Source organism: Pseudomonas sp. NPDC089396, assembly GCF_044749545.1.
Classification (GTDB): Bacteria; Pseudomonadota; Gammaproteobacteria; order Pseudomonadales; family Pseudomonadaceae; genus Aquipseudomonas.
In genome coordinates, this window is record NZ_JBIVIC010000008.1 from 280,808 (window position 1) to 337,069 (window position 56,262).

The following is a 56,262-nucleotide window of genomic DNA, read 5'->3' on the forward strand; positions in this document are numbered from 1 at the left end:
GACGCTCGCGCAGGGTGCCCAATTGGCTGTCGATCAGGCGCGCGGTGTTGGGAATTTCTGCCCATAGCTGGCCGCTGAGGCGGCCCTGGCTCAACTGTGCCTGGACCTGAAGCGGCCCCAGCGGTGGTAGGTCGAAGGCCAGTTCAATGCGCCACAGCGACTCCAGCGGATCGCGTTGTTCGCGCTTGGGGTCGGCTTGCTGCTCCGGGGTCTCTTCGCGCTGCAGTTTGGCTTGCAGCGGGATGAACTCCTGGCCGTGACGCACCGGGATTTCGGTTTGCCAGGTGGTCTGCAGGTTGCCGTTTTCCAGCGTGCCGGTCTGCTGCAGGCTGCTCAGTGCGTGGCTTTGCAGGCGCGAAACAGCGGCAGCGGCCAGGCGCAGCAGTTGCTGCAGGTCGCCTTCGTTTTCCATGGCCTGTAGCAGCCGCGAGGGTAGCGGAAAGGCGCCGGGTGGTTGCAGTGGAGCCGCGCGCTTGAGCATGCCCAGGGCGCTGCGAGCCATTGCCGGCATGACCTGGGCCAGGGTCGAAAGGTTGTTCAAGGCCGGCGCGCCATTCCCTGACGCTTGTCCCACTAGACGCAGCAACTGGGCTTTGATGTCCGCGCCCGTAGCCAGCCCGCCCAGCAACTTGGCTTCGAGAAACGCACCACTGTTGTTCAGCGCCTGGGCGAGGCCTTTGGCATCCCCCAGTTGGCGGGCATCCGGCAGGCTGGCCAGCAGGCGTTCGGCACTGCCGCGCAATTCGCCATCGCCGCTGCGGACCAATTGCTGCAGCGCATCGAGCAGCCCCGTGAGGGAGGCTTGTCGTCCCTGTTGGCTGGCCAGTTGCTGGGTGATGTTCAATTGTTCCTGGCGCCCGCTCAAGGGCACGAAACGCAGCGACTGATCACCCTGCACCAAGGCGCTGAGCAGGCTGCCGACGGCCAAGGGGCGAGGGCTGTCGAGGGTCAGGGTGGCGCCGGCCTGGGCGGTGTTGAGCAGGCTGACCAGCGAGCGGTAGGTGGCCGCTGCGCCTGGGTTCTGCAGCCACTGGCTGGTCAGCACCTTGCCCTGGAGCAGGGTGCCGACCGGGACTTTGCCGGTATCGAGCTGGGTCAGGGTGGCGACGTTGCTGGCACTGGCCTGTTGCACCATCACGGCCAGGCGATCGCTTTGCGGCTGGCTGACCGTGACCTGGCTGCCGGGAGCAAGCGGTTGGTTGGCACTGGCCTGCACCTGGGCCTGGTTGCCGTTGGCCTGGAGAAGCCGCAGCACCAGCTGGAACTCGCTGCCGCTCTGTTTCAGCGTCAACACCTCGGCCTGCGCGGTCTCGCCAGGCTTGATCAGGCCGGGCTGCGCCTGGGTCAGGTTGAGCAGCTCGCCCGTCATCGCCGCCTTGATCGCCTGGGAATTGACAGCGGTTTGTGCGCCGAGACTATTGATTTCAGTCATGATTGTATACAACCTGTCGAGCCCGCCCTCTTGGCAGCGAGGCCGCGCATGTAATAATGCCGGCCGTCCGCCATTGCCACTGTAACGGCAGCGAGCCGGGCGACTTGAGACACTGCATAAGGCGAAACCGTGACCTTTCACCTCCAAGCCGTGGGCCTGGCCTGCGAGCGCGACTGGCGCCTGCTGTTCGAGCACCTGCATTTCGAACTGCGGCCCGGCGACATGCTGCAGATCAGCGGCCCCAACGGCAGCGGCAAGACCAGTCTGCTGCGCCTGCTGGCCGGGCTGATGCAACCCACTGCCGGGCAGATCCTGCTGGGCGGCCAGCCCTTGGCCGAGCAGCGCCATGCGTTGGCCAGCATCCTGCTGTGGATCGGCCACGCGGCGGGCATCAAGGACCTGCTCACTGCCGAGGAGAACCTCACCTGGCTCTGTGCCCTGCACCAGCCGGCCTCCCGCGATGCAATCTGGTCAGCGCTCGAAGCCGTTGGCCTGCGCGGTTTCGAAGATGTGCCTTGCCATACCCTGTCTGCCGGCCAGCAGCGCCGCGTGGCGCTGGCTCGTCTGCACCTGGCCAGCCCGCCGCTGTGGATCCTCGACGAACCCTTCACCGCGCTCGACAAGCAAGGCGTGGCGCAGCTTGAAGCGCACCTGGCGGCCCATTGCGAGCAGGGCGGTACGGTGGTGCTGACCACCCACCACACACTGGAACGCAAGCCCTCCGGTTACCGTGAACTCAACCTGGGGCAATGGGCAGCATGAGCGTATTCATCCTGTTGTTGCGCCGCGAAGCGCGCCTGCTGTTCCGCCGCCCCGCCGAGCTGGCCAACCCATTGGTATTCTTCGCCATCGTCGTGGCGCTGTTCCCGTTGGCGGTAGGTCCGGAAAGCCAATTGTTGCAAACCTTGTCACCGGGGCTGGTCTGGGTCGCGGCGCTGCTGGCCGTGCTGCTGTCGCTCGATGGCCTGTTTCGCAGCGATTTCGAGGACGGCTCGCTGGAGCAGTGGGTGCTGTCGCCACACCCCTTGGCCATGCTGGTGCTGGCCAAGGTGTTGGCGCACTGGATCTTTTCTGGCCTGGCACTGGTATTGTTGGCGCCACTGCTGGCGCTGATGCTGGGCTTGCCGAGCCATTGCCTGCCGGTGTTGCTTGGCTCACTGTTGCTGGGTACGCCGGTATTGAGCCTGCTGGGCGCGGTCGGCGCGGCGCTGACGGTCGGTCTCAAACGCGGTGGTTTGCTGCTGGCGTTGCTGATTCTGCCGTTGTATATCCCTGTATTGATCCTGGGCAGTGGTGCGTTGCAGGCGGCGTTGCAGAATATGCCGGCTACCGGCCATCTGCTGTGGCTGGCGAGCCTGACTGCCTTGGCGGTAACCCTGGCACCCTTTGCGATAGCGGCCGGCCTGAAGATCAGCGTCGGCGAATAACGAGTCCCGGGCTTTCAAGCCCGGCTAATACCCTGGATGTACCCTGATGAAAATGAGCTGGACGTGGTTCCACAAACTGGGTTCCCCCAAATGGTTCTATGCCATCAGCGGCCGCATGCTGCCCTGGCTGACCGTCTCCGCCATCCTGCTGCTGGCCACCGGCGTGATCTGGGGCCTGGCCTTCGCCCCCGAGGACTACCAGCAAGGCAACAGTTTCCGCATCATCTACATCCACGTGCCGGCGGCCATGCTCGCCCAATCGTGCTACGTGCTGCTGGCGGTGGCCGGGGTGGTCGGGCTGGTATGGAAAATGAAGCTGGCCGACGTCGCCCTGCAATGCGCGGCCCCCATCGGCGCCTGGATGACCGCTGTGGCACTGGTTACCGGGGCGATCTGGGGCAAACCGACCTGGGGCAGCTGGTGGGTCTGGGATGCACGCCTGACCTCGATGCTGATCCTGTTGTTCCTGTATTTCGGCATCATCGCCCTGGGCCAGGCCATCACCAACCGTGACAGCGCGGCCAAAGCCTGCGCGGTGCTGGCCATCGTCGGTGTGATCAACATCCCGATCATCAAGTACTCGGTGGAGTGGTGGAACACCCTGCACCAGGGTGCCACCTTCACCCTCACCGAAAAGCCCGCCATGCCAGTCGAAATGTGGCTGCCGCTGCTGTGCACGGCACTGGGCTTCTATTGCTTCTTCGGCGCGGTGCTGTTGCTGCGCATGCGCCTTGAAGTGCTCAAGCGCGAGGCGCGTACCAGTTGGGTCAAGGATGAAGTGTTGAACAGCCTGGGTCGGAGGGCCGCGTGATGAGCTTTTCTTCATTCGGCGATTTTCTCGCCATGGGCCACCATGGCCTGTACGTCTGGTCGGCCTATGGCATTTGCCTGACGGTGCTGGCGGTCAATGTCGCAGCGCCCATGCTGGCCCGCCGTCGCTACCTGCAAGAAGAGGCGCGCCGTCTGCGCCGGGAGAACAACCTGTGAATCCGCAGCGCAAGAAACGCCTGTTCCTGATCCTCGGCCTGCTGGCCGGGGTCGCGGTGGCCGTCGGCTTTGCCTTGAGCGCCCTGCAGCAGAACATCAACCTGTTCTACACCCCCACCCAGATCGCCAATGGCGAGGCACCGCAGGACACGCGCATTCGTGCTGGCGGCATGGTCGAGAAGGGCTCGGTGCAGCGTTCGGGCGACTCGCTCGACGTGCGCTTCGTGGTCACCGACTTCAACAAGTCGGTGCCGATCACCTACCGCGGCATCCTCCCGGACCTGTTCCGTGAAGGGCAGGGCATCGTCGCCCTGGGCAAGGTCAATGGCGAGGGCGTGGTGGTGGCCGACGAGGTGCTGGCCAAGCACGACGAGAAGTACATGCCGCCTGAAGTCACCAAGGCCTTGAAGGAAAGCGGCCAGGCGGAGGCCAAGCCATGAACGCGTCCCTGGTGATCCCCGAACTCGGCCAGTTGGCGATGATCCTGGCGATCTGTTTCGCCGCCGTGCAGGCCACCGTGCCGCTGCTCGGTGCCTGGCGCGGCGACAGCCTGTGGATGGGCCTGGCGCGCCCGGCAGCCTGGGGGCAGTTCGCCTTCCTGGCCTTTGCCTTCGCCTGCCTCACCCATGCCTTCATGACCGACAACTTCTCGGTGGCCTATGTGGCCAGCAACTCCAACAGCGCCTTGCCCTGGTACTACAAGTTCAGTGCCGTGTGGGGCGCGCACGAAGGCTCGCTGCTGCTCTGGGCCTTGATCCTCGGGGGCTGGACCTTCGCCGTGTCGGTGTTCTCGCGGCAGTTGCCGCAAGTGATGCTGGCCCGGGTGCTGGCGGTGATGGGCATGATCAGCGTGGGCTTCCTGAGCTTCCTGATCATCACCTCCAACCCGTTCGAGCGCCTGCTGCCGCAAGTGCCGATGGACGGTCGCGACCTCAACCCGCTGCTGCAGGATTTTGGCCTGATCGTTCACCCTCCAATGCTGTACATGGGCTATGTGGGCTTTTCGGTGGCCTTCGCCTTCGCCATCGCCGCACTGCTCGGCGGGCGCCTGGATGCCGCCTGGGCGCGCTGGTCGCGGCCATGGACCATCGTCGCCTGGGCGTTTCTCGGGGTGGGCATCACCCTGGGCTCCTGGTGGGCCTATTACGAGCTCGGTTGGGGCGGCTGGTGGTTCTGGGACCCGGTGGAAAACGCCTCGTTCATGCCGTGGCTGGTGGGCACGGCGCTGATCCACTCGCTGGCGGTGACCGAAAAGCGCGGGGTGTTCAAGAGCTGGACGGTGCTGCTGGCGATCGCCGCGTTCTCCCTGAGCCTGCTGGGCACCTTCCTGGTGCGTTCCGGTGTGCTGACCTCGGTGCACGCGTTTGCCTCCGACCCGGCGCGCGGCGTGTTCATCCTGATTTTCCTGCTGTTCGTGGTCGGCGGCTCGCTAACCTTGTTCGCCCTGCGCGCGCCGGTGGTCAAGAGCCAGGTGGGCTTTGCCCTGTGGTCGCGCGAGACGCTGCTGTTGGCCAACAACCTGGTACTGGTAGTGGCCGCCTCGATGATCCTGCTCGGCACCCTTTACCCGCTGGTGCTCGATGCCCTGACCGGGGCCAAGCTGTCGGTCGGGCCGCCTTACTTCGACGCCCTGTTCCTGCCACTGATGGCGCTGCTGATGGTGGTGCTCGGCATTGGCGTGGTGGTGCGCTGGAAGGACACCCCAGGCAAGTGGCTGGCGAGCATGATGACCCCGGTCCTGATCGGCAGCGCCGTGTTGGCACCCCTGGCCGGCTTCATCGTCGACGACTTCGACTGGCCGACCCTGACCGCCTTCGCACTGGCTGCCTGGGTGGTACTCAGCGGGCTGCGCGACATTCTCGACAAGACCCGCCACAAGGGCCTGGCCAAAGGCGTACGCGGCCTCACCCGCAGCTACTGGGGCATGCAGCTGGCGCACCTGGGCCTTGCGGTATGTGCCCTGGGCGTGGTGCTGTCGAGCAACAACAGTGCCGAGCGCGACCTGCGCATGGCACCGGGCGAAAGCGTGGAGCTTGGCGGGTATCACTTCCTGTTTCAGGGCGCCAAGCACTTCGAAGGGCCTAACTTCATCTCCGACAAGGGCACCGTCGTAGTCAGCCGCGACGGCCGTGAAGTGACCACCCTGCACCCGGAAAAACGCCTGTACACCGTGCAGCAGTCGATGATGACCGAAGCGGGTATCGATGCCGGCTTCACTCGCGACCTGTACGTAGCCCTTGGCGAGCCGCTGGAGAACGGCGCCTGGGCGGTGCGGGTGCATATCAAGCCTTACGTTCGCTGGATCTGGCTGGGTGGTCTGCTGACCGGCCTGGGCGGTTTGCTGGCGGCCCTCGACCGGCGCTACCGCGTCAAGGTCAAGACCCGGGTGCGTGATGTCCTGGGCGTGTCTGGAGCAGCTGCATGAAGCGTTGGATCATGGTGGTGCCCCTGGCAGTGTTCCTGCTGCTGGCGGTCTTTCTGTACAAAGGACTGTTCCTCAAGCCCGACGAGTTGCCCTCGGCAATGATCGGCAAGCCATTCCCGGCATTTTCCCTGGCCTCGACCCAAGGTGATCGCACCCTCACCGAGGCCGACCTGCAGGGCCGTCCGGCGTTGGTCAACGTGTGGGCCACCTGGTGCCCGTCGTGCAAGGTCGAACACCCGTACCTCAACCAGTTGGCCGGGCAGGGCGTGGTGATCTACGGCATCAACTACAAGGACGACAATGCCGCTGCCTTGAAGTGGCTGGCCGAGTTCCACAACCCGTACCAGCTGGATATCCGCGACGAGCAGGGGAGCCTGGGGCTGAACCTGGGCGTGTACGGCGCGCCGGAAACCTTCCTGATCGATGCCAAGGGCGTCATCCGCTACAAGCACGTGGGTGTCGTCGATGCCAGCGTCTGGCGCGAGCAGCTGGCGCCGCTGTACCAGGGCCTGGTCGACGAGGCCCGGCCATGAAGCGCTGGCTTGCAGCCGCCGTGCTGGGCATGAGCCTGGCCGGTGTGGCCAAGGCGGCCATCGACACCTATCAGTTCCGCGATGACGCCGAGCGTGAGCGTTATCAGCAACTGACCAAGGAACTGCGCTGCCCGAAATGCCAGAACCAGGACATCGCCGACTCCAATGCACCGATCGCCGCCGACCTGCGCCGGGAGATCTTCCGCATGCTCGGCGAGGGCAAGAGCAACCAGCAGATCGTCGACTTTATGGTCGACCGCTATGGTGACTTCGTGCGCTACAAGCCGGCGCTCAGTGGGCGTACCTGGCTGCTGTGGTTCGGCCCGGGGATCTTGCTGGTAGGTGGTTTCACGGTGTTGGCGGTGATCGTTCGCCGGCGCCGGGCACCGGTTGCCCAGGGCGCGGAGCACTTGTCCGTGGAAGAACGCGAGCGTCTCGCCAAACTGCTGGAAAAAGAACAGAACCATGACTGAATTCTGGCTTAGCGCGGGCCTGCTGCTGCTCGCCGCCCTCGGCTTTCTGCTGATCCCGATCCTGCGCGGCCGTCGCCAGCAGCAGGAAGAAGACCGTACGGCCTTGAACGTGGCCCTGTACCAGGAGCGTGTCGCTGAGCTGGCGGCCCAGCAGGCCGCCGGCGTGCTCGACGACACGCAGCTGGCCGCAGGTCGCGACGAGGCCGCGCGGGAATTGCTGGCCGACACTGAAGGTACCGACACGTCGCGCCAGGGGCACCTGGGCAAGGCCCTGCCTTTGCTGGCAGCGGTGCTGGTGCCGGTGCTGGGGCTGGGTCTGTACCTGCACTTTGGTGCGGCCGACCAGGTTCAGCTGACTCAGGAATTCGGCAATGCACCGAAAACCCTGGAAGAAATGACCAAGCGCCTGGAGCGAGCGGTCGAAGCCCAGCCCGATTCCGCCGAAGGCTTGTACTTCCTCGGTCGCGCCTACATGGCCGAAGAGCGTCCGGCGGACGCCGCACGCACTTACGAGCGCGCCGTGGCACTGGCCGGCCGCCAGCCCGAGTTGCTCGGGCAATGGGCGCAGGCGCTGTACTTCGCTGCCAACAAGCAATGGAACGCGCAGGTGCAGGCACTGACCGACGAGGCACTCAAGGCTGATCCCAATGAGGTCACCAGCCTTGGCCTGCGGGGTATCGCCGCGTTCGAAGGCGAGCGCTACCAGGAAGCGATCGATTACTGGACGCGCCTGCTGACGCAGCTGCCTGAAGGCGATGCCTCGCGCGCAGCCCTGCAAGGTGGCATCGACCGCGCCGCAGAGCGCCTGGGCGGGAACGTCAGCAAACCTGCCGCCGCGCGCCTGAAGGTGCGGGTTGAACTGGCAGCGGCGCTCAAGGACAAGGTCAAGCCCGACGACACCGTGTTCATCTTCGCCCGCGCCAGCAATGGGCCGCCCATGCCGCTGGCAGCCAAGCGGGTGACCGTGGCGCAGTTGCCGCTGGAAGTCGAGCTGTCCGACGCCGATGCGATGATGCCGCAGATGAAACTGTCGGACTTTGCCGAAGTCCAACTGGTTGCACGTGTGTCCCGCGCCGGGAAACCCACCCAGGGTGAGTGGATCGGCAAGGGCGCACCCTTGGCCACTTCGACCCAGGCCACCCAGCAGCTGATCATCGACAGCCCCGACCCGTAAGAGAACCCTGCCATGCACAGTACCGTTCGCCTCACCTTGATCACCCTGGCCCTGGGTTTGTCCGCGTGTACGGTGCGTGAGCCGTATGAGCAGCCCTCGCCGCCGATCGAAACGGTGCCGTCGCATCCAGGGCCGGTGGTCAAGCCCTTGCCGGGTGGTCAGCCATCGACGCAACCGAGCAAGCCGGCGGCGATCCCCAAACCGATGCCGCGTACCTCCGCCAGCTTCGCGCCGCCACCGGGCGGTGCCAGCCATTGGGACCCGAAGCTTGGCGTCTACGTGCTGGAGAAGAAGCCCAACACGTTCTACCGGCAGCGTACCTACTACCGGTATGACAATGGCTGGAGCTGGTCGCTGAACCCGGATGGGCCATGGCAGGAGACTGACAGCAGTGGTGTGCCAGGCGGTCTGGGGCGTGCCTTCGCCCAGTAATGTGTGTGCCCCTATCGCCGGCAAGCCGGCTCCCACAGGTACGCCACTGGGCTGAAGAACTGTGGTGTCTGTGTGGGAGCCGGCTTGCCGGCGATAGGGCCCTACAGGCAAGACCCTCAATACCCATACAGTACAGTTGAGCCCTGATTTTGCGATTGACTGTGCCGCCCACTGACTCCGCATAATGCCCCCCTGATATTCAAGGAGGTGGCATGCGCAAGACAGTCCTGGTGCTGGTGGAAACCGTCGACGATTACCTGCCACTACTCGAACAGGCCGGTTATCGCCTGATTCGCGCGCCGTCCCCACAGCTGCGCGCCGACGCGATCCAGCGCCATGGCGCCGAGATCGACGCGGTGCTGACCCGCGGCCCCCTGGGCCTGACCGCTGCCGAAATCCATGCACTGCCGGCGCTGCAGATCATCTGCGTGATCGGTGCCGGTTACGAACAGGTCGACCTGCCCGCCGCCGCTGCCCGCGGTATCACCGTCACCAACGGCGCTGGCGCCAACGCCGCCGCCGTTGCCGACCACACCCTGGCCATGCTGCTGGCGCTGCTGCGCGATATCCCTCGCGCCGATGCCAGCACCCGCCTTGGCGAGTGGAACCGGGTCATAAGCCCTTCGGTCAGCGGCAAACGCCTGGGCATCCTCGGCCTGGGTGCAGTCGGCCAGGCGATCGCCAAACGTGCCAGCCTCGGCTTCGACATGAGCGTCAGCTACCACAGCCGCACCCCGCGCCAGGATGTGCCCTACACCTGGTACGACAGCCCGCAGCACCTGGCCGACGCGGTCGACATCCTGGTAGTGGCCACCCCCGGCGGTAGCCACACCCGTCACCTGGTCGACGCCCAGGTGCTCGAAGCGCTGGGCGCCGAGGGCTACCTGGTGAATATCGCCCGCGCCAGCGTGGTGGATACCCAGGCGCTGGTCGCAGCGTTGCAGCAGGGTCGGATCGCTGGCGCGGCGCTTGACGTGTTCGACGATGAACCCGCCGTTCCAGAAGCCCTCAAGGCCCTTGGCAACACCGTGCTCACGCCCCATGTGGCCGGCCAGTCGCCTGAGGCTGCGCGAGACACGGTGACCCTGGTACTGCGCAACCTGCAGGCTTTCTTTGCCGGCGAACCGGTGCTGACTCCGGTTCGCGGGTAACCTTCGCTTTCGATACTGCCCGGCGCTGTCCGGGCTTCAAGGAGTGTGTGCATGCAACTCGAGATCTTCCAGGTCGATGCCTTTTCCGCCGAGCCGTTCGGTGGCAATCCTGCGGCGGTGATCCCCCTTGAAAACTGGCTGCCGGATGCCGTGCTGCAACGCATTGCCGAAGAGAACAACCTCTCCGAAACCGCCTACTTCGTGCGCAACGGCGAAACCTTCGACCTGCGCTGGTTCACCCCGACGGTGGAAGTCGACCTGTGCGGCCATGCCACCCTGGCGTCGGCCTATGTGCTGTTCGAGCAACTGGGTGAGCAGGCGGCAGTGCTGCGTTTCAACACCCGCAGCGGCGAACTGCGGGTCAGCCGAGACGCGCACGGGCTGCTGGCCATGGACTTCCCGGCCAAGCAGCCGGTTGCCGTGGAGACGCCGGCAGGCTTGCTGGAGGCACTGGGCTTGAGTGCTGCCCGCGCTGTCTACCGCTCGGACGACTACGTGGTGATGATCGACGATGCCGCCTTGCTCGACCCGCTCAAGCCCGACTTCGTTGCCTTGTCCGCCTTCGATGTGCGCGGCATCGCGGTGACGGCGCCGGGCCGCGGTCACGATTTCGTTACCCGCTGGTTCGGCCCTCGGGTGGGCGTCAACGAAGACCCGGTCACAGGTTCCGCTCATACCTCCCTGGCGCCTTTGTGGGCGCAGCGACTGGGCAAGCACGCGCTGAGTTGCGAGCAGGGCGGTGCACGCAAGGGCCAACTGCACTGCCAGGTGCCGGACAATGGCCGGGTCATCATCAGCGGACGGGCGGCGTTGTACCTGCGCGGTAGCGTATTCATCTGAGCCAGCGGGTGGGTGGGCGGGCCCTGGCTGGGGCCCGTTCTATACTTGAGCACCCACCCCTCGCAAGGAGCCCCACCATGACCCTTGAAAAACGCGGCAGCTGCCTCTGTGGCGAAACCCAACTGCGCGTCACTGTCGACAACACCCATGTCAGCGCTTGCCATTGCAGCATGTGCCGCAAATGGACCGGCGGTCCGCTGCTGGTGGTGGATTGCAGCCAGCCTCCCGTCTTCGAGGGGCGTGAGCCCAGTGTCTACGACTCGTCCGATTGGGCCCAGCGCGGCTTTTGCGGCAAGTGCGGCACGCACCTCTACTATCGGCTCAAGGCCAAAGACTTCTACGCGGTGCCGGTGGGCCTGCTCGACGGCGACGAAGCCTGGGCGTTCGACCTGCAGATCTTCGTCGAGCAGAAACCTGCCTGGTACTGCTTCGCCAACCAGACCAAGGAACTGACTGGACAGCAAGCCTTCGAGCAACTGGGTTGACCAACCGGCTTGCCAAACCCATGCATTCCTGCGAAAAGGACGGCCTTGAAATTCAGCGTTGGAGCATGCCTTTGAGCCGCGAACTGCAAATCACCGACCTCGTCGAAGGCGACGGCAAAGCCGTCGTCAAGGGCGCTTTGATCACCACCCAATACACCGGCTGGCTGGCCGACGGCAGCGAGTTCGATTCATCCTGGTCGCGGGGCAAACCCTTCCAGTGCGTGATCGGCACGGGGCGCGTGATCAAAGGCTGGGATCAGGGCCTGATGGGCATGCGCGTCGGCGGCAAGCGCAAGCTGCAGGTCCCGGCGCACCTGGGGTATGGCGAACGCAGCGTCGGCGCGATTCCGCCGAATTCGGACCTGACGTTCGAAATCGAGGTGCTGGAAGTGCTGACGCGGGATGATTGATGGCGCACAGGAAATAATCCAGCAACAAAACCCCCTTATGATGAAGATTGCCTAGGGAACGGCATCACACTCAGGAAGGAACCAAACGGGGCGATGGCACTCTGAGCCCTACTCGTTGCCAGGGACGGCATCCACTACAGGGACACCTTGGCCTTGTGCCCTTGGGCAATGTGGCGAGTCAATCCGATACTTTTTGCCACAAGAGCCCGCCTTTTCATGAAGTTGCCATCTTTCCTTCGGCGTCGTCGCCTCCTGCTGACGTGCCTGGCCTTGGTCGCCGCCGCGGTGCCCCTGGCGCTGGATGTGGTCGAAAGCCGGGCGCAGCCGGTCAACGGTACCCAGACCCTGGTCTTCCTGCGCCATGCCGAAAAACCGGGTGAGGGGCTGGGGCAGTTGAACTGCCAGGGCCTCAATCGCGCGCTGGACCTGGCCACGCTGCTGCCAGAACGCTTCGGCAATGCGGACTACGTGTTCGCGGCCAACCCTACGCGGGAAGTCGAGGAAGGTAGCCAGGACCAGAGCTACAGCTACATCCGCCCGTTGATGACCATTACCCCCAGCGCCATTCGCCTGGGGTTGCCGGTGAACATCGACTTCGCTGCCAATGACACCGACGAACTCGCCGAAGAACTGCTCAGCGACAAGTACCGCAACGCCACGGTCTATACGGCCTGGTCCCACGGTTACCTGCCCGAGCTGATCAACGCGGTCGCCGGCAAGGCCCTGGGTGAGGAGCGTGTCATTACCGAGGACTGGAGCGGTGATGATTTCGATAGCCTCTACGTCCTGACCCTGACCTGGCAAGACGGCAAGGCCAGCCTGCTCAGCCGCAGCGTGCGACAGGGCCTGAACGGCGGAGCCCATAGCTGCCCGACCTGATCCGCTGCTACTGTCTTGGCCAGGAAGCGGTGACAGGGAAGCAGCATGAAACAGCGGGTAACGGTAATTGGCGCGGGAGTGATCGGCCTGACCACGGCCTATGCGCTGGTGCGCGAGGGGCTTTCGGTGGACCTGATCGACGCGCGCGACAGCGTGGCGTCAGCCACCAGCTTCGCCAATGGTGGACAGCTGTCATACCGCTATGTGGCGCCGTTGGCGGACGCGGGCGTGCCTTGGCAGGCGCTTGGCTGGCTGCTGCAGGGGGATTCGCCGCTGCGGCTGCGCTTGCGCCTGGACCCGGCGCAGTGGCGGTGGTTGCTGGGCTTCTTGCTGGCCTGTCGGAACAGCGTCAATCGCCGCAATGGCGCCCAGTTGCTGGAGTTGGCGCTGCACAGCCAGGCCACCTTGGCGCGCTGGCGCGAAGAAGACGGCCTGTCGGATTTCGCCTGGCGGCGCAACGGCAAGCTGGTCGCATTTCGCAGTGAGCGCGCCTTTGCCCATGGCCGTGAACAGCTGCTCGACCCTGCACATCAGCAAGTGCTCGGCGCTTTCGAACTGAAAGCGCTGGAGCCCGCGCTGGCCGAGGCGCCTTTCATTGGCGGGGTGTTCACGGCAACTGAAGAGGTGGCCGACTGTTACCGCTTCTGCGAGCGCCTGGCTGAGCGTTTGCGCGCATCTGGGCAATGCCAATGGTTGCTCGGCAAATCGGTCACGCGCCTGCTCAGCCGCAATGACCAGGTGGTTGCGCTGCAGGTGGGGCAAGAGCAGCGCGAGGTGCAGCGTGTGGTGCTGTGCGCCGGGCACCGCAGCGTCGGGATGGCGCCGGGGTTGAAGCTGCCGATCTATCCGCTCAAGGGCTACAGCCTGACTGCGCCGATCGGCACGGCGCAGCGGGCGCCGGAAGTCAGCATTACCGACTATGAACGCAAGATCGTCTATGCGCGGCTCGATCAGCAGCTGCGGGTCGCGGCGATGGTGGATATCGTAGGCTTCGACGAATCGGTGGATGCGCGCCGGCTGGAAAGCATGCGCCGGCTGGCGCTCGAGACACTGCCCAATGCGGCGGATTACGGGCAGGCGGTGGAGTGGGCGGGGATGCGGCCAGCGACGCCGACGGGCGTGCCGATCATTGGGGCTACGGCTTATCGGAATCTTTGGCTGAATCTGGGGCATGGGGCTTTGGGGTTTACCCTGGCCTGTGGCAGTGCGCAGCGGTTGGCTCGGCTGTTGGGCTGACTGTACCGGCCCTATCGCCGGCAAGCCGGCTCCCACAGGTACTCCACAGGTCTCGAAAACGGTGGGGTAACTGTGGGAGCCGGCTTGCCGGCGATAGGGCCAGCAAAGCCCGCAAAGACCTTACCGGCCGAAGCGCATCGGCCAGCCCACCACCTTCTTCGCCCGCGGCGTGGCATAGGTGCGCACCTTGGACGTGCTCAACCCCATGCGCACCAGCGACTCGGCGATGGTCACCGCCGCGCTCACGCCATCCACCACCGGCACCCCGGTGCGCTGGCGAATCTGCTCATCCAGCCCGGCCATGCCGCCGCAACCCAGGCAAATCACTTCGGCCTTGTCATCGCGCACGGCCCGTTCGGCCTGCTCGACGATCGCCTCAACCGCGCGTTGCGGGTCGGCCTCCAGTTCCAGCACGGCCAGGCCACTGGCGCGTACCGAGGCGCAGCGGTCATACAGGCCGGACAGTTTCAGGCGGTCCTCGATCAATGGCACGGTGCGGTCCAGGGTAGTCACCACCGAATATGCGTGGCCCAGGTACATCGCCGTGCTGGCGGCGGCATCGGTGATGTCCACTACCGGCACGTCGAGCAGCTCCTGCAGGCCTTCGCGGCCGTGCTCGCCGTAGCCGGCCTGGATCACTGCATCGTAGGGGCCGTCATAGGCCAGTACGCGGTCCATCACGGCAATGGCGGCCAGGTAGCTCTCGAAGTTGCCCTCCACCGACTCGGCCCCGAACCACGGGGTCAGGCCGATGATTTCAGTACCGGGCGACGCCACGCTGCGCGCCTGTTCGGCGATGGCCTCGGTGATGGCGGCGGTGGTGTTGACGTTGGCGATCAGAATACGCATGGACATTCCTCCCTGATTCAGTGGCTGCTGTGGTCGACGGCGATGCATTCACCGCTGACATCGAGGTATTGGCGGTTGCGCGGGGCGATCAGCAGGTACAGCGCGGCGGCGATGCCGGCACCGATCAGCCAGGAAAACGGCGCAATGGCATGGAAGTTGGGCACCAGGGCCAGGACGATGGCCAGCAGGGCGGCCGGCACGAAGGCGGACACGGCGCGCAGGTTGATGCCCTTGCTGTAGTGGTAGGCGCCGGCCGGGTGCTCGCTGTACAGCTCCGGCACGTTGATGCAGCCTTTTCGCAGCAGCCAGTAGTCGGCCATGATCACCCCGTACAGCGGGCCAAGCAGGGCGCCCAGGCCGGACAGGAAGTAGACGATCACCAGCGGGCTGTTGTAGAGGTTCCACGGCAGGATGAGCACGGCCAGGGTGGCGCTGATCAAACCTGCGCGGCGGAAGTTCAGGTGGCGCGGCGCCAGGTTGCTGAGCACGAACGCCGGGGCGACGAAGTTGGCCATGATGTTCACCGCCACGGTGACGATCAGGAAGGCCAGGCAACCGAGCACCAGGAACGGTGTGCTGGGGATGCTGGCGACGATCTGGGTCGGGCTGTCGATGATCTGGCCGTTGATCTGGAACTGCGCACCGCACAGCACCACGGTGATCATGGCGAACACCAGGATGTTCACCGGCAGGCCCCAGAAGTTGCCGACGCGGATGGTCTTGCGGCACGGCGAGGAGCGGGCGAAGTCGCAGAAGTTCAGCACCAAGGTGCCGTAGATCGCCAGCCACAGGGCGCCGCCGGCAAAGATGTTGCGCCACATCTCGGCACCGGTCAGCGGCTCGGTCACCGACCAGGCGATGCGCGCATCGGCCTTGAAGTACATGAACAGTGCCAGGCTGGCCACGGTCAGCAGGATCACAGGGCCCGCGAAGGCCTCATAGCGGCGCACCATCTCCATGCCGTAGGCAAGGATCACCAGCTGCACCAGCCAGATCGCCACGAAGCACACCCAGCCCAGGCTCGAAAGGCCCAGCAGGCTGTCGTGGTCGAAGCTTGCCAGTTGCGGCCACACGGCCGTGAGCAGCACGCGCAGCACCACCGAGGCCAGGTAGGTCTGGATACCGAACCAGGCGATGGCGATGACTGCGCGGATCAGCGCCGGGATTTGCGCGCCGTGGATGCCGAAGGCGATGCGGCTGATCACCGGAAACGGCACGCCGGTCTTCTGGCCCATATAACCGGACAGGTTCATGAAGAAGTACACCAGCGCTGCACCGATCGCCAGTGACAGGAGGATTTGCCAGCCACCCAGGCCGAGGGCGAACAGACCCATGGCGAATGAGTAGTTGGCGATGTTGTGCACATCGTTGGTCCACAGCGCGAAGATGCTGTAGCGCCCCCAGCGGCGGCCTTCCATACGGGTTGGTGCGAGGTCGCGGTTATGCAGGCGTGGGCTCAGTTCAAGTAACGGAAGTTCACCGACCAGGGTGGAAGAGGGGGTGGTGCTGGCGACGGATAGTTCAGGGGCAAGGTCGAGGCTGGTACTCATTCCGGCAGGCTCCTGATGCACGTGGACTGCGATGAGCGGGCATGCGCACGGGCTCGCCATCTCGTCGGTGCAGCGTTGGCATCACTGGGTTCTGGGCGCGGCGGCTGACTTTTGGGTCAATGTCGCGAGTTATTGTGTATTTATGTTTTGCAGAACTTGTATACAAAACACGAACACACAAAAGCGAGTTCCGTGCCAGGCGGAAAGCGGCCTGCGGGTGGCCATTATTCTGAATCTATCTAGTTGAAAGATAAGTGAATGAAATAGCGTAAATATAAACTGACCAAGTGAACAGGTTTAATTTTTTAGTGGGTGATTTAGTTGATCGATTGGTCAGAATTAGTTAAACGAAATGTGTAACGGATTGGGGCGTTACTTGGGAAAGTGCACACAAAAATGGCACCTATGGTGACATTTCTGTGTACAAAAAATAGTCAGCTTTTTCTGCTCTGGCCCTATCGCTGGCAAGCCAGCTCCCACAGGTACCCCACAAGCCTCAAGGCCGGTGAAATACCTGTGGGAGCTGGCTTGCCAGCGATAGGGCCCTTACAGAAAATCAATCCATCGGCGGCAACCGCCGTTTCACCGGCGACTTCTTGATGATCGCGGTATTGGTCTCGGCCAGCACATTGATCCGGTCCAGCAAGGTGTCGAGCTGTTCCATCGACCGCACATGCAGCCGTGCAATGAAGCAATCCTCACCCGTCACCTTGTCGCACTCGGTGAACTCCGCAATGGCGATGATCTGCCGTTCCACTTCCTGCAGTTGCCCTGGCAGCGGGCGAACACGCACGATGGCCTGCAACTGGTAACCGAAACTGCGCGGGTCGACATCGACCGTGTAGCCCCGCAGCACGCCTCGCTCTTCCAGGCGCCGCAGCCGTTCGCTCACGCTGGGGGCCGACAGGCCGCTGATCTGCGCCAGTGCCTTGAGCGAACGGCGTGAGTCTTCCATCAGGGCATTGATCAGCAGTTGGTCAATGGCATCGGTCATGGGTACCTCGTTAGGCGTGATTGCGGATTTGCCTTGATAGTAAAGGCGAACGCGTCACATGGCCTTGGTTATCCGCTGGAAGGCAAGGCGTTACCCTCCGCATACTAGGCCCATCGTCAACGGGAGGTGTGAGATGGACAGTTCATTGCGCCGTGGCTCGCTGGAAATGGTCGCCGCCATGTTGATTTCCGGGACCATCGGCTGGTTCGTGCTGGTCTCGGGCCAACCGGTGCTGGAGGTGGTGTTCTGGCGCTGCGTGTTCGGCGCCGGCACCTTGCTGGTGATCTGCGCAACGCTCGGCTTCCTCAAGCCTGGCGTCATCAGCCGCAGCGCCTTGCTGCTGGCGATTCTCAGCGGCGTGGCCATCGTCGGCAATTGGGTATTGCTGTTCGCTTCCTATTCGCGGGCGTCCATCGCCATTGGCACGGCGGTGTACAACGTGCAGCCGTTCATGCTGGTGGGGCTGGCGGCGCTGTTCCTCGGCGAGAAGATCACCCTGCCCAAGGTCACCTGGCTCAGCGTGGCCTTCCTCGGCATGCTGGCCATCGTCAGCGCCCATGGTGCCGGGCAGGCCAGTGGCGACGAGTACCTGCTGGGTATTGCCCTGGCCCTGGGGGCGGCGTTTCTGTATGCCATCGCCGCGTTGATCATCAAGCGTCTGAAAGGCACGCCACCGCACCTGATCGCCTTGATCCAGGTGGTCACCGGCGTGCTGCTGCTGGCGCCTTGGGTCAAGCTGGGCGGGCTGCCTGGCGAGCCCTCGGCACTGGCCAGCCTGGTGACCCTGGGCATGGTGCACACGGGGTTGATGTACGTGCTGTTGTACAGCGCCATCCAGCGGTTGCCCACGGCGCTGACCGGGGCCTTGTCGTTCGTCTACCCGATCGCGGCGATCCTGGTCGACTGGGTGGCGTTCGGGCACCGCCTGGCGCCGTTGCAGTGGCTGGGCGTGGTGTTGATCCTGCTGGCGGCGGCGGGCATGCAGCAGGGTTGGTGGTTCCGTTCGGCGCAGGTGGTAGCCAAAGGGTAGAATGCCCTCTTTTACTTGCTTGCGACCCGCCATGACTTCGCCGATCCAGACCCTCGAACAGCTCCTGCTCACTGCCCTCGACCCCGCCCCGCAGGAAACCCGCCGCCTGTTCCATGGCCGCGGCCGTTGCTGGCCGGGGTTGGAACAGGTAACGGTCGACTGGCTGCAGGGCGTGCTGTCGGTGGCGCTGTTTCGCGAACCGCCGCCAGGCCAGCTGGCGGAGCTCGAAGCCATGCTCGGCCGCCTTGCAGCGCACCCGCAATGGGCCGGCCAGGCCATGCTGATCCAGCACCGTTACTTGCCCGACAGCCCAGGCCAATGGGTCTGGGGCGAGCCGTGCCAGCAACGGGAAGTGGTCGAGGACGGCCTGAGCTACCTGCTCGACCTCGGCGTGCGGCAGAACAATGGCCTGTTCCTCGACATGCGCTATGGCCGCCGCTGGGTGCGCGAACAGGCCGCAGGCAAGCGGGTGCTCAACCTGTTCGCCTACACCTGTGGCTTCTCGGTGGCGGCGATTGCCGGCGGTGCCGAACAGGTGGTCAACCTGGACATGGCCAAGTCGGCGCTGTCGCGTGGCCGCGACAACCATCGGCTCAATGGCCACGATGCGTCGCGGGTGGCGTACCTGGGGCATGAGCTGTTCAAGTCGTGGGGCAAGGTGCGCAAGTATGGGCCGTATGACTTGATCATCATCGATCCGCCGACATTCCAGAAAGGCAGTTTCGTGCTGACCCAGGACTACGCGAAGATCCTGCGGCGTTTGCCAGAGCTGCTGAGCGCTGGGGGGACTGTGCTGGCGTGTGTGAACGACCCGGGGATCGGGCCGGAGTTTCTGATCGAAGGGATGGCTGAGCAGGCGCCTTCGCTGGCCTTTGTCGAGCGGTTGGAGAACCCACCGGAGTTTCCTGATGCTGATCCGGCGGGGGGCTTGAAGGCTTTGGTATTCCGCCAGGGTTGATGTTGTTTTTACTGGCCCTATCGCCGGCAAGCCGGCTCCCACAGGGACGCCACAATGCTCAAGGGCTGTTGTGGGAGCCGGCTTGCCGGCGATAGGGCCGGTACAGACACCATCAAGCCGAAACCCCACGCACCGGCATGGGGTACACCTGGGCAAAACTCACATTCTCGGTCTGGTCCACACGCTTCTTCAGCCGCTCGTTGAATGCCCGACTCACCGCATACTGCCCCCCGGAAATGGTACGGAACTGCGCCGTGAGCACAAACCCGTTCAAATCCATCCGATCGACCCCAAACACCTGCAGCGGTCCCTGCAGGTTGATGCGCAGCAGCGGGTCGTCGCTGATCGACTGCCCCACCTGATGGATCAGCGTCAGCGATTCGTCCACATCGCTGTCGTAGGTGAACTGCACCGAGAAGAACGCATAGGCAAATTGCCGCGACTGGTTGGTGACGGCCTTGATCTGGCCGAACGGCACCGAGTGCACGAAGCCCTTGCCATCGCGCAGGCGCAGGGTGCGGATGGTCAGGCTCTCGACCGTGCCGGCGTGGCCGGAGTCGAGCACCACCCAGTCACCGATCGAGATGGTGTCTTCGATGAGGATAAACAGCCCGGTGATCACATCCTGCACCAGCTGTTGCGAACCAAAACCGATGGCCAGGCCGATTACCCCGGCACCGGCCAGCAACGGCGCCACATTGATGCCCAGGTTGGCCATGGTGGTGATGGTGCAGATGATGACCAGCACCACCTTGATGGCGTTGCGCAGCATGGGCAGGATGGTCCGTACCCTCGTACTGGGCTGGCGTGCCGCACGGCGGCCGACCGCCGGCTTGAGCGCTTCCTGAATGGCGGTGTCGAGCACCACCCACAGAAGCCAGGTCACCAGCAGGATCAGGCCGATGCTCGACAGCGAGTTGCTGATCGCCTGGCCCAGTCTGTTGCTCAGGGCGAAGTCGATCACCGAGAAGCCCCAGATGCGCCCGAGCAGTTCGATGAAGGACACGGCCATGACAATGCGCAGCAATGCGTGGGCGAGGCTGCGCAACAGTTCCTTGTAGGGTCGCACCCGTTGCATGGCATCCGCTTCGCCGGCGGCCAGCAGGTGTTGCAGCAAGGTACTGAGGAACACCGTCGAAACCAGCAGCACGGTCGTCAGCAACGCCTTCTGCAAGGCTTTCTGGCTTTCTTCGCCGGCGCCGATGAGGTGGATGGCCGAAACCAGGATCATCAGCAGGATCGGCAGGTACCACAGCACCGAAAAGATTCGCAGGGTCTCCTGCACAGCGCGGTGTTGCTGACGGTCCTTGAGGGCGCGATTACGGATCAGGTGCGCGACCGGGCGGCGCAGGCGGATCACCAGGCTGGCGAAGATGAAGGTGGCAACCAGGCCGGTGGCCACGGCGATGCTGGCGGTGATGTTGCCGCCCAGTTGGCGGGCGATCTGCGGACTGGTCAGAGCATCGCTCCAGGCGGCGAGAAAGCCGATCAGAAACAGCGGGCGCGGTGCCAGGCGCTTGATCACTGCCACGGCAGCGCGTTTGTGGCCGGCATCGAACAGGGTGACCAGACACAGAATGATCGAGGTCGAGAACAGGCCGCTGCTGGTGGCGTAGGCCAGGCTCAGGCCCAGCGCGCGGGCTACCGACGGGTCGAGGAAGCGGCTGACGTACAGGGTGATTGGCAAGCTGGCCAGGGCCGGCAGCGTGTACGGCAATAGATAACCAAGAAGGCTGCTGGCGCGTTTGCGCTGGCGCAGCCATGCCCCGTTTGCACTGCGTTTGGCCAGCCAGCGGCCAGCGCGGGTGAGCACGGTGAAGCTGACGGCCCAGGCGAGGGTCAGCAGCAGGAAGTTGCCGGCCAGTTGCAGTGTATCGCCAGCGTTGTGGCGATCGACCAGGCGTACCACTTCCTTGCTGGCGCGGTCGGTACGCAGGCGCCAGGCGTCGATCAGGTGGGCGTCGAGGTCGAGTTCCTGGGCGGCGCTGTCCAGGCCGTCGGCCAGGGCGCCCAGCAGGCCGCCCTGGAGCACGGGCTCGGAGTCGGCGGGTTGTTCTTCGGTGGGGGCAGGGTCTGCGGCGAGCAGGTGGGTGCTCAGCAGGCAGCCGAGCAGCAGGGTGGTGAAGTAGCGCAGCACTGGAGTACTCCTTGGGCCGGGGTGAGCGGGGCAGGGTTACTCAAGAAACTGAGGGGTGTTGGGCGGGGAAAGTTCGATGGAATTCTCGGGCCCTATCGCCGGCAAGCCGGCACCCACAGGTATTGCACTGTGGGAGCCGGCTTGCCGGCGATCAGGCCGGTACGGCGTGCATCAATTACGGGTTGGAATAAATCTGGTCGAACACGCCACCGTCATTGAAGTGGGTCTTCTGCACGGTGCGCCAGTCACCGAAGGTCTTCTCCACCGACAGGAAGTCGACTTTCGGGAAGCGGTCGGTGTACTTGGCCAGCACCGTCGCATCACGCGGGCGCAGGTAGTTCTGCGCGGCGATTTCCTGGGCCTGCGGTGACCACAGGTACTTCAGGTACTCCTCGGCCACGGCCTGGGTGCCTTTTTTCGCCACCACCTTGTCGACCACGCTCACCGGCGGCTCAGCCTCGGCCGACACGCTTGGGTAGACCACCTCGAACTGATCGCGGCCGAACTCGCGGGCGATCATCTCGGCTTCGTTCTCGAAGGTCACCAGCACGTCGCCGATCTGGTTGGTCATGAAGGTAGTGGTGGCGGCGCGGCCACCGGTATCGAGCACCGGCGCCTGCTTGAACAGCTTGCCGACGAAGTCGCGGGCCTTGGTTTCGTCGCCGCCTTGCTTGAGCACGTAGCCCCAGGCCGACAGGTAGGTGTAGCGGCCGTTACCCGAAGTCTTGGGGTTGGGCACGATCACCTGCACGCCATCCTTGAGCAGGTCTGGCCAGTCCTTCAGGGCTTTCGGGTTGCCCTTGCGGACGATGAACACGGTGGCCGAGGTGAACGGTGCGCTGTTGTTCGGCAGGCGCGTCACCCAGTTGTCCGGCACCAGCTTGCCGTTGTCAGCCAGGGCATTGATGTCGGTGGCCATGTTCATGGTGATGACATCGGCCGGCAGGCCATCGATCACCGCGCGCGCTTGCTTGCTCGAACCGCCGAAGGACATCTGCACATTGACCTTCTCTTTGTGCTCGGCTTCCCAGTGCTTCTGGAAGGCCGAGTTGTAGTCCTTGTAGAAGTCGCGCATCACGTCGTAGGAAACGTTGAGCAGGGTAGGGGCGGCCTGGGCGAGGTTGCCGAGGGCCATGCCTGCGACGAGCAGCGAGGCGGTGAACAGTTTTTTCACTGAGGCTTTCCTTGTTGTTCAAGTGTTTGGCAATTTGCCAGCGACTATAGCGTTTCGTTCCTGAGCGATTAAAGACCAAATGGATCTTTGCTTATTCGGTTTTCGGGAACAGTGAATTGCCGCACCGCGAGCAGAATGCCGCGCCGTGTTCGTGGCTCTTCTTGCGGCAGGTCGGGCAGTCATGTTGCAGCTGTTCGCCGCGCATGGCGTTGGCCAGTTCCGCGGTGAAGATGCCGGTGGGCACAGCGATGATCGAGTAACCGGTGATCATCACCAGCGACGACAGCACCTGGCCCAGCGGCGTCTTCGGCACGATGTCGCCGAAGCCCACGGTGGTCAGGGTGACGATGGCCCAGTAGATGCCTTTGGGGATGCTGGTAAAGCCATGCTCCGGGCCTTCGATCACGTACATCAGGCTGCCGAACACGGTGACCAGGGTCGATACGCTGACCAGAAACACGATGATCTTCTGCTTGCTGCCGCGCAGCGCCTCCATCAGGTAGTGGGCCTGCTTCAGGTAGGGGCTGAGCTTGAGTACGCGGAAGATCCGCAGCATCCGGATCACCCGGATGATCAGCAGGTACTGCGCGTCGCTGTAGTACAGGGCGATGATGCCCGGCACGATCGCCAGCAGGTCGACCAGGCCGTAGAAGCTGAAGGCATAGCGCAAGGGCTTGGGCGAGCAGTACAGGCGGGCCAGGTACTCGACCAGGAAGATCGCGGTGAAGCCCCACTCGATGCCGGCCAGCAGGCCCGCGTAACTGCGGTGCACTTCGTCGATGCTGTCGAGAATCACCGTGACCAGGCTGGCGAGGATGATCAGCAGGAGGATCTTGTCGAAGCGTCTTCCAGCCACGGTGTCGGTCTGGAAGACGATGACGTAGAGCCGTTCGCGAATGGAGGGCAGAGTAGTCATGAGGCATGGATTCCGAAAGCGAGATGGCAAGGCTAGGAGCTACATGAGGGTTCATGCAAGCAGTGCCGACCGCGATAACTGGTAGAAATGCCAGTTTTGAGCAAGTGATCGATGGTGCAGGATCGTGGTTCACAAACTCGTTAGCGACGATGTTGTTTCTTGGCACTCACGTATGAGGTCATTACATGGCTACCAGGCGCAGTAGAAATAGAATGCACGCTCTGGACTATTCACCGTATGGATACTTGGCGGAGCACGGGTTCGCAGGCGTGCTGCGTTTTACCGGCCAGCGACTGGATACCGATGCAGGGGGGTATTTGCTTGGCAATGGGTATCGTCTGTTCAATCCGTCATTGATGCGTTTCGCCAGGCCCGATACCGTCAGCCCGTTTGGAGTGGGGGGGCTCAATCCCTATGCATATTGTTCAGGAGATCCAGTCAACATGTGGGATCCCTCCGGCAAGGCAGGCCAAAGAACGGGGCTAACAGCGCTTCTTAATAACTTCGGACTGCCTAAAAAGGACCTCAAGTTCCACCTCAAGTCACTGGCCACTCCAGCGCACAAAGGGCAGTGGTTGTATGTGAAAAAACGAACGGGCGATCAGTTCACGACCTATCGATTTACTGGCGACCACCCTTTGATTACAGGTAGACAAGAAGGACCGGTCGAAACGCGATCACAGGTCGCCGGCGTTTTTTTCACTAAAGGGGATGTCTACATACCATCGCCCAGATTCGACCATCCGGGGATTAATCTGATAGCGAAAGGCTACAAACGAGAAGTGTTGGCATCAGAGACGCATACTTTTATTTTGCCTGCGGCTGGTGCTGGATTGACGGTGGCGAACCAGAATTCCGGGCCGCCAGGGATTTCCCGGAGACAGAGAGCAGTGCCCAACGACTACGTCGGGGATATCCGTCGGTAGTCCCCACGCATCAAATGATTTCCTAAGTGAAGGACCCAGCAGGCACTGACAAATGGTGCGGTCAGGCAGGCAATTGGAAGCAGGTTGAACAATGGCTGAAGGAGCAAAGAAGTAAATATGGCCAGCAGTGTTACCCAAGGGCGTTCGCCCTGTCGGCTGAAGGCCAGTGCCGCCAGCGCCGCGTTGAAGCCGTACAGACCCAGCCAGGCCGCCTGGGCCTGGTCGGCCAGCAGCGCCACGCCACCGCCGATGGCCGAGCCAATCACGGCCCAAAGCGCGGCATACGGGTTGGCGATGAACATGCCGGCGATGATCAGTAACCCGGCCAATGGCTGGTCGAGCAGGAAGATCTGCCCCACACCGCGCGCCAGTGCGTACAGCGGTTCGGCTTCGACGAAGCCGTTGGGCGAAGGTGTGGCCAGCAGCAGGGTGGCCCAGCCCAGCAGTACGAAGGGTGCGGTGTAGGCGATCAGCAACTTGCCGCCGCGCTTGCGCCACTGGTGGGTGATGATGCTGGAAAGGCCGCCGGCGGCGATGATCAGGGGCGGCATGATCACCGACCAGGGCAGCACGGCGCTGATCAGGATGCCGATCAGCACGCCGTTGTAGGAGTACAGCCCGGCCTGGCGGTCGGCGCGGTCATAGCCGCGGCGCTGGGCGGTGAGCAGGCCCGCGAGCGCGCCGAGCAGGGCGCCGCCGACCAGGGTGGGGGCGGTGAGCAGGATGGCCAGCAGGCAGCACAGGCCGCACAGGGGGCTGCGCAGCAGCAGCACCTGGCTGAAGCCGTTGAGCAAGGCCGTGGCCCAGTCGGGGCACGGGTTGACGAAATTTTTGGTGTACATGGGCAGTCGGTAAAGGTTGATGGGGGAGCGGTGGGCCTCTTTGGGCCTCGGTTTTCCGCATGAAGGGGAGGGCTTTGCCCTCCAATCGCTGGCAAGCCAGCTCCCACAGGTCCAGCAGTGCATCCAGGAGCAGCAGAGAACTTTGTGGGAGCCGGCTTGCCGGCGAAAGGGGCGCAAAGCGCCCCCGGCGATTTCAGATCAACGTCTCGATCCGCAGCGTATTAGTCGAACCCGGCTTGCCGAAAGGCACACCGGCGGTAATCAGCAGCGTGTCGCCACGGCTGGCCATACCTTGGGCCTGAGCGATCTCCAGCGCCGTGGAGACAACCTCGTCCACCTGGCGCAGACGGTCGTTGACCACCGAATGCACGCCCCAGGCCACGCTCAGGCGGCGAGCGGTATTCAGGTTCGGCGTCAGGTTGAGGATCGGTGCCCGTGGCCGCTCACGCGCAGCACGCAGGGTCGAGGCGCCCGACTCGCTGTAGTTGACCAGCACCGCCACCGGCAGGATGCCGCTGATACGGCGGATCGCGCAGCTGATGGCATCGGACACGGTGGCTTCGGCCTTCGGCCGGCCCACCTCGAGCTGGGCCTGGTAATCCGGGCCATTCTCCACCTGGCGGATGATCTTGCTCATCATCTGCACCGCTTCCAGCGGGTAGTCACCCGAGGCCGTCTCGGCCGACAGCATCACCGCGTCGGCACCTTCGGCCACGGCATTGGCCACGTCGGTGACTTCGGCGCGGGTCGGCGCTGGCGAGAAACGCATGGATTCGAGCATCTGCGTGGCCACCACCACCGGCTTGCCCAGCTGACGGCAGGTGCCGATGATGCGTTTCTGGATCTGCGGCACGCTTTCGGCCGGCACTTCCACGCCCAGGTCGCCACGGGCGACCATGATCGCGTCAGACAGCTCGGCGATCGCCTGCAGCTGCTCGACGGCCGATGGCTTTTCGATCTTGGCCATCAGGTAGGCGCGGTCGCCGATCAGCTGGCGGGCCTCGGTGATGTCTTCCGGGCGCTGCACGAACGACAGCGCCACCCAGTCCACGCCCAGTTCCAGGCCGAAGGCCAGGTCACGGCGGTCTTTTTCAGTGAGCGGCGACAGGTCGAGTACTGCCTGGGGCACGTTGACGCCCTTGCGGTCGGACAGCTCACCGCCCGCCAGCACTTCGGTGTCGATGGCGTCGCTGTGCTTGGCGGTGACCCGCAGGCGCAGCTTGCCATCGTCCAGCAGCAGGTCCATGCCGGGTTCAAGCGCGGCGATGATCTCCGGGTGCGGCAGGTTGACCCGGCGGCTGTCGCCCGGGGTCTTGTCCAGGTCCAGGCGCAGGGCCTGGCCGCGTTGCAGCTGGACCTTGCCTTCGGCAAAGCGGCCCACGCGCAGTTTCGGGCCCTGCAGGTCCATGAGGATGCCCAGCGGGTAGTTCAGCTGCTGCTCGACTTCGCGGATCCACTGGTAACGCAGGGCGTGGTCGGCGTGCTCGCCGTGGCTGAAGTTGAGGCGGAAGATGTTCACCCCGGCTTCGACCAGTTGGCGAATGTCGTCGATGCCGTTGATCGCAGGGCCGAGGGTCGCGAGGATTTTGACTTTTTTATCAGGCGTCATGATTGGGCAGTCTCAAGGATCAGGATGGCGCGGAAGTCGTTGACGTTGGTACGGGTCGGCTCGGTGACGATCAGCGCGTCGAGCGCTGCGAAGTAGCCGTAGCCGTTGTTGTTGTCCAGCTCATCGCTGGCCGACAGGCCCAGGGCCTCGGCGCGGGCGTAGCTGTCTGGCGTCATGAAGGCGCCGGCGTTCTCTTCCGAGCCGTCGATGCCGTCGGTGTCACCGGCCAGGGCGTACACGCCCGGCAGGCCCTTGAGGCTTTCGGTGAGGCTGAGCAGGAACTCGGCATTGCGCCCGCCACGGCCATTGCCGCGCACGGTCACGGTGGTTTCGCCACCGGAGAGGATCACGCACGGCGCTTTCAGCGGCTGGCCGTGCAGGACGATCTGCCGGGCGATGCCGGCATGCACCTTGGCCACTTCGCGCGATTCGCCTTCCAGGTCACCGAGGATCAGTGGGCTGAAGCCTGCCTGGCGAGCCTTGACGGCCGCGGCCTCAAGCGACTGCTGGGGCTTGGCGATCAGTTGGAAGTGGCTGCGGGCCAGGGCCGGGTCGTTGGGCTTGACGGTCTCCGAGGCGGGGTTGTTCAGCCAGTCGATGACGGCTTTGGGGGCTTCGATGTTGTAGCGCTTGAGGATCGCCAGGGCATCGGCCGAAGTGCTTGGGTCGGCCACGGTGGGGCCGGAGGCGATGACCGTGGCCAGGTCGCCCGGGACATCGGAAATCGCATAGGTGTAGACAGTGGCCGGCCAGCAGGCCTTGGCCAGGCGCCCGCCCTTGATCGCCGAGAGGTGCTTGCGCACGCAGTTCATTTCGCCGATGGTGGCGCCGGACTTGAGCAGGGCCTTGTTGATCTGCTGCTTGTCGGCCAGGGTCAGGCCTTCGGCCGGCAGGGCCAGCAGGGCGGAACCGCCGCCGGAGAGCAGGAAGATGACGCGGTCGTCTTCTTCGAGGTTGCTGACCAGTTCCAGCACGCGCTTGGCCACGGCCAGGCCGGCGGCATCGGGGACCGGGTGGGCGGCTTCGACCACCTCGATCTTCTGGCAGTTGGCGCCGTGGCCGTAGCGGGTCACGACCAGCCCGGAGACTTCGCCTTGCCAGCTCTTCTCGACCACTTCGGCCATGGCGGCAGCGGCCTTGCCGGCACCGATGACGATGACCCGGCCGCTACGGTCGGCGGGCAGGTAGGGTTCGAGGACTTGGCGCGGGTGGGCGGCGGCGATGGCTGTGTCGAACAGCTCGCCCAGAAGTTTTTGCGGATCGACCGACATGGCAGGCTCCCAGAATTCTTGTTGTTCTCAAAATCGAAAACGCCCCTGGAACTGCCTCCGTGCAGGCCGAACCAGGGGCGGGTGTTGCTCGGTGTCACCCATGAGCCTGTGGTCGCAGGTTCATCGGTGTGGAATTCATCGCCGGCAAGCCGGCTCCCACAGGGGAGGGTGTGCGGTCCTTGTGGGAGCCGGCTTGCCGGCGATGGGGCTGCAAAGCAGCCCCATGCTTCAAATCACTTATCGTCGCGGATCGAGAAGTTGGCCATGTGCTCCAGGCCTTTGATCAGCGCCGAGTGGTCCCAGTTGCCGCCGCCCAGGGCCTGACAGGTGTTGAACACTTGCTGGGCGTTGGAGGTGTTGGGCAGGTTGATGCCCAGTTCCTTGGCGCCTTGCAGGGCCAGGTTCAGGTCCTTCTGGTGCAGGTTGATGCGGAAGCCTGGGTCGAAGGTGCCCTTGATCATGCGCTCGGCGTGCACTTCGAGGATCTTCGACGAAGCGAAACCGCCCATCAGTGCTTCACGTACCTTGGCCGGGTCGGCGCCGTTCTTGGCGGCGAACAGCAGGGCTTCGGCGACGGCCTGGATGTTCAGGGCGACGATGATCTGGTTGGCGACCTTGGCGGTCTGGCCGTCGCCGTTGCCACCCACGCGGGTGATGTTCTTGCCCATGGCTTCGAACAGCGGCAGGGTGCGCTCGAAGGCTTTCGGGCAGCCACCGACCATGATGCTCAGGGTTGCGGCCTTGGCACCGACTTCGCCACCGGACACCGGGGCGTCCAGGTAAGCGGCGCCGGTGGCCTTGATCTTCTCGGCGAAGGCCTTGGTGGCGGTCGGCGAGATCGAGCTCATGTCGATCACCACCTTGTTCGGGCCGACGCCTTCAGCGACGCCGTTTTCACCGAACAGCACGCTTTCGACCTGCGGGGTGTCCGGGACCATGACGATGATGAATTCGGCTTCCTGGGCAACCTCTTTCGGGTTGGCCAGGGCCACGGCGCCAGCGGCGATCAGGTCGGCCGGGGCGGCATCGTGGTGGGTCGAAACGAAGATGCTGTGACCTGCTTTCTGCAGGTTCTGAGCCATGGGCTTGCCCATGATGCCGGTGCCGAGGAATCCGATTTTAGCCATGAGAACTTACCTCTTTGTAATTGTATGAACAGGCGACTCGGCCTCTGTAGGAGCGGCCTTGCGTCGCGAAAGGGGCGCGTAGCGGCCCCTCGATCTCAGCCATGCAGGACAATTGCCGGGGCTGCGGTGCAGCCCTTTCGCGACACAAGGCCGCTCCTACATCAGTGCTGCGTGTGTTCTTAAATTGCGTTATGAGTCTTCAGCCAGCCAAGGCCCGCTTCAGTAGTGGTCAGCGGCTTGTACTCCGCGCCCACCCAACCCTGGTAACCGATGCGGTCCAGGTGTTCGAACAGGAAGCGGTAGTTGATCTCACCGGTGCCTGGCTCGTTGCGGCCTGGGTTGTCGGCCAGCTGGATGTGGTTGATCAGTTTCAGGTTGGCTTCCATGGTCCGCGCCAGGTCACCTTCCATGATCTGCATGTGGTAGATGTCGTATTGCAGGAACAGGTTGTCGCTGCCCACTTCGGCCTGGATGTCCAGGGCCTGCTGGGTGGTGTTCAGGTAGAAGCCTGGGATATCGCGGGTGTTGATCATTTCCATGACCAGGCGAATGCCAGCGGCCTTCAGCTTGTCGGCGGCGTAACGCAGGTTCTCGACGAAGGTCTTGCGCACGGTGGCGCAATCCGGGCCTTGCGGGCGAATGCCGGCCAGGGCGTTGACCTGGGTGTTACCCAGCACCTTGGCGTACTCGATGGCCTTGTCGACACCGGCGCGGAACTCTTCGACGCGGTCGGGGTGGCAGGTGATGCCACGCTCACCTTTCGACCAATCGCCCGCAGGCAGGTTGAACAGCACCTGGGTCAGGCCGTGGGCGTCGAGCTGGGCCTTGATTTCAGCTGCGCTGAAGTCGTAGGGGAACAGGTATTCGACACCGCTGAAGCCGGCGTCGGCAGCAGCCTTGAAGCGGGCCAGGAAGTCCTGTTCGGTGAACAGCATGGACAGGTTGGCAGCGAAGCGAGGCATGAGTTGTCTCCTTGCGATGAAGGCCCCCAGAGCAGCCCTGGGGGCGTCAGGCGATCAGTCGAGCAGCGAGATGGCGGTCGGCGCGTCGTTGCCGACCAGGGCGAGGTCTTCGAACTCGTTGACCGCGTTGATCTCGGTGCCCATGGAAATGTTGGTCACACGCTCGAGAATCACTTCGACCACCACCGGTACGCGGAACTCTTCGGCCATTTTCTGCGCCTTGAGCAGGGCAGGGGCGATATCGTTCGGCTCGAACACGCGGATGGCCTTGCAGCCCAGGCCTTCGACCACGGCGACGTGATCGACACCGTAGGTGGCGGCATCGGTGGAGTTGATGTTCTCGAACGCCAGTTGTACACAGTAATCCATGTCGAAGCCACGCTGCGCCTGGCGAATCAGGCCCAGGTAGGCGTTGTTCACCAGCACGTGGACGTAAGGCAGGTTGAACTGCGCACCCACCGCCAGCTCTTCGATCATGAACTGGAAGTCGTAGTCACCCGACAGCGCGACCACTTTGCGTTTCGGGTCGGCCTTGACCACGCCCAGCGCGGCAGGGATGGTCCAGCCCAGCGGGCCGGCCTGGCCGCAGTTGATCCAGTGACGTGGCTTGTACACGTGCAGGAACTGCGCGCCGGCGATCTGCGACAGGCCGATGGTGCTGACGTAGCAGGTGTCCTTGCCGAAGACCTGGTTCATCTCTTCGTACACGCGCTGCGGCTTGACCGGCACGTTGTCGAAGTGGGTCTTGCGCTGCAGGGTAGCCTTGCGCTCCTGGCACTCTTCCAGCCAGGCCTTGCGGCACTTCAGCTTGCCAGCGGCTTTCCACTCGCGGGCCACTTCGAGGAACACGTCCAGCGCCTTGCCGGCATCGGAAACGATACCCAGGTCCGGAGTGAACACACGGCCGATCTGGGTCGGTTCGATGTCGACGTGCACGAACTTGCGGCCTTCGGTGTAGACATCGACAGAACCGGTGTGGCGGTTGGCCCAGCGGTTGCCGATACCGAACACCAGGTCGGATTTGAGCAGGGTGGCGTTGCCGTAGCGGTGCGAGGTCTGCAGACCGACCATGCCGACCATTTGCTCGTGATCGTCAGGGATGGTGCCCCAGCCCATCAGGGTCGGGATCACAGGAACGCCGGTCAGTTCGGCGAACTCCACCAGCTTGTCGCTGGCGTCGGCGTTGATGATGCCGCCACCGGCTACCAGCAGTGGGCGCTCGGCGTCATTGAGCAGGGCCAGGGCTTTTTTGGCCTGTACGCGGGTGGCGGACGGCTTGTTCACCGCCAGCGGCTCGTAGGCGTCGATGTCGAATTCGATCTCGGCCATCTGCACGTCGAACGGCAGGTCGATCAGCACAGGGCCTGGACGGCCGGTGCGCATTTCATAGAAGGCTTTCTGGAAGGCGTACGGCACCTGGCCGGGTTCCAGCACGGTGGTGGCCCACTTGGTGACCGGCTTGACGATGCTGGTGATGTCGACGGCCTGGAAGTCTTCCTTGTGCAGGCGGGCACGCGGGGCTTGGCCAGTGATGCAGAGAATTGGAATGGAGTCGGCCGACGCACTGTACAGGCCGGTGACCATGTCGGTGCCGGCAGGGCCGGAGGTACCGATGCACACGCCGATGTTGCCCGGGTTGGCGCGGGTGTAGCCCTCGGCCATGTGCGAGGCACCTTCGACGTGGCGAGCGAGGACGTGATCGATGCCACCGACTTTCTTCAGGGCCGAGTACAACGGGTTGATTGCAGCCCCCGGGATGCCGAACGCGGTATCTACACCTTCACGGCGCATGACCAGAACGGCTGCATCGATTGCTCTCATTTTGCTCATGGGTTGTGCCTCATCGATTTTGTAATTGTATACAACTTGCTTTGTGCCAGAGTGTATTCACGGCTGGCGGGCTAGGTCAATGGATTTTCATCGGGGGAGGTGGCTTTCGTCGGAGCGCCCGTGAAAACTGCGTTTCGTCTGATCGTGCACGATCGTTTCAAAATATTGTATACAAAAATATTCTGTGTTGTGTTCTATTTGTGCAATCGATTTTTCACCTGCCCTCAGGGCTTCTCACAACAAGAAGAGGACCTTTCCATGAACGCTTTGAACCTGAAAGTCGCTGTCAGCCTGGTCAATGCCGCGCTGGCGGCGGGCCGCAAGATCAACGCCGCACCGCTGACGGTGGCGGTGCTGGATGCCGGCGGGCACCTGCTGGCGCTGCAGCGCGAGGATGGGGCCAGCCTGATTCGGCCGGAAGTGGCCACCGGCAAGGCCTGGGGGGCCATTGCCCTGGGCAAGGGCTCGCGCCTGCTGGCGTTGGATGCCCAGCAGCGGCCGGCGTTTTTCGCGGCGTTGAATGGGCTGGGTGAACGGCCGGTGGTGCCGGCGCCAGGTGGCGTGCTGATTCGTGATCAGGACGGCAAGGTGCTGGGCGCGGTAGGGATCAGCGGTGATACGTCGGATATCGACGAGCAATGCGCGATCAGTGCGATCGAGGAGGTGGGGTTGAAGGCGGATGCGGGGGTGGCTGCCTAAAGCTTTATTGGCTGTACTGGCCCCATCGCCGGCAAGCCGGCTCCCACAGGGACATCACTGAGCAACCCTGTGGGAGCCGGCTTGCCGGCGATGGGGGCGCCTAGGCCCTATCAGGCCGCCTCGGGCTCACAGCCCTTGAGCACCAGGCGAATGATGGTCTCCGCCGCCGCTTCATAATCACTGTCGGCCAGCTTGGCCTTGCCGGTGATCACCGAAATCTGCCAATCGAAATCGGCATAGGTCTGGGTCGCCGCCCAGATGCTGAACATCAGGTGATGCGGGTCGACATGGGCGATCTGCCCACGCTCGATCCAGTGCTGGATGCACTCGATGTTGTGACGTGCCTGTTCGTTGAGCTGCTCGACCTGACTGGGCGACAAATGTGGCGCACCGTGCATGATCTCGCTGGCGAACACCTTCGAGGCATGCGGCAGATCGCGCGAGATGCGGATCTTCGAGCGGATATAGGAACTCAACACTTCCTTCGGATCACCGTCGGCATTGAACGGCGTCGACGCCTGCATGATCGGCGCGATGATGCTCTCCAGGACCTCGCGGTAGAGGTTGTCCTTGGATTTGAAGTAGTAGTACACGTTCGGCTTGGGCAGGCCGGCCTTGGCGGCGATATCGCTGGTCTTGGTGGCAGCGAAGCCCTTGTCGGCGAATTCCTCGCTGGCCGCGCGCAGGATCAGTTCCTTGTTGCGCTCGCGAATGGTGCTCATGGTCGGGGATCTTCCTCGTGTCTGGCCACCTCTAAGGTGACCGGCCATGGTAGCACCGCCTCTGACGAGCGCTCAAGGCAGCGACTTTCGGCTAGACTCCGGCCCATTCATTCAACGGGAAGCGACAAACATGGCAGGCAGCAGTCTACTGGTACTGATCGACGACATCGCCACGGTACTCGACGACGTCTCGCTGATGACCAAAATGGCGGCGAAAAAGACCGCAGGCGTGCTCGGCGACGACCTGGCGCTCAATGCCCAGCAGGTCAGCGGCGTGCGCGCGGAGCGCGAGATCCCGGTGGTCTGGGCGGTGGCCAAGGGCTCGTTCATCAACAAGGCGATCCTGGTACCGGCAGCGCTGCTGATCAGCGCGTTCATCCCCTGGGCGGTGACGCCGTTGTTGATGATCGGCGGTGCCTACCTGTGCTTCGAGGGCTTCGAGAAGCTGGCGCACAAGTTCTTGCACAGCAAGCAAGAGGAGGCGGCGGAGCACAGCGTGCGGGCCGAGGCCCTGGCCGATCCGAATGTCGACCTGGTGGCCTTTGAGAAGACCAAGATCAAGGGCGCGGTGCGCACCGACTTCATCCTGTCGGCAGAGATCATCGCCATTACCCTGGGCACGGTGGCGGATGCGCCGCTGAGCCAGCAGATCATCGTCCTGTCGGGGATCGCCATCATCATGACTGTCGGCGTTTATGGCCTGGTGGGGGGCATCGTCAAGCTCGATGACCTGGGGTTGTGGATGGCCCAGAAGGCTTCGAAAGTTGCCCAGGCGGTAGGTAACGGTATTCTGCGCGCTGCGCCGTACATGATGAAAAGCCTGTCGGTGATCGGCACCGCGGCGATGTTTCTGGTTGGTGGCGGGATTCTGGTGCACGGGATCGAGCCGTTGCATCACGCCATCGAGGCATTCAGCGCAGGGCGGGGCGGGGCGCTGACCGGGGCGTTGCTCAATGGTGGCGTGGGGATTGTCGCGGGTGCCGTGGTGTTGGCAGTCGTGGCGGTGGCTGGGAAGCTGTGGCGGGCTGTAAAGCCTGCAACCTGATGTGAATGGCCGGGGCGAGGCCCCGGATCGCCGGCAAGCCGGCTCCCACATGTACCTCGCATTGCGCAATAGCTGTGGGAGCCGGCTTGCCGGCGATGGGCCGCAAAGCGGCCCCAAAAGATCAGAAGTGAACCTTGACCAGGAAACTTGCAGTGTTCTGGTCGGTGGTGAACGCATCGGAATCCTTGATCCCGTACTTGTTCTTCCAGTAGTCGTACTCGAAACCGACGTACAGCTGCTTCTCGCCCAGGTGCAACGCCTTGCCCAGGTCATATTTGACCTGCGGGTTGAAGTGCAGGTTGGCGTGGTATTCACCACGGCTGTTCTCGTCGTTGTCGACGACCCAGTCCATGAAGCCGTCGATGAGGATATCGGACGACCCCACAGGAATGGTGTAGGACCACACCGGGGTGATCTGCCAGACGTTGTCGCCCGCGCGGCTGCCTTCGGTGGTGCGGTTGTAGAAGTTCAGCTGGAAGTAATCGAAGCCCGGGATGGCCAGGTCGAAGCCAGGGCCGATCAGGTAGGACTCGGTGTCACCCTCGCCGAACTCGTAGGTCATGGCCAGCAGCACGTCCTTGACCGGGCCGAATTCCATCTTCTGGTCGAAGATCTTGCCGAACGACAGGCGCGGGCTGAATTCGCCGTAGTAGGTGTTGTCGCCGTTGTTGAAGTCCTTCTTGCCGTTGTAGAAGATCTTGTCGACGAAGAAGAAGTTGTCGCCGTATTTCCAGCCATCGGCGTGCTCGAAGGTGACCGTCTGCTGGATCTCGGGGTTGACCTTGAAGTTCTTGCCCCAGAGGTAGGTCAGGCTGTTGTTCTGCCACTGCAGCAGGTCGCCGGCGAAGGTGGTGCCGCAGGCCAACAGGCCGCCCGCGAGAATCAGGCTGTTGATGGTACGCATTGCGAGAGTCGCTCCCTTGTTTTGATCTGTTGTCAGCGCTCGTGAAGGCGCTGTTCTTGTCTTTTGAGTCAGCTTTTTTCGATAGGCCACAGCTGTTTGGCAAGAGTTGCGCCAACTTTTCCGGGCTGGCTACAACGGTCCTGCTCGACTCGTTCTGAACGGATGAAAATGGGTATTTCAGGCTGGCAACACGTTGGCCAACCGCCCGAATTCATTGACTGAGCGGTCAGTAAACGCAGGCAGAATCCGTCCTGCCCTGATCGAGGGGGCGCGCAGATTACTGGCTTGCGCGCCCGGCCTCAAGTGCTCCATCCTGGAGCAGGGTAGATCAAACTTGTGCGATCGGTCAGATTTTTAGAAATGCACCTTGATCAGCGCACTGGCCACGCTCTGATTGCTTTCCAGGTTGCCGCGGCTGTCGATGCCGTACTTGTCCTTCCAATAGCTGTATTCAAAGCCCACGTAGAGCTGTTTGGCGCCCAGGTTCAGGGCCTTGCCCAGGTCGTACTTGACCTGCGGGTTGAAGTGCAGGTTGGCGTGGTAGGTGCCGCGACGGGTTTCGTCGTTGTCGGTCACCCAGTCCATGTAACCGTCGATCAGAATGTCGGATCTGCCCACCGGGATGGTGTACGACCAGCCGGGGGTAATCTGCCAGACGTTGTCGCCTGGGCGGCTGCCTTCGGTGTTGCGTACATAGAAATTGAGGGTGAAGTAGTTGAAGCCGGGAATGTCCAGGTCAAAGCCGGGGCCGATCAGGTAGGCCTCGTTGTCGCCTTCGCCGCTTTCGTAGGTCATGGCCAGCAGCACGTCCTTGATCGGGCCGAAGGACAGCTTCTGATCAAGGATCTTGCCGAACGACAGGCGCGGGCTGAACTCACCGTAGTAGGTAGTCACGCCTTTGTTGCGGTCCGGCTTGCCGTTGTAGAAGATCTTGTCGACGAACATGAACGTGTCGCCGTACTTCCATTTGTTGGCGTGCTCGAAGGTGATGGTCTGCTGGATGTCGGGGTTGACCTTGAAGTCTTTGCCGTACAGATAGGTCAGGCTTTCGCCATGCCACAGCAGCCATTCGCCTGCGTGGGCGGGGAGGATGGCCAGCAGGCTGCTGCCCAACAGCAGGCTTGATGCGATGCGCTTCATGTTGTGATTCCCGGACTTATTGTTTTTGTTGGCGGTTTTTTTGGCGCGCAGGCGCCCCGGGCGGCCCATTCCGGCGGGCCGACGGTGCAGCGTTTTCGGGTATGAGCAGGGGCGGCAACCTGTGCCGCCCCGTCTGGCTCAATGCTGGTGACAGGCGTCGTTGTGTGCGGCGCGGTCGGCACCACCGAGGATGTTGAACAGCACGTTCAGGACCAGTGCACTGACCGTGGCCATGGCGATGCCGCTGTGGGTGATGGGTTCCATCCACTGCGGCATCTGCGCGAAGAACTCCGGCCGGACCACGGGGATCAGGCCAAAGCCGACGCTGACCGCAACCAGCAGCTGGTTGCGACGGTCGCCAATGTCGGCTTCCTGGAGAATCTTGATCCCGGTGGCGGTGACCATGCCGAACATGGCGATGGACGCGCCGCCCAGTACCGCGGGCGGGATCGAGGCGATCAGGAAGGCCGCCTTGGGCAGCAGGCTGAGCAGGATCAGCAGCGCGCCGGCCACGATGGTGACGAAGCGGCAGCGTACCCCGGTCATCTGCACCAGGCCGATGTTCTGGGCGAAGGAGGAGTGGGTGAACGTGTTGAAGAAACCGGCGATGAACGACGCGCCGGCATCGCACAGCAGGCCCCGACGCAGCATCCCAGGTGTCACTTCACGATCAGTCACCTTGCCCAGGGCGAGGAACATGCCCGTGGACTCGACGAAGATGATCACCACCACCAGGCACATCGACAGGATCGGCGCCAGGCTGAAGGTCGGCATGCCGAAGTGCAGTGGGGTCACCACTTGCAGCCACGGTGCTTCATTCAGGCCCGACAGGTCGACCATGCCGATGGAGCCGGCCAGGATGTAGCCCAGGCCCATGCCCACCAGCACCGAGACGTTGACCCAGAAACCGCGCATGAAGCGGTTGATCAGCAGAATCACCGCCAGCACCAGGCCAGCCACCATCAGGTAGATCGGCGAGCCGAAGGCTTCTGCCTCATGCCCACCGCCGGCCCAGTTGACCGCGACCGGGAACAGCGACAGGCCGATCGAGGTGATGACGGTACCGGTGACCAGCGGTGGGAAGAAGCGCACCACCTTGGACATGAACGGCGCGATCAGCATGCCGAAGAACCCGGCAGCGATGGTCGCGCCGAAGATCCCCTGCAGGCCTACGCCGGGCATGCCGGCCATGGCCACCATGCTGCCGACGGCGGCGAAACTGGCGCCCATCATCACCGGCATGCGGATCCCTACCGGGCCGATACCGAACGACTGGATGATGGTGGCAACGCCAGCGACCAGCAGGTCGGCGTTGATCAGGAAAGCGACTTCTTCACGGGACAATCCGGCCGCCTGGCCGATGATCAAAGGCACGGCAATCGCACCTCCGTACATCAGCAGAACGTGTTGCAGGCCTACCAGGATCAGTTGGAACAGGGGCAGAGGCTCTCGCGGCGGCGCAACGGGAATGTACGCCTTGCGTGACTCGGACATGCAGCACCTCGAGTTTTGTTTTTATTCTCGGATCCAAGCGCCAGGCTCATGCCTGGTCGCTCGATGCTTGCTTGTTGCGTGTTTCTTCAAACCTTGGGCCGGCAGAGCCGGCCCATTCGCGGCGCAAGGCCGCTCCCACAGGGGCGCGCGGACGCCCCGGCAGGAGAGGTGTATCAGTTGACCTGCGCGCCTTTGGCGATCCAGTCACCGACCAGCTTGCGCTCTTCGGCGGTCATCTGGGTGATGTTGCCCAGCGGCATGATCTGGCTGGCGACCGCTTGCGCTTGAATGCGCGCGGCCTGGGCCTGGATCTGCTGCGGGGTGTCGAACATCACGCCGGCAGGGGCGGCGCTGAACAGTGGGCTGGTCGGCTTCTGCGAGTGGCACACGGTGCAGCGTTCCTGGATGACGGTATGGATCTTGTCGAAGGCGCCGCCGCCTGCTTGCGCAGTGGCCTGGGCCGGTGCTTGTGCCGGTGCGGCAGGCGCTTCGGCGGCCTTGGCGGCGTCTTCGGCACGCTGCTCGGCAGCGGTCTTGCCACCCACTGCGGTTGCCGGCAGCGGTTGGTACTCGACCTTCGCCGCAGCCTGCTCAGGCGCAACAGCCATCGGCTTGGGGCCGGTGACATAAGCCAGGCAGATCATTGCCAGAGCGCCGACAGGCAAGGTCCAGGCGTACTTGTTGCTGTCGTGGCGGGTGTTGAAGTAGTGGCGGATCAGAACCGCGGCTACAGCGATACCGGCCAGGATCAGCCAGTTGTACTGGCTACCGTAGGTGCTCGGGAAGTGGTTGCTGATCATGATGAACAGCACCGGCAGGGTGAAGTAGTTGTTGTGACGCGAGCGCAGCAGGCCTTTGGCCGGCAGTACCGGGTCGGGCGTCTGGTTGTTCTCGATCGCCGCCACCAGCTGGCGCTGGGCCGGCATGATGATGCGGAACACGTTACCGACCATGATGGTGCCGATGATCGCGCCAGTGTGCAGGTACGCACCACGGCCGCTGAACACCAGGCTGAAGCCCCAGCAGGCGGCGATGATCAGCACGAACAGTACACCGCCGAGCAGCGCTGGCTTCTTGCCCAGGGGCGAGTCGCACAGGAAGTCGTAGATGAACCAGCCGGCAATCAGCGAGCCGATACCGATGGCCACGCCTTCGGCACCGCTCAGGGTGCTGCCAGGTGCCAGCAGGTACAGGGCCGGGTTCCAGTAGAACACCACGCACAGCAGGGCGATACCGGACATCCAGGTGAAGTAGGCTTCCCATTTGAACCAGTGCAGGTTCTCGGGCATTTTCGGGGGTGCGAGTTTGTATTTCTCCAGGTGGTAGATACCACCGCCGTGAATTGCCCAGAGATCACCCGACAACCCATCGCGCGGGTTGCTTCGGTTCAGGTGGTTCTCCAGCCAGACGAAGTAGAACGATGCACCGATCCAGGCGACACCGGTGATCATGTGAACCCAGCGAATGCTCAGGTTCAGCCATTCGTGAAGGTGTGCTTCCACAGTATGTACCTCTGCCAGTCACCGTTAGATGACTGACCTTTTCTTATTGGTGGGGATTGAGGATCAGCATCTGTTCCTCGGTGAAGTAATGCTCATCGCAGTTGTTGCCAGAACCACTGCGATCAACCACCAGGAAATCATCCCGCTTTTCGATCGTAAGCACCGGGTGGTGCCATACGCCGCGATGGTAATTGACGCCCTGCCTGCCATTACTACGGAAGGCACGGACCAAGCCTGATACAGGTGCATCGCCAACTGGCGCGACCACGATCAGAAAGGGGTTGCCGAGCAGCGGGATGAAAGCTTGGCTGCCCAGCGGATGGCGTTCCAGCATGCGTACGGTCAGCGGCATGTCCTGCGCGTCGGCGCGGAAGATGCTGATGATCGCCTTGTCCTCAGGCTCGGCGGTCTCGACCGCGGCGAGCTTGTGGAAGCGCATGGTCGAGCCGTTGTTGATCATGAAGTGGTCGCTGCCGTCGGTTTCGATCACGTCTCCGAATTGGGCGAAGGCTTCTTTGGTCAGGGGCTCGATCATCAGGGTGCGCATGCGGGTCTCTCTTATATGTTCGTTGTACTGAAAAAGGTTCGGCTGTTGCTTACAGCTGCAGCAGACGGAACAGGGCGATCAGGTTGATCTGCGCCAGGGCTTCCTTGAATTCGGCATCGGTGTCGTTGTGGATGCGTTTTTCGAAGGCGGCGAGGATCTGGTGCCGGTTGCTGCCCTTGACCGCCATGATGAACGGGAACTGGAACTTGGCCTTGTAGGCGTCGTTCAGTTCGGTGAACCGGGCAAACTCTTCGGTGGTGCACTGGTGGATGCCGGCGCCGGCCTGCTCGTTGGTGCTCGATTCGGTCAGCTCGCCCTGGATGGCGGCCTTGCCGGCCAGGTCCGGGTGAGCATTGATCAGTGCCAGCTGGTCTGCGTGGTTGGCGCTGAGCAGGATGTCGCTCATGCGCTGGTGCAGCGCCTCGATCTCGTCCAGTTCACCCAGCTGGCCCAGGTCATAGGCTTTTTCGGCGACCCACGGCGAGTGCTCGTAGATGTCGGCGAAGGCCTTGACGAAGGCGTCACGGTCCAGGGCGGATGGCTTGAGGGTCTTGAAGGCGGTCATCAGGCGTTCTCTTTCTTGTACGGGTGGGTGGTGTGCCAGTGGCGGGCGATGTCCACGCGACGGGCGAACCAGACCTGGTCGTGGCTCTTGGCGTAATCGACGAAGCGCTTGAGGGCGGCCAGGCGGGCCGGGCGGCCGACCAGGCGGCAGTGCAGGCCGATGGAGAGCATTTTCGGTGCCTCGGCACCTTCGGCGTAGAGCACGTCGAAGGCGTCCTTGAGGTACTGGAAGAACTGCTCGCCGCAGTTGAAGCCCTGGACCTGGGTGAAGCGCATGTCGTTGGTGTCCAGGGTGTAGGGGATCACCAGGTGCGGCTTGCCGGTCGGGTTGTTGGGGTCCCAGTACGGCAGGTCGTCGTCGTAGGTGTCGCTGTCATACAGGAAGTTGCCTTCCTCCATCACCAGGCGGCGGGTGTTCGGGCCGGTGCGGCCGGTGTACCAGCCCAGCGGGCGTTCGCCGGTCAGTTCGGTGAGGATGCGGATGGCTTCGAGCATGTGCTCGCGCTCCTGGGCCTCGTCCATGTTCTGGTAGTCGATCCAGCGGTAGCCGTGGCTGCAGATCTCGTGGCCGGCTTCGACCATGGCGCGGATCACGTCGGGGTGGCGCTGGGCGGCCATGGCCACGGCGAACACGGTCAGCGGTACGCCGCTGTCCTTGAACAGCTTGAGCAGGCGCCATACACCGGCGCGGCTGCCGTATTCGTAGAGCGATTCCATGCTCATGTTGCGCTGGCCCTGCAGTGGCTGGGCAGCGACCATCTCGGACAGGAAGGCTTCGGACTCTTTGTCACCGTGCAGGATGTTGCGTTCGCCGCCTTCTTCGTAGTTGAGGACGAAAGACAGCGCGATGCGAGCGTTGCCCGGCCATTGCGGGTGAGGAGGGTTGTTGCCGTAACCGATCAGGTCGCGAGGGTAGTCAGCGCTCACTGCAGTCTTCCTTCTTGTGTGTTAGTGCGGGGTGGGCGGGCCGCGTCGGTATGTCGCACCACCGGATGGGCTGATTGTATACAACTTCTGAAATCTTTTGTAAGCCTGTTTTTCCGCATTTCTTCCCTTTTGTCGCCTGAGAATGGATTGCAAGAAACCTGCCCAGTTGGTCAGTAAATGCCATGGGGGTCTGCGCAGGCCTTGAATTTGCGACAGAAAGCAGTGCGCGCAAGGCTGCGACGGATGGGCTCAAAAAATTGTGTACAATCTGCGGCTTAAATGTCTTAATAACGCCATTCCCGCCCATCGCAGGCCCTTTGCCGTGGTGATGGCTGTGTATTTTTTGCCCACAGATTGAACAAGAGGCGACAAGCAATGGGACGTTTGACCACACACGTACTGGATGCCGCTCACGGCTGCCCGGGCAGCTCGATCAAGGTCGAGCTGTATCGCGTCGTAGGCCAGCAGCTGGAGCTGGTGAACACCGCCCTGACCAACAGCGATGGCCGCGTCGACGCCCCGCTGCTGCAGGGTGACGACTACCGTACTGGCGTCTACCAGCTGCAGTTCAGCGCTGGTGCTTATTACCGTGCTCGCGGCGTACAGCTGCCGGACACGGCGTTTCTGGATGTTGTCGTGCTGCGCTTTGGCATCGACGAGCAGCAGGAGCACTACCACGTGCCGCTGCTGATCTCGCCGTACAGCTATTCGACCTATCGCGGGAGCTAGTTGGTCGCTAGAAGAATCTTCGTAGGTCCTTGGCCCGCTCTCACACTGGCGGGCTTTTTTTCGTCTGCTGTTTTTGGATTGACTGGGCTGGCCCTATCGCCGGCAAGCCGGCGATAGGGCCGGTGCAGGCGGCACAAACAAAGAAAGGGCGCCGAAGCGCCCTTGTTTGCTACAGGCCAGGTCAGAGGAACACGAACTTGGCAATGAAGATCGCGCACAGCACCCACAGGCTGGCCGAGATCTCTTTGTACTTGCCGGTACCTGCTTTCAGTGCCACATAACTGATGAAGCCCAGGGCAATACCGTCCGCCACCGAGAAGGTCAGTGGCATCATGATCACCGTGACGATCGCCGGAATGCTGTCGGTAGCTTCGTCCCAGTGGATGTGCGCCATGCTGCCCATCATCAGCATCGCCACGTAGATCAGCGCGCCGGCTGTTGCATAGGCCGGAATCATCCCCGCCAGCGGTGCGAAGAACATCGCAGCGATGAACAGAATGCCGACAACCACCGCCGTCAGCCCGGTGCGGCCACCGGCGGCTACGCCCGCAGCGCTCTCCACATAGCTGGTAACCGGCGGCACGCCGACCACCGCACCAAACACGCTGGAAGCACTGTCGGCCTTCAGCGCTCTCGATAGGTTCTCGATACGCCCGTCAGCCGCCACCAGGTTGGCCCGTTGCGCTACGCCCATCAGGGTGCCAGCGGTATCGAACATGTGCACGAAGAGGAACGCCAGCACCACGCTGATCATGCTGACGTTGAACACGCCCGCCACATCCATGGCCATCCAGGTCGGTGCCAGGCTCGGCGGCATCGACATCACCCCGCCGAACTTGACCAGGCCCAGGCCCCAGCCAGCCAGGGTCACGCCGATGATGCTGATCAGGATCGCGCCGAACACGCGCTTGTAGCTGAGGATGGCGATCAGCAGGAAGCAGATTGCCGCCAGCAGAGGGCCTGGCTCATGCAGCGAGCCCAGCTTGATCAGGGTGGCCGGGCTGTCGACGATGATGCCCGCAGTTTTAAGGCCGATCAGTCCGAGAAACAATCCGACGCCGGCGCCCATGGCGTGCCGAAGGCTCACCGGGATGCTGTTGAGCAGCCACTCGCGGACCTTGGACAAGGTCAGGAACATGAACAGCACACCCGAGACGAACACCGCCCCCAGCGCGGTTTCCCAGTTGTAGCCCATGGTGCCGACCACGGTGTAGGTGAAGAAGGCGTTAAGCCCCATGCCCGGTGCCAGGCCCACTGGCCAGTTGGCGTACAGGCCCATCAACAGGCAGCCGAGGGCGGCGGCGATGCAGGTGGCGACGAACGCCGCACCGTGGTCGATGCCGGCGTCGGCCATGATGTTGGGGTTGACGAAGATGATGTAGGCCATGGTGATGAACGTGGTCACCCCGGCGATCATCTCGGTTCTGACAGTGCTGCCGTGTTGCTTGAGTTTGAAAATCCGTTCCAGCCAACTCGTTTCGAGCGGTGGAGCGAGATCCAGCGTAGGTGCGTCGGATTTGCGGCTTTCCACAGCGAGTACTCCTCAAGTCTTTCTTGTTGTTCTTGGAGCCAGTGACCTGCGCAATGCACTTGGTGGCTCCGCGAGGGGATGGCAGACGTCTGACCGTTTTGTTGACTCGCGGGTCAAGATGTCGCCCGATGGATTATGCTTTTGTGTACAAAGAATGCAAATAATGTTTTATATTTTGTGCGCACAATCCGCCGTGCAACGGCTATATAGGTAAAAGCCTACCTGCAGAAACGGCTCAGCCTGTGTACAATGGCGCCATACTTTCCTTCGTGCTTCGAGAGCTCATGAACGAACAGCTGCAACCTCTGAAGAAACCTGCACGTGTCGGCAAGGCTGGCCGCAGTGGTACCCAGGACGACATCGTCTACGCGCATATCTTCGAGGCGATCCTCGAACAACGACTGGCGCCGGGCACCAAGTTGAGCGAGGAAGCGCTGGGCGAGATCTTTGGCGTAAGCCGCACCATCATCCGCCGCGCACTGTCGCGCCTGGCCCATGAAAGCGTGGTGCTGCTGCGGCCCAACCGCGGCGCGGTGGTGGCCAGCCCAACGGTGGAAGAGGCGCGCCAGGTGTTCTTCTCGCGGCGCATGGTCGAGCGGGCGATCACCGAACTGGCCGTGCAGCATGCCACCCTGGAGCAGCTCAACGAGCTGCGGCAGATGGTGCGCGAAGAACGCGACAGCTTCTCCCGTGGCGATCGCGGCGCTGGCATCCGTCTTTCCGGTGAATTTCACCTCAAGCTGGCCGAGGCGGCCGGTAATGCCCCGCTGGTCAGCTTCCAGCGCAGCCTGGTGTCGCAGACGTCATTGATCATCGCCCAGTACGAAAGCGGCAACCGTTCGCACTGCTCCTACGACGAGCACATGCAACTGATCGATGCCATCGAGGCGCGTGACGCCGAGCAGGCGGTAAGCCTGATGATGCATCACATGGACCATATCGACAGCAAGCTGAACCTGGACGAGGAAAGCGCCTCGGACGACTTGCATGCGGTGTTTTCCCACCTGCTGAAGAAACCCAAGGCGTCCGCCAAGGGTTGATCGTTTGCCTGCATGACCCCCATCGCCGGCAAGCCGGCTCCCACAGGGATAGCGCCTTCGCGGTCTCTGTGGGAGCCGGCTTGCCGTGGCGACGAACCGCGGCGATGGGGCGCGAAGCGGCCCTTGCGTTTACTGGCCTTTCGCCAAATCCCTGATAAATTTGCTACTTGCAAACCCCTTTCAAAGTAGTTGGGCTTGCGCATTACCTGCGTTCAACTACTGAGGAAAGGTCAATGACGACGTCTTTGGGTGTGCGTATGGGTGCCGAGCTGGTCGGTACCTTCTGGTTGGTCCTGGGCGGATGTGGCAGTGCGGTACTGGCTGCAAGCACCCCCCTCGGCATCGGCGTGCTGGGGGTCGCCTTCGCGTTCGGCCTGACAGTCCTGACGATGGCATTCGCCATCGGCCACATTTCCGGTTGCCACCTCAACCCTGCCGTGTCGTTCGGCCTGGTGGTGGGTGGGCGCTTTCCGGCCAAAGAGTTGCTGCCCTACGTGATCGCCCAGGTGATCGGGGCCATCCTGGCTGCCGCGGTGATCTACTTCATCGCCAGCGGCAAGGCCGGTTTCGAGCTGTCGTCGGGCCTGGCCTCCAACGGCTATGCCGAGCATTCGCCGGGTGGCTACTCGCTGGCGGCGGGGTTCGTCAGTGAGGTGGTGATGACCGCCATGTTCCTGGTGATCATCATGGGCGCCACCGATTCGCGCGCACCGGCAGGCTTCGCCCCCATCGCCATCGGCCTGGCCCTGACCTTGATTCACCTGATCTCGATCCCGGTGACCAACACGTCGGTCAACCCCGCACGTAGTACGGGGCCGGCGCTGTTCGTCGGTGGCTGGGCCCTGCAGCAGCTGTGGCTGTTCTGGTTGGCCCCCCTGATCGGCGCGGCAATCGGCGGCGCGCTGTACAAGGGCCTTGCCCGGGAGCCGTAGTATCGCTGTACCACTTGTCAGGCCTGTAACGCTCTAGCGTCGGGGCTCCCATTACAGGAGCCCCCGACCATGGATTCATTGGACCTTTTGTTGGAAACCTTGCCGGTTACCGCCGAGCACGATGCCCCCGGCGCGTCAGATAGCGCACAGGCAATCAACTTGCGCCTGCTGACATGGCTGGCCTATGCGCCACAGCCGGTAGTTTGGCTGAACCAGCTGGCCACTGCCCTCGCATTCGCTCGGAAAGACACCGACGACTGGCATAAGGCATTGCCCGGTGAATGCTCGGCAGATGCCCGGGTGATCGCCAACGACCTGGCCAACTGGCGTGCAGCGACTGATGCGCTACTGGCCTCGCAAGCCCGCGAACATGAGGACTTGCTGGCGCTAGGGAGCCTGCCGCCGGGCTACCCCATGCGAATCGCCGCACAGCATCAGGCCCTGCACCGCCAGCGTCTGCTCGCGCGTTTCGGCCAGGATGCTCCATCCATGGCCACCCTGCAGGCTTGGCGAGTCGCCCAGGCGCAGCGCCAGGCCGCCTGGCGCGGGGTCAACGCGATCGCGCTGCAGCCCGGTGCCCGTTGGAGCGCACAGCTTCAGCCGTTGTGTACCCATATCCTGAACGGCATGCGCGCCGAGGGCATCCTGCAGGTCGAGGAAGGTCAGCTTGCGCAGCAAGCCTGCCAACGACTGCTTCAGCCCGAAGCGGCGGACCAGGTCACCTGGCTGGCCGTGCACCTCGGTGAACAGGCGTTGCCCGGCGTCTGGATCATGGTGGAGCAGGCTGCCTGGGCGTCAGGCCGGCGTGACGCGCCGATGTTGCTCTGGGTGCATGGTGAAGGCGGAGGCATGACCTGCCTGAATGATCGCCAGGCGTTGCTGGAGCGCTTGCTGTTCACGTTGGGCAGTGGCGCACTGGCTGCGACGGCCATGCTTGCGGACGAGCCACTCGAGGCCGGCTTCAAGGTCGTCACCGAAGGGTTGAACGGCTTGGTCGGGACCTTGGTACAGCGCTGGCAGGAATACCTCGACAGCGAATCGGCAGACGTGCAGGAGTCTCGCTTGCTATTGGCCCGCGCCGCACTGGCGATGCCCGCCGATACCTGCCGCCAGGCAGCCCTTGTGCAAGTCGAGCGGGAGTGGCAGGCCGATGCGCTGCTTGAGCAGGTGCCGCAGTGGGTCTTGTCGCGCAGTGACGACGAACGAGAGGCTTACGCCCGGCAGTTGCTTGAGTATCACGCCAGTGCCTTGGCATTGGAAACCTGGCTGGACCTGCAGGCGCCAACGTTCTCTGGCTGGGCCGGGGCGTTGCTCAAGGCGCGTATACAGCAAGATCTGGGCATCGAGCTTGCCGTTGACGAGATCGTGTTGTGGCGCCCTGATCCTTCGATGGATTTCAAACTCCCTTATGTCCCCAGCACCCTTGCCGAGATCGCCAGCGAAGGGTTCGACCTCGACAGTGAAGATGAGTGCAAGCGCCTGGACATGGCCCGCTGGCATGTCGAGGGGGTCGACCCAGACTACCTGTCGCGAGTGCTGGTCGAGCTCGATCCCCTCGGCCGGTACGCGGAAAAACTGCGCAAGGTGTTCGATCCGGCCATCGCAGCGGACCCACACCGTTTGCGCCACCCCTACCGCCTGCAACTGCAGCTGTTGGCCACCAGTGAGCGCTGGCGGCGCAACCTGAGCGAAGAGGGCGCGCGGCTGCTGCGCCTTGCAGCCGAGGCGCAAACCCGTGAGCAGTTACAGGATGCGGGGGTAACGTTGCACTGGCTGGTGATAACCGCCGTTGAAGAGCTGGGCGATTCGATCGGCGGTGCTGCTGCATTGGTCAATGCGGCGGGGTACACACTGATCTATCTCCCGGGTGCCCCTTCCTCCTATCAGTTGATCGAACGTGACAGTCTGAAACAGGCCCTTGAATCCCTGGCCTCTGCCGTCGGTTCCAGCGCGGACATGGCCGAGTACGTCGCCCAGCGTTGCGGCAATGATCCACAGGGGCTGCTTGCTTACCTGAACCAGGCTGCATTACGGCGCTACGACGGTTACCTGAGCAGCCAACCTGTGCTGAGCCAGACGCTGGTCGATATGCAGCTGGCTGACCGCTGCTACGTGCTGATCGCCACTGCCCGCGCAATAGGGCGCAGCCAGGCCAGCATCGACAAGGACAATAACTGGCAGGACCACGTGCGCCATGTCGGTTACCTGAAGGCCGCACTGGGCGTGATCCCGGGGGTCGGTACCTGGTACAGCGCGATGCAGATTCATGACGGCGCCATGCAGATCGCCGATGCCTGGCGCAGCGGTGGCACTTCCGGGTTGCTGAGCGGCACCTTGAGCATCGCCCTGGGCGTGGTCGACATCCTGCTCACGGCCCTGCCGGTTGGTGCCGGGGTTTCCGCGCTGCGCCGGGTGGTACGCAATGTGGTCAGGCAACGCATTGCCCGCCAGCCGTTCGCTGGCTACGCCGCCGGTCAGCCGCTGACGGGCGCCGAAGCGATGACCGGTGTCGACCTGAACACCTGGCGCCTGAATGGCAAGCAGTATATCTGGCAGGACGGGCTGGCCTACGAGGTCTACCGGCGCAGTGATGAGGCGACCCTGCGCCTGCGTGCCACTGCCACTCGTAGCTACGAGGCGCCCGTGCGCCAGGATGGCGCGCGCTGGGTCATCCATGCCGACGTCGGCCTGCGCGGTGGCGGTGGCAAGTTGAGCGAGGCAGAACAACTGCTGGCCACGTGGGGGCCGAGCAGTACCGAGGGACCGCTGGCGGGCACCAACCGGGTTCAGGCCTTGACCCGGGGTAGGCAGATTCTGGGGCGCTACAGCTTCACAAATGCGAACCAGGAGCTGGAGTTCACCCATTCCCTCCTGCAGGATGGCGCTCCGCCAGCATGGGCACGGCAGTACCTGCGCGAGGGCAGTGGTTCAACCAGTGCGACCCTGCCGAGCAATGATTGGCAGGCGGTACGCTGGACCATCAACCCAGGCGACGAGGTCGTCGACATGCGGGGCGGCCTGGTTAGCGTGACCTTTGCCCGCGCCGTAGCGCGGCAGCCGGGCGTGCGCTTGCAGGGCCACTATTACCCCGTGCTGCCCAGCGATTTCATTGGCGACACCGTCTATGTCTGGCCAAGAGGGAGGATACCGGACAACCTCCGCCAGCTGGATGAATTGATCGAGCAAGGCAACGGCCCGGTTCGCATCAGCCTGGGCGCTAACGCTGTCGAGGCGCCCACGGTGCTGGGCGGTTTTGCACAAACCTTTGAGCAGCGACTGGCCACACGCTTTTCATCGATGGGTGAAGGCAGCCGCCTGGCGCTGGGCGAGGCGCTCTATCGCGGCGCCGATGGCAGTGCCGCCGGGTTGACCCAGGCGCGCCTGCGGCGATTGCTGGAGCGGATTGACGATCCGAACCTGGAACCCTTGCACGAAATGTCGGTTACCACCCTGCACAAGGCCACTGCGCAGATGCGGTTGAGCTTCGGCGGCAAGTATCCGCAGCTGTCATCGCGTCTGGGTGGCACGCCGTTCGATCAACTGGTCTGGAACCTGGACGCGGCCGAACACGCGGCCTTGCGCCAGTTTGTCGACTCATTGCACGCTGGGCCGGTAGGTATGGTGCTGCACAAGATACTCACGGCCCGTGGCTATAACGTCCTGCACATCAGCGGTGTAGCCGAACGGCATCTGCTGTTGTTCACCCGGTCGGGCCAGCGCCACGTCTACATACTGTTGCAGCATCGTTCGTTGGGCCAGTTTTCGCTTCAGGGCAGCAACGGCCTGGTACTGCTCAGCGATACCTGGCTGGATGAACTGATCGCCACCGCTCGCGACCTGAAAATGGCGGCGGCACTGCGTTCGGCGCGCCAGCAGGGGGTGTTGCACCCGTTGCTGGGTGGGTTGTTGCTGGAGGGGCCGGATCGCACGGCGTTGGTGTGGCAGCGCGTGACAATGGCCGCGACGGCAGAGGCGCAACTGCCGATGCTGCGCAACTGGCGTCACCAGCTGCGGCCACTGGCGGCAACCGACCGGGAGCTGGTGCAGGGTTCTGGTCTCTATGGCGCCCAGGGCCAGGCCAGCGTACTCGGCGTAACGGTCGAGGGGCGCTTGCTGCCGGTATTTGCCACGGGGTCCGACAGCCGCATCCTGCTCAGCCGTTCGGCCGAACTATCGACCCCGCTGGGTTTCGATGACCTGGAGCGCTGCGTGCGCGAGCGCTTTGGCGAGCAGCCATGGATGATCATCAGCGGCCGAGGTGGCTGGTCGGTTCGCCGGCCACTGTTCCCGATGCCGCTGAGTCTTCAAGTCCGTCGCGCCCGTTCGGGACTTACCCGGCAGAGTGCGCTGAACGCGGCGCGTCATCTATTCGAACGCGCCCAAGGCAGTGATCATGCACGTCTGCTGATGCTGGAGCAGGTCACGGCCAGTTGGGTGCACGGCACCATCGCCGTGGATGAGCTGGCCGACCCCTTGCTGTTGCTTGCGGCGCAACGGCCAACGGGGTTGGCGGGAGGAGGGGCCTGGCGCCTGGCACTCCCGCTGGACAGCGACAGCGCCACGCCGATGGTCTATTACCTGAGGGCTTCTGGCGGCCATAGCCAGACCTTGCTGGCGATGGTCAGCGGCTCGCCCAGGCGCCAGCATGCGTTGAGTGTGATCGACGTGCTGCTCACGCGCTATGGCCTGACCTTGCAGCATCGAGCGGGACATATCGCCCAGTACCATCAGCTGGCGAGCAACCGGGTGTACCTGGTGGTGATGGGGGTTAGCGAGCAGGCTTCGGTGGAATTCGCCCTGGAGCAGGGGCGCGCAGTGTTGTCCCAAGGCTGGATGGAGCATTGGCGGCGGGCACTGCCCAATGCTGCGCTGCAGAGCCTGCAGCAGGCCGAGGGTGGGGGGCGCCTGGTGCGTCTGGCGGCGGTCTTGCGTCTGGAGGAGGGGCCGCACGTCGGCCAGATCGCCTTGCAGCGCCTGGCCGACTTCTGAGACCTCAGCGCTGGTGCACGCAGCGCCCTGCGGCGTAGGTTTCGCGCACGGTGCGGTCGTCGCCCAGGGTAGTGAGCACGAACAGGGTCTCTTCGATGCTGCCGGACTGCTGGATACGGTAGTCCAGCAGCGGCGTGGCCTTGTAGTCGAGCACCACGAAGTCGGCATCATTGCCGGGGCGCAGGCTGCCGATGCGGTCGTCCAGGCGCAGTGCCCGGGCACCGCCGAGGGTGGCCAGGTACAGCGACTTGTAAGGGTGCAGGCGCACGTCTTGCAGCTGCATCACCTTGTACGCCTCGTTCAGGGTGTTGAGCAGCGAGAAGCTGGTGCCGGCGCCGACATCGGTGCCCAGGCCCACGTTGACCTTGAACTTCTCCGCTTGCGGCAGGTTGAACAGGCCGCTGCCCAGGAACAGGTTGGAGGTCGGGCAGAAGGCGATGGCCGAACCGGTTTCCGACAGGCGCTGACACTCTTCGTCGCACAGGTGCACGCCATGGGCGAACACCGAGCGCTCGCCGAGCAGCTCGAAGTGGTCGTAGACGTCCAGGTAGCCCTTCTGCTCGGGGAACAGCGACTTGACCCAGTCGATTTCCTTGAGGTTCTCGGACAGGTGGGTATGCAGGTACACGCCTGGATGTTCTTTCAGCAACTGACCGGCAACGGACAGCTGTTCGGGGGTGCTGGTCGGCGCGAAGCGTGGGGTCACCGCATAGTGCAGGCGGCCCTTGCCATGCCAGCGCTCGATCAATGCCTTGCTCTGGGTGTAGCTGGTTTCGGCAGTGTCGGTCAGGTAGTCCGGGGCATTGCGGTCCATCATCACCTTGCCGGCGATCAGGCGCAGGTCCAGCCGTTCGGCTTCTTCGAACAGGGCATTGACCGACTCGGGGTGCACGCTGCCGAACACCAGGGCGGTGGTGGTGCCGTTGCGCAGCAGCTCCTGAAGGAAGATTTTCGCCACTTTGTCGGCGTGCGCCTTGTCGGCGAACTGTTTTTCGCAAGGGAAGGTGTAAGTGTTGAGCCAGTCCAGCAACTGTTCGCCGTAGGAGCCGATCATGCCGGTCTGCGGGAAGTGGATGTGGGTGTCGATGAAGCCAGGAGTGATCAGCGCGTCCTGGTAATGCACCACTTCGATGTCGGCATCCAGGGTCGGCAGCAGCTCGCTGGCATGGCCAAGGGCGCTGATGCGGCCATCGTCGATCACCAGCAGGCCGTCCTCGTAGTATTCATGGGAGGCGTCCAGGCCCACCTCGGCCGGGTCGGCGATGCTGTGCAGGATGGCGGCACGGTAGGCTTTGCGGGTAAGGGTCATAACACACTCGTCAAAGGGCTTGGCTGCGCCGGGAAGGCGGCAGCAACTGGGCAATGGGGCCGGCGTTGACGGCAGCGTCGTGCTGGCCGAAGCAGGCGTTGTAGGTGGCAATGATTTCGCCGGCGATGGACACGGCGATCTCGATCGGCAGCTTGCCCTTGACCTCGGAAAGGCCCATTGGGCAGCGCATGCGCGCCATCACGGCGTCATCGAAGCCGCGCTCGCGCAGGCGGTGCTCGAACTTGACCCGTTTGGTCTTCGAGCCGATCAGGCCGAACCAGGTGAAATCATTGCGCTTGAGGATGGCGGCGGTCAGCTCCAGGTCGAGCTGGTGGTTGTGGGTCATGACGATGCAGTAGCAGCCGGCAGGCAGCTCGGCCACTTCGTCGACCGGTTCCTCGCTGACCACCTTGGTCACCCCGTTGGGGATGCGTTCGGGGAATTCCTGTTCACGCGAATCGATCCAGCGCACCCGGCAGGGCAGCGCGGCGAGCAAGGGTACCAGAGCACGGCCGACATGGCCCGCGCCGAATACGGCGATCTCGGCTTGCACGGCGGCCATCGGCTCGAACAGCAGCACTGTGGCGCCGCCGCAGCACTGGCCAAGGCTGGCGCCGAGGCTGAAGCGTTCCAGGTGCGGGGTCGTGCGGTGTTCTTCGAGCATCTGCCGGGCAATGTGCAGCGCCTTGTATTCCAGGTGGCCGCCGCCGATGGTGTCGTACAGGCCGGTGGCGCTGACGACCATCTTCGAGCCAGCGTTGCGCGGGGTCGAGCCGCGTTCCTCGATGATGGTCACCAGTACGCAGGCTTCGCCACGGGACTGGTGGTCGGCGAGGGCGTTGATCCATTGGTGCATGATTCAACCTCTTTAAGGATCGACGTGGTCCGTTGTAGGAGCGGCCTTGTGTCGCGAAAGGGCTGCACAGCAGCCCCAAAATGCATGTAGCACTCGAGATCCTGGGGCCGCTTTGCGACCCTTTCGCGACACAAGGCCGCTCCTACAAGGGCCCTGCGATGTCAGTGAGTCACGGTTTCCAGTTCCTGGTCGGCAGCTTGCTGTTGAGCCACCGTCTGGCGCATCTGCTCGCAGCCCCACAGCACCCGCTCCGGCGTCGCCGGCGCATCGATGTTCGGCTGCACCTTGTAGTCGGCCATGCTGGCCACGGCATCCTTGATCGCACACCAGGCGGCGATGCCGAGCATGAACGGCGGTTCGCCCACGGCCTTGGAGTGGAACACCGTGTCTTCCGGGTTCTTGCGGTTTTCCACCAGCTTCACCCGCAAATCCAGCGGCATGTCGGCCACCGCCGGGATCTTGTAGCTGGCCGGGCCGTTGGTCATCAGCTTGCCCTTGGCGTTCCACACCAGTTCTTCGGTGGTCAGCCAGCCCATGCCCTGGATGAAGCCGCCTTCCACCTGGCCGATGTCGATGGCCGGGTTCAGCGAATCACCCACGTCGTGCAGGATATCGGCGCGCAGCATCTTGTATTCGCCGGTCAGGGTGTCGACGATCACTTCGACGCAGGCGGCGCCGAAGGCGTAGTAATAGAACGGCCGGCCGCGCGCCTGGCTGCGGTCATAGAAGATCTTCGGCGTGCGATAGAAGCCCGTAGTGGACAGCGACACCTGGGCGAAGTAAGCCTGCTGCACAAGCTGTTCGAAGCTGACGATCTGGTCGCGCACGCGCACATGGCCGTTGCGGAACTCCACATCCTCCTCGGTCACCTGGTAGTGCCGCGCGGCGAACTCGGTGAGGCGCTTCTTGAGGATTTCGGCGGCATTCTGCGCCGCCTTGCCATTCAGGTCGGCGCCGCTGGAGGCCGCGGTCGGCGAGGTGTTGGGCACCTTGTCGGTGTTGGTGGCGGTGATCTGGATGCGGCTGAAATCGACCTGGAAGATCTGCGCCACCACCTGCGCCACCTTGGTGTTCAGGCCCTGGCCCATCTCGGTGCCGCCGTGGTTCAGATGAATACTGCCGTCGGTGTAGATGTGGATCAGCGCACCGGCCTGGTTGAGGAAGGTGGCGGTGAACGAGATGCCGAACTTCACCGGGGTCAGTGCCAGGCCTTTCTTGAGGATCGGACTGTTGGCATTGAAGCGGCGGATCGACTCGCGGCGCTCGGCGTAGTCGCTGCTGGCCTCAAGCTCTGCGGTCATCTCTTCGAGCATGTTGTGCTCGACGGTCTGGTAGTAGTGGGTGACGTTGCGCTCGGTCTTGCCGTAGTAGTTGGCCTTGCGCACCGCCAGCGGGTCGCGGCCCAGGTGGCGGGCGATGTGGTCCATCACCTGCTCGATGGCGACCATGCCCTGCGGGCCGCCAAAGCCGCGGTAGGCGGTGTTGGAGGCGGTGTTGGTCTTGCAGCGGTGGCCATGCACGGTGGCATCGCCCAGGTAATAGGCGTTGTCGGAGTGGAACATGGCGCGGTCGACGATCGAGCCGGACAGGTCCGGCGAGTAACCGCAGTTGCCGGCCAGGTCGAAGTTGATGCCGTGCAGGCGGCCGTTGTCATCGAAGCCCACGTCGTATTCGACGTAGAACGGGTGGCGCTTGCCGGTCATCATCATGTCTTCGACACGTGGCAGGCGCATCTTGGTCGGCTGGCCGGTCAGGCGTGCGATCACCGCGCACAGGCAGGCGGGGCTGGCGGCCTGGGTTTCCTTGCCGCCGAAGCCACCGCCCATGCGGCGCATGTCGAGCACCACCTTGTTCATCGGCACGTCGAGGACTTCGGCGACCAGCTTCTGCACTTCGGTGGGGTTTTGCGTGGAGCAGAAGACAATCATGCCGCCGTCTTCGGTCGGCATCACCGACGAAATCTGCGTTTCCAGGTAGAAGTGCTCCTGGCCGCCGATGTGCAAGGTACCCTGCAGACGGTGCGGGGCGCCGGCCAGGGCCGTGGCCGAATCGCCGCGCTGGTGGGTGTGGCTGTCGAGCACGAAATGCTTCTTGCGAAACGCCTCGACCACGTCCAACACCGGTTCCAGGTCCTCGTACTCGACGATCGCGGCCATGGCCGCGCGGCGGGCAGTGTCGAGGTCGCGGGCAGCGACGGCGAGCACCGGCTGGCCGAAGAACTCGACCTTGTCGATGGCCAGCAGCGGGTCGCCGGCGACCACCGGGCCGATGTCCTTGAGGCCAGGGATGTCTTCGTGGGTGATGGCGATGCGCACTCCTTCGAAGGCATAGCAGGGTGTGGTGTCGATGCGCAGGATGCGGGCATGGGCACGGTCGGCGGTGCGCGCATAGACGTGCAGCTGATTGGGGAATTCCAGGCGGTCGTCGATGTACACCGCTTCGCCGGCCACGTGCTTGTCGGCGCTGTCGTGCTTGACGCTGCGGCCGACCCCGGTGGTCAGGTCCTGGCTGAACAGTTCGGCCATCTCGGCCTGGCTCTTGACGGCGTGATGGTTAGACATAGTCGGTCACCCGGGTTTCGATGTACGGCGTTTGCAGTTCGATGAAGTACTTGCGCAGCAGGTTCTGCGCGGTCAGCAGGCGGTATTCCTTGCTGGCGCGGAAGTCGCTGAGTGGGGTGAAGTCTTCGGCCAGGGCCTGGCAGGCGCGTTCGATGCTGGCCTGGTTCCAGGGCTTGCCGCGCAGGGCCGCCTCGCAGGCGCGGGCGCGCTTGGGAATCGCGGCCATGCCACCGAAGGCAATCCGTACACCGCTGACCACGCCGTCTTCGATGCTCAGGTTGAAGGCGCCGCACACCGCCGAGATATCGTCGTCCAGGCGCTTGGACACTTTATAGGCGCGGAAGGCCCAGTCGCTGCTGGCACGTGGCACGATGATCTTCTCGATGAACTCACTGTCCTGGCGGGCAGTGATGCGGTAGTCGATGAAGTAGTCTTCCAGCGCCATGCTGCGCTGGCGCTCGCCCTGGCGCAGGACGATCTGCGCATCCAGGGCGATCAGCAGGGGTGGCGAGTCGCCGATCGGCGAGGCGTTGCCGATGTTGCCGCCGAGGGTGCCCTGGTTGCGGATCTGCAGCGAGGCGAAACGGTGCAGCAGCTCGCCGAAGTCGGGGTACTCCTCGTTGAGCGCGCCGTAGCAGTCGGTCAGCGGGGTGGCAGCGCCGATTTCCAGGTGGCTGGCGGTCTTTTCGATACGCTTGAGCTCGGCGACGTG

The 56,262-nt window shown here is 63.4% G+C and carries 51 protein-coding genes (2 of these 51 only partly in view); 25 read left to right on the plus strand and 26 right to left on the minus strand.

Annotation, left to right across the window (positions count from 1 at the left end; all coding sequences use genetic code 11):
* Positions 1-1,432 carry the 5' portion of a flagellar hook-length control protein FliK gene (locus tag ACIPZB_RS17520; RefSeq protein WP_400641821.1) on the minus strand. 107 nt of this gene lie to the left of the window's left edge, so 1,432 of the gene's 1,539 nt are visible here — the first part of the coding sequence; its start codon is at positions 1,430-1,432; its stop codon lies off the left edge, out of view.
* 129 nt (positions 1,433-1,561) lie between these two features.
* Between ACIPZB_RS17520 and ccmA the strand changes: the two genes are divergently transcribed.
* From ccmA to ACIPZB_RS17600, 16 genes are all read left to right on the plus strand, one after another.
* Positions 1,562-2,194 (plus strand): cytochrome c biogenesis heme-transporting ATPase CcmA, encoded by a 633-nt coding sequence (ccmA, locus tag ACIPZB_RS17525; protein WP_400641822.1) that lies wholly within the window; start codon positions 1,562-1,564, stop codon positions 2,192-2,194.
* The gene (gene ccmB / locus ACIPZB_RS17530) at positions 2,191-2,859 is read left to right on the plus strand and encodes a heme exporter protein CcmB (RefSeq protein ID WP_008096270.1); all 669 of its coding nucleotides are present in this window, start codon (positions 2,191-2,193) and stop codon (positions 2,857-2,859) included. Before ccmA ends, ccmB begins: the two co-directional genes overlap by 4 nt.
* 46 nt (positions 2,860-2,905) lie before the next feature.
* A complete protein-coding gene (locus tag ACIPZB_RS17535; protein WP_008096272.1) occupies positions 2,906-3,670 on the plus strand; it encodes a heme ABC transporter permease in 765 nt (254 codons plus the stop codon).
* Positions 3,670-3,846 (plus strand): heme exporter protein CcmD, encoded by a 177-nt coding sequence (gene ccmD, locus ACIPZB_RS17540; protein WP_008096275.1) that lies wholly within the window; start codon positions 3,670-3,672, stop codon positions 3,844-3,846. Before ACIPZB_RS17535 ends, ccmD begins: the two co-directional genes overlap by 1 nt.
* Positions 3,843-4,286 (plus strand): cytochrome c maturation protein CcmE, encoded by a 444-nt coding sequence (gene ccmE, locus ACIPZB_RS17545; protein WP_400641823.1) that lies wholly within the window; start codon positions 3,843-3,845, stop codon positions 4,284-4,286. Before ccmD ends, ccmE begins: the two co-directional genes overlap by 4 nt.
* Before the next feature lie 11 nt (positions 4,287-4,297).
* The gene (locus ACIPZB_RS17550; RefSeq protein ID WP_400641876.1) at positions 4,298-6,271 is read left to right on the plus strand and encodes a heme lyase CcmF/NrfE family subunit; all 1,974 of its coding nucleotides are present in this window, start codon (positions 4,298-4,300) and stop codon (positions 6,269-6,271) included.
* Complete coding sequence (locus ACIPZB_RS17555) at positions 6,268-6,804, plus strand: DsbE family thiol:disulfide interchange protein (RefSeq protein WP_400641824.1); 537 nt, start codon at positions 6,268-6,270, stop codon at positions 6,802-6,804. Before ACIPZB_RS17550 ends, ACIPZB_RS17555 begins: the two co-directional genes overlap by 4 nt.
* Complete coding sequence (locus ACIPZB_RS17560) at positions 6,801-7,277, plus strand: cytochrome c-type biogenesis protein (protein ID WP_400641825.1); 477 nt, start codon at positions 6,801-6,803, stop codon at positions 7,275-7,277. The genes ACIPZB_RS17555 and ACIPZB_RS17560 overlap by 4 nt, the downstream gene beginning before the upstream one ends.
* A complete protein-coding gene (ccmI, locus tag ACIPZB_RS17565) occupies positions 7,270-8,451 on the plus strand; it encodes a c-type cytochrome biogenesis protein CcmI (protein WP_400641826.1) in 1,182 nt (393 codons plus the stop codon). Before ACIPZB_RS17560 ends, ccmI begins: the two co-directional genes overlap by 8 nt.
* Before the next feature lie 12 nt (positions 8,452-8,463).
* Complete coding sequence (locus ACIPZB_RS17570) at positions 8,464-8,883, plus strand: hypothetical protein (RefSeq protein ID WP_008096287.1); 420 nt, start codon at positions 8,464-8,466, stop codon at positions 8,881-8,883.
* Between the two features lie 212 nt (positions 8,884-9,095).
* A complete protein-coding gene (locus ACIPZB_RS17575; protein WP_400641827.1) occupies positions 9,096-10,034 on the plus strand; it encodes a 2-hydroxyacid dehydrogenase in 939 nt (312 codons plus the stop codon).
* A 51-nt stretch (positions 10,035-10,085) separates the two neighbouring features.
* Positions 10,086-10,874, plus strand: coding sequence for a PhzF family phenazine biosynthesis protein (locus ACIPZB_RS17580; protein ID WP_008096290.1), 789 nt, complete (start codon positions 10,086-10,088; stop codon positions 10,872-10,874).
* 77 nt (positions 10,875-10,951) lie between these two features.
* Entirely contained in the window at positions 10,952-11,359 is a 408-nt protein-coding gene (locus ACIPZB_RS17585) for a GFA family protein (protein WP_400641828.1), read from the plus strand.
* A 71-nt stretch (positions 11,360-11,430) separates the two neighbouring features.
* The gene (locus tag ACIPZB_RS17590; protein WP_400641829.1) at positions 11,431-11,769 is read left to right on the plus strand and encodes an FKBP-type peptidyl-prolyl cis-trans isomerase; all 339 of its coding nucleotides are present in this window, start codon (positions 11,431-11,433) and stop codon (positions 11,767-11,769) included.
* Positions 11,770-11,985: 216 nt separating this feature from the next.
* Positions 11,986-12,648, plus strand: coding sequence for a histidine phosphatase family protein (locus ACIPZB_RS17595; protein WP_400641830.1), 663 nt, complete (start codon positions 11,986-11,988; stop codon positions 12,646-12,648).
* A 45-nt stretch (positions 12,649-12,693) separates the two neighbouring features.
* Entirely contained in the window at positions 12,694-13,884 is a 1,191-nt protein-coding gene (locus ACIPZB_RS17600) for a D-amino acid dehydrogenase (RefSeq protein WP_400641831.1), read from the plus strand.
* 120 nt (positions 13,885-14,004) lie between these two features.
* Here ACIPZB_RS17600 and ACIPZB_RS17605 read toward each other — a convergent pair whose 3' ends face one another.
* From ACIPZB_RS17605 to ACIPZB_RS17615, 3 genes are all read right to left on the minus strand, one after another.
* The gene (locus ACIPZB_RS17605) at positions 14,005-14,733 is read right to left on the minus strand and encodes an aspartate/glutamate racemase family protein (protein WP_008096301.1); all 729 of its coding nucleotides are present in this window, start codon (positions 14,731-14,733) and stop codon (positions 14,005-14,007) included.
* Positions 14,734-14,750: 17 nt separating this feature from the next.
* Positions 14,751-16,283: an NCS1 family nucleobase:cation symporter-1 gene (locus ACIPZB_RS17610; protein ID WP_400641832.1), complete on the minus strand. Its 1,533-nt coding sequence runs from the start codon at positions 16,281-16,283 to the stop codon at positions 14,751-14,753.
* A gap of 556 nt (positions 16,284-16,839) precedes the next feature.
* On the minus strand, positions 16,840-17,277 hold the full coding sequence (locus ACIPZB_RS17615) for an Lrp/AsnC family transcriptional regulator (protein ID WP_400641833.1): 438 nt from the start codon (positions 17,275-17,277) through the stop codon (positions 16,840-16,842).
* Positions 17,278-17,410: 133 nt separating this feature from the next.
* Here ACIPZB_RS17615 and ACIPZB_RS17620 point away from each other — a divergent pair, with 133 nt between their 5' ends.
* Positions 17,411-18,307, plus strand: a complete 897-nt coding sequence (locus tag ACIPZB_RS17620; protein WP_400641834.1) for a DMT family transporter — start codon at positions 17,411-17,413, stop codon at positions 18,305-18,307.
* A gap of 1 nt (position 18,308) precedes the next feature.
* Positions 18,309-19,265, plus strand: coding sequence for a class I SAM-dependent methyltransferase (locus ACIPZB_RS17625; protein ID WP_400641835.1), 957 nt, complete (start codon positions 18,309-18,311; stop codon positions 19,263-19,265).
* A gap of 112 nt (positions 19,266-19,377) precedes the next feature.
* Here ACIPZB_RS17625 and ACIPZB_RS17630 read toward each other — a convergent pair whose 3' ends face one another.
* From ACIPZB_RS17630 to ACIPZB_RS17640, 3 genes are all read right to left on the minus strand, one after another.
* Entirely contained in the window at positions 19,378-21,402 is a 2,025-nt protein-coding gene (locus ACIPZB_RS17630) for a mechanosensitive ion channel family protein (protein ID WP_400641836.1), read from the minus strand.
* Positions 21,403-21,577: 175 nt separating this feature from the next.
* On the minus strand, positions 21,578-22,576 hold the full coding sequence (locus ACIPZB_RS17635) for a sulfate ABC transporter substrate-binding protein (RefSeq protein ID WP_400641837.1): 999 nt from the start codon (positions 22,574-22,576) through the stop codon (positions 21,578-21,580).
* Positions 22,577-22,667: 91 nt separating this feature from the next.
* On the minus strand, positions 22,668-23,492 hold the full coding sequence (locus ACIPZB_RS17640; RefSeq protein ID WP_400641838.1) for an ion transporter: 825 nt from the start codon (positions 23,490-23,492) through the stop codon (positions 22,668-22,670).
* Between the two features lie 212 nt (positions 23,493-23,704).
* Here ACIPZB_RS17640 and ACIPZB_RS17645 point away from each other — a divergent pair, with 212 nt between their 5' ends.
* The gene (locus tag ACIPZB_RS17645) at positions 23,705-24,418 is read left to right on the plus strand and encodes an RHS repeat-associated core domain-containing protein (RefSeq protein WP_400641839.1); all 714 of its coding nucleotides are present in this window, start codon (positions 23,705-23,707) and stop codon (positions 24,416-24,418) included.
* Here the strand turns inward: ACIPZB_RS17645 and ACIPZB_RS17650 are convergent.
* From ACIPZB_RS17650 to gcl, 6 genes are all read right to left on the minus strand, one after another.
* Complete coding sequence (locus tag ACIPZB_RS17650) at positions 24,394-25,260, minus strand: urea transporter (protein WP_400641840.1); 867 nt, start codon at positions 25,258-25,260, stop codon at positions 24,394-24,396. The genes ACIPZB_RS17645 and ACIPZB_RS17650 overlap by 25 nt on opposite strands.
* 193 nt (positions 25,261-25,453) lie before the next feature.
* Positions 25,454-26,869: a pyruvate kinase gene (gene pyk, locus ACIPZB_RS17655; protein WP_400641841.1), complete on the minus strand. Its 1,416-nt coding sequence runs from the start codon at positions 26,867-26,869 to the stop codon at positions 25,454-25,456.
* Entirely contained in the window at positions 26,866-28,140 is a 1,275-nt protein-coding gene (locus tag ACIPZB_RS17660) for a glycerate kinase (protein WP_400641842.1), read from the minus strand. Before ACIPZB_RS17660 ends, pyk begins: the two co-directional genes overlap by 4 nt.
* A 233-nt stretch (positions 28,141-28,373) precedes the next feature.
* Positions 28,374-29,267, minus strand: a complete 894-nt coding sequence (locus ACIPZB_RS17665; protein ID WP_008091658.1) for a 2-hydroxy-3-oxopropionate reductase — start codon at positions 29,265-29,267, stop codon at positions 28,374-28,376.
* A 179-nt stretch (positions 29,268-29,446) separates the two neighbouring features.
* Positions 29,447-30,229 carry a hydroxypyruvate isomerase gene (hyi, locus tag ACIPZB_RS17670; protein WP_400641843.1) on the minus strand — a complete coding sequence of 261 codons (783 nt, stop codon included), beginning with the start codon at positions 30,227-30,229 and terminating at the stop codon, positions 29,447-29,449.
* A 54-nt stretch (positions 30,230-30,283) separates the two neighbouring features.
* Positions 30,284-32,059, minus strand: a complete 1,776-nt coding sequence (gcl, locus tag ACIPZB_RS17675) for a glyoxylate carboligase (RefSeq protein WP_400641844.1) — start codon at positions 32,057-32,059, stop codon at positions 30,284-30,286.
* A 258-nt stretch (positions 32,060-32,317) separates the two neighbouring features.
* Here gcl and ACIPZB_RS17680 point away from each other — a divergent pair, with 258 nt between their 5' ends.
* Positions 32,318-32,758: a heme-binding protein gene (locus ACIPZB_RS17680; protein WP_008091653.1), complete on the plus strand. Its 441-nt coding sequence runs from the start codon at positions 32,318-32,320 to the stop codon at positions 32,756-32,758.
* Between the two features lie 110 nt (positions 32,759-32,868).
* Here the strand turns inward: ACIPZB_RS17680 and ACIPZB_RS17685 are convergent, their stop codons facing one another.
* A complete protein-coding gene (locus ACIPZB_RS17685) occupies positions 32,869-33,480 on the minus strand; it encodes a TetR/AcrR family transcriptional regulator (RefSeq protein ID WP_400641845.1) in 612 nt (203 codons plus the stop codon).
* Positions 33,481-33,610: 130 nt separating this feature from the next.
* Here ACIPZB_RS17685 and ACIPZB_RS17690 point away from each other — a divergent pair, with 130 nt between their 5' ends.
* Positions 33,611-34,525, plus strand: coding sequence for a DUF808 domain-containing protein (locus ACIPZB_RS17690; RefSeq protein WP_400641846.1), 915 nt, complete (start codon positions 33,611-33,613; stop codon positions 34,523-34,525).
* 121 nt (positions 34,526-34,646) lie between these two features.
* Here the strand turns inward: ACIPZB_RS17690 and ACIPZB_RS17695 are convergent, their stop codons facing one another.
* The 7 genes from ACIPZB_RS17695 to puuE form a co-directional block, all read right to left on the minus strand.
* Positions 34,647-35,429, minus strand: a complete 783-nt coding sequence (locus ACIPZB_RS17695; protein WP_400641847.1) for an outer membrane protein OmpK — start codon at positions 35,427-35,429, stop codon at positions 34,647-34,649.
* A gap of 354 nt (positions 35,430-35,783) precedes the next feature.
* Complete coding sequence (locus ACIPZB_RS17700; RefSeq protein WP_400641848.1) at positions 35,784-36,569, minus strand: outer membrane protein OmpK; 786 nt, start codon at positions 36,567-36,569, stop codon at positions 35,784-35,786.
* A gap of 138 nt (positions 36,570-36,707) precedes the next feature.
* Entirely contained in the window at positions 36,708-38,063 is a 1,356-nt protein-coding gene (locus ACIPZB_RS17705; RefSeq protein WP_008091647.1) for a nucleobase:cation symporter-2 family protein, read from the minus strand.
* Positions 38,064-38,236: 173 nt separating this feature from the next.
* Positions 38,237-39,565, minus strand: a complete 1,329-nt coding sequence (locus ACIPZB_RS17710; protein WP_400641849.1) for a urate hydroxylase PuuD — start codon at positions 39,563-39,565, stop codon at positions 38,237-38,239.
* 43 nt (positions 39,566-39,608) lie between these two features.
* Entirely contained in the window at positions 39,609-40,112 is a 504-nt protein-coding gene (locus tag ACIPZB_RS17715) for an ureidoglycolate lyase (RefSeq protein WP_008091644.1), read from the minus strand.
* Positions 40,113-40,161: 49 nt separating this feature from the next.
* Complete coding sequence (gene uraD / locus ACIPZB_RS17720; RefSeq protein ID WP_400641850.1) at positions 40,162-40,677, minus strand: 2-oxo-4-hydroxy-4-carboxy-5-ureidoimidazoline decarboxylase; 516 nt, start codon at positions 40,675-40,677, stop codon at positions 40,162-40,164.
* A complete protein-coding gene (gene puuE / locus ACIPZB_RS17725) occupies positions 40,677-41,603 on the minus strand; it encodes an allantoinase PuuE (RefSeq protein WP_400641851.1) in 927 nt (308 codons plus the stop codon). Before puuE ends, uraD begins: the two co-directional genes overlap by 1 nt.
* 375 nt (positions 41,604-41,978) lie before the next feature.
* Here puuE and uraH point away from each other — a divergent pair, with 375 nt between their 5' ends.
* Complete coding sequence (uraH, locus tag ACIPZB_RS17730; RefSeq protein WP_400641852.1) at positions 41,979-42,332, plus strand: hydroxyisourate hydrolase; 354 nt, start codon at positions 41,979-41,981, stop codon at positions 42,330-42,332.
* 181 nt (positions 42,333-42,513) lie between these two features.
* Here the strand turns inward: uraH and ACIPZB_RS17735 are convergent, their stop codons facing one another.
* Positions 42,514-43,863, minus strand: coding sequence for an NCS2 family permease (locus ACIPZB_RS17735; RefSeq protein ID WP_400641853.1), 1,350 nt, complete (start codon positions 43,861-43,863; stop codon positions 42,514-42,516).
* Between the two features lie 284 nt (positions 43,864-44,147).
* On the opposite strand from ACIPZB_RS17735, the gene ACIPZB_RS17740 reads away from it, so the two are divergent.
* The 3 genes from ACIPZB_RS17740 to ACIPZB_RS17750 all read left to right on the plus strand — a co-directional run bounded on the left by ACIPZB_RS17740 (position 44,148) and on the right by ACIPZB_RS17750 (position 50,824).
* The gene (locus ACIPZB_RS17740) at positions 44,148-44,903 is read left to right on the plus strand and encodes a GntR family transcriptional regulator (RefSeq protein ID WP_016393756.1); all 756 of its coding nucleotides are present in this window, start codon (positions 44,148-44,150) and stop codon (positions 44,901-44,903) included.
* 233 nt (positions 44,904-45,136) lie between these two features.
* Positions 45,137-45,835 (plus strand): aquaporin Z, encoded by a 699-nt coding sequence (gene aqpZ / locus ACIPZB_RS17745; RefSeq protein ID WP_400641854.1) that lies wholly within the window; start codon positions 45,137-45,139, stop codon positions 45,833-45,835.
* 69 nt (positions 45,836-45,904) lie between these two features.
* Complete coding sequence (locus ACIPZB_RS17750; protein ID WP_400641855.1) at positions 45,905-50,824, plus strand: hypothetical protein; 4,920 nt, start codon at positions 45,905-45,907, stop codon at positions 50,822-50,824.
* A gap of 4 nt (positions 50,825-50,828) precedes the next feature.
* On the opposite strand, the gene guaD is transcribed toward ACIPZB_RS17750, so the two are convergent.
* From guaD to xdhA, 4 genes are all read right to left on the minus strand, one after another.
* A complete protein-coding gene (gene guaD / locus ACIPZB_RS17755) occupies positions 50,829-52,133 on the minus strand; it encodes a guanine deaminase (protein ID WP_400641856.1) in 1,305 nt (434 codons plus the stop codon).
* 10 nt (positions 52,134-52,143) lie between these two features.
* Positions 52,144-52,989, minus strand: coding sequence for a xanthine dehydrogenase accessory protein XdhC (xdhC, locus tag ACIPZB_RS17760; protein WP_400641857.1), 846 nt, complete (start codon positions 52,987-52,989; stop codon positions 52,144-52,146).
* A 161-nt stretch (positions 52,990-53,150) separates the two neighbouring features.
* Positions 53,151-55,550 (minus strand): xanthine dehydrogenase molybdopterin binding subunit, encoded by a 2,400-nt coding sequence (gene xdhB / locus ACIPZB_RS17765; protein WP_400641858.1) that lies wholly within the window; start codon positions 55,548-55,550, stop codon positions 53,151-53,153.
* A protein-coding gene (gene xdhA / locus ACIPZB_RS17770; protein ID WP_008091633.1) for a xanthine dehydrogenase small subunit crosses the window boundary here: on the minus strand, positions 55,543-56,262 show its final stretch. The gene runs 735 nt beyond the window's last position; only the last 720 of its 1,455 coding nucleotides appear in the window; the start codon falls outside the window, past its right edge; it ends in the stop codon at positions 55,543-55,545. Before xdhA ends, xdhB begins: the two co-directional genes overlap by 8 nt.

What these genes read in the sequence shown, in the direction of transcription:
- ccmB (WP_008096270.1), top strand. Translation starts at nt 2,191, where the DNA reads ATGAGCGTATTCATCCTGTTGTTGCGCCGCGAAGCGCGCCTGCTGTTC.
- ACIPZB_RS17535 (WP_008096272.1), top strand. Translation starts at nt 2,906, where the DNA reads ATGAAAATGAGCTGGACGTGGTTCCACAAACTGGGTTCCCCCAAATGG.
- ccmD (WP_008096275.1), top strand. Translation starts at nt 3,670, where the DNA reads ATGAGCTTTTCTTCATTCGGCGATTTTCTCGCCATGGGCCACCATGGC.
- ACIPZB_RS17555 (WP_400641824.1), top strand. Translation starts at nt 6,268, where the DNA reads ATGAAGCGTTGGATCATGGTGGTGCCCCTGGCAGTGTTCCTGCTGCTG.
- ACIPZB_RS17560 (WP_400641825.1), top strand. Translation starts at nt 6,801, where the DNA reads ATGAAGCGCTGGCTTGCAGCCGCCGTGCTGGGCATGAGCCTGGCCGGT.
- ccmI (WP_400641826.1), top strand. Translation starts at nt 7,270, where the DNA reads ATGACTGAATTCTGGCTTAGCGCGGGCCTGCTGCTGCTCGCCGCCCTC.
- ACIPZB_RS17570 (WP_008096287.1), top strand. Translation starts at nt 8,464, where the DNA reads ATGCACAGTACCGTTCGCCTCACCTTGATCACCCTGGCCCTGGGTTTG.
- ACIPZB_RS17575 (WP_400641827.1), top strand. Translation starts at nt 9,096, where the DNA reads ATGCGCAAGACAGTCCTGGTGCTGGTGGAAACCGTCGACGATTACCTG.
- ACIPZB_RS17580 (WP_008096290.1), top strand. Translation starts at nt 10,086, where the DNA reads ATGCAACTCGAGATCTTCCAGGTCGATGCCTTTTCCGCCGAGCCGTTC.
- ACIPZB_RS17585 (WP_400641828.1), top strand. Translation starts at nt 10,952, where the DNA reads ATGACCCTTGAAAAACGCGGCAGCTGCCTCTGTGGCGAAACCCAACTG.
- ACIPZB_RS17595 (WP_400641830.1), top strand. Translation starts at nt 11,986, where the DNA reads ATGAAGTTGCCATCTTTCCTTCGGCGTCGTCGCCTCCTGCTGACGTGC.
- ACIPZB_RS17600 (WP_400641831.1), top strand. Translation starts at nt 12,694, where the DNA reads ATGAAACAGCGGGTAACGGTAATTGGCGCGGGAGTGATCGGCCTGACC.
- ACIPZB_RS17605 (WP_008096301.1), bottom strand. Translation starts at nt 14,733, where the DNA reads ATGCGTATTCTGATCGCCAACGTCAACACCACCGCCGCCATCACCGAG.
- ACIPZB_RS17610 (WP_400641832.1), bottom strand. Translation starts at nt 16,283, where the DNA reads ATGAGTACCAGCCTCGACCTTGCCCCTGAACTATCCGTCGCCAGCACC.
- ACIPZB_RS17615 (WP_400641833.1), bottom strand. Translation starts at nt 17,277, where the DNA reads ATGACCGATGCCATTGACCAACTGCTGATCAATGCCCTGATGGAAGAC.
- ACIPZB_RS17620 (WP_400641834.1), top strand. Translation starts at nt 17,411, where the DNA reads ATGGACAGTTCATTGCGCCGTGGCTCGCTGGAAATGGTCGCCGCCATG.
- ACIPZB_RS17625 (WP_400641835.1), top strand. Translation starts at nt 18,309, where the DNA reads ATGCCCTCTTTTACTTGCTTGCGACCCGCCATGACTTCGCCGATCCAG.
- ACIPZB_RS17640 (WP_400641838.1), bottom strand. Translation starts at nt 23,492, where the DNA reads ATGACTACTCTGCCCTCCATTCGCGAACGGCTCTACGTCATCGTCTTC.
- ACIPZB_RS17645 (WP_400641839.1), top strand. Translation starts at nt 23,705, where the DNA reads ATGCACGCTCTGGACTATTCACCGTATGGATACTTGGCGGAGCACGGG.
- ACIPZB_RS17650 (WP_400641840.1), bottom strand. Translation starts at nt 25,260, where the DNA reads ATGTACACCAAAAATTTCGTCAACCCGTGCCCCGACTGGGCCACGGCC.
- pyk (WP_400641841.1), bottom strand. Translation starts at nt 26,869, where the DNA reads ATGACGCCTGATAAAAAAGTCAAAATCCTCGCGACCCTCGGCCCTGCG.
- ACIPZB_RS17660 (WP_400641842.1), bottom strand. Translation starts at nt 28,140, where the DNA reads ATGTCGGTCGATCCGCAAAAACTTCTGGGCGAGCTGTTCGACACAGCC.
- ACIPZB_RS17665 (WP_008091658.1), bottom strand. Translation starts at nt 29,267, where the DNA reads ATGGCTAAAATCGGATTCCTCGGCACCGGCATCATGGGCAAGCCCATG.
- hyi (WP_400641843.1), bottom strand. Translation starts at nt 30,229, where the DNA reads ATGCCTCGCTTCGCTGCCAACCTGTCCATGCTGTTCACCGAACAGGAC.
- gcl (WP_400641844.1), bottom strand. Translation starts at nt 32,059, where the DNA reads ATGAGCAAAATGAGAGCAATCGATGCAGCCGTTCTGGTCATGCGCCGT.
- ACIPZB_RS17680 (WP_008091653.1), top strand. Translation starts at nt 32,318, where the DNA reads ATGAACGCTTTGAACCTGAAAGTCGCTGTCAGCCTGGTCAATGCCGCG.
- ACIPZB_RS17685 (WP_400641845.1), bottom strand. Translation starts at nt 33,480, where the DNA reads ATGAGCACCATTCGCGAGCGCAACAAGGAACTGATCCTGCGCGCGGCC.
- ACIPZB_RS17690 (WP_400641846.1), top strand. Translation starts at nt 33,611, where the DNA reads ATGGCAGGCAGCAGTCTACTGGTACTGATCGACGACATCGCCACGGTA.
- ACIPZB_RS17695 (WP_400641847.1), bottom strand. Translation starts at nt 35,429, where the DNA reads ATGCGTACCATCAACAGCCTGATTCTCGCGGGCGGCCTGTTGGCCTGC.
- ACIPZB_RS17700 (WP_400641848.1), bottom strand. Translation starts at nt 36,569, where the DNA reads ATGAAGCGCATCGCATCAAGCCTGCTGTTGGGCAGCAGCCTGCTGGCC.
- ACIPZB_RS17705 (WP_008091647.1), bottom strand. Translation starts at nt 38,063, where the DNA reads ATGTCCGAGTCACGCAAGGCGTACATTCCCGTTGCGCCGCCGCGAGAG.
- ACIPZB_RS17715 (WP_008091644.1), bottom strand. Translation starts at nt 40,112, where the DNA reads ATGCGCACCCTGATGATCGAGCCCCTGACCAAAGAAGCCTTCGCCCAA.
- uraD (WP_400641850.1), bottom strand. Translation starts at nt 40,677, where the DNA reads ATGACCGCCTTCAAGACCCTCAAGCCATCCGCCCTGGACCGTGACGCC.
- uraH (WP_400641852.1), top strand. Translation starts at nt 41,979, where the DNA reads ATGGGACGTTTGACCACACACGTACTGGATGCCGCTCACGGCTGCCCG.
- ACIPZB_RS17740 (WP_016393756.1), top strand. Translation starts at nt 44,148, where the DNA reads ATGAACGAACAGCTGCAACCTCTGAAGAAACCTGCACGTGTCGGCAAG.
- aqpZ (WP_400641854.1), top strand. Translation starts at nt 45,137, where the DNA reads ATGACGACGTCTTTGGGTGTGCGTATGGGTGCCGAGCTGGTCGGTACC.
- ACIPZB_RS17750 (WP_400641855.1), top strand. Translation starts at nt 45,905, where the DNA reads ATGGATTCATTGGACCTTTTGTTGGAAACCTTGCCGGTTACCGCCGAG.
- guaD (WP_400641856.1), bottom strand. Translation starts at nt 52,133, where the DNA reads ATGACCCTTACCCGCAAAGCCTACCGTGCCGCCATCCTGCACAGCATC.
- xdhC (WP_400641857.1), bottom strand. Translation starts at nt 52,989, where the DNA reads ATGCACCAATGGATCAACGCCCTCGCCGACCACCAGTCCCGTGGCGAA.
- xdhB (WP_400641858.1), bottom strand. Translation starts at nt 55,550, where the DNA reads ATGTCTAACCATCACGCCGTCAAGAGCCAGGCCGAGATGGCCGAACTG.